This is a genomic window from Enterobacter sp. NFIX59, from assembly GCF_900113755.1.
Taxonomy (GTDB): domain Bacteria; phylum Pseudomonadota; class Gammaproteobacteria; order Enterobacterales; family Enterobacteriaceae; genus Enterobacter; species Enterobacter pseudoroggenkampii.
Genome location: NZ_FOQN01000001.1, coordinates 172,266 through 229,936 on the forward strand (window position 1 = coordinate 172,266; position 57,671 = coordinate 229,936).

Here is a 57,671-nt window from a genome sequence, read left to right on the forward strand (position 1 = left end):
TCATGCCTGGTTTGCCGAAAACACCCCTAAATTCACGGCAATTGCGGACACCGTATGTCAGCTACCGGAACTGCACAAGGTGTTAAAGGCAAACAATATTATCTGATAACGTGTAATCCTCATTCACAACCGGAAGCCTGCACATGCCACACGTAGATATCAAATGTTTTCCCCGTGATTTGAACGACGAACAAAAAACGGCCCTGGCGGCGGATATTGCCGACGTGATTATTCGCCATTTCAACAGCAAAGACAGTTCCGTGTCGGTGGCGTTGAACCAGATCGCGCCTGAAGACTGGAAGGCGCAGGTCTGGGATACCGAAATTGGACCGAAGCTGGAGGAGCTTATTAAGAAGCCCGGGTATTCGATGTAGGATCTTTGCCGGGGAGCGAATAAGTCCTTCCCGGCTTGTTTTCCCGTTTTCGCAAAAATCGATAAAAATGCGTTTTGTCTTATCCGCTACACTTAACGTTTCTGGCTGACATATTATTAATCCTTAGGAAAGATCTTCAACAGAATCAATTAAGGACAGACACGTTAAAGGATAATTTTCTGATGACAAAATTACCCCGTTTTTCATTCGCCTTTCTTCATCCCCGTTACTGGCTAAGCTGGGCCGGCATTGCCGCGCTGTGGCTCATCATGCTGCTCCCTTATCCGCTTCTGTTCAGAATCGGTCATGGCCTTGGTCGACTGGCGATGCGCTTGCTTCCCCGCCGCGTCGAAATTGCCCGCCGCAACCTGGAGCTTTGTTTCCCGGAGATGAAAAAGGCGGAGCGAGAGTCATTGCTGCAGCGTAATTTTGAATCGGTAGGAATGGGGGTGATCGAGACCGGGATGGCATGGTTCTGGCCCGAGTGGCGGGTGAAGAAATACTTTACCGTGCGGGGTTATGAGCACATGGAAAAGGCCAGGGCGCAGGGAAAGGGCGTGGTGCTGGTGGGGATGCATTTTCTGACGCTTGAGCTAGGCGCGCGGATATTTGGCATGCTTAACCCCGGTATCGGGGTGTATCGTCCTAATAATAATGCCCTGCTGGACTGGCTTCAGACGCGCGGGCGCCTGCGTTCCAATAAAACCATGCTCGATCGTCATGATTTAAAGGGCATGATCCGCTCGCTGAAGCAAAATGAAATTTTGTGGTACGCCCCGGACCATGACTATGGTAAAACCAATAGCGTATTTGTGCCGTTCTTTGCGGTGCCGGATGCCGCGACGACCGCTGGAAGCTATATGCTGGTCAAAAGCGCTAAGCCTGCCGTCATTCCCTTTGTGCCGCGCCGTAAGGCGGATGGCACCGGTTACGAGCTGATCATTCTGGAAGATATCAGCGAGGCGTTGCAGGGCGGCGATAAAGAAGCCGTGGCGACGCAGATGAACAGGGCGATTGAACACGCTGTACGGATGGCGCCAGAACAGTATATGTGGCTGCACCGGCGCTTCAAAACGCGTCCCGAAGGTGTACCTGACCGGTATGACCGCCGCAAGAGCGTGGCCCCACGGGGTGATATTCTCTCCGCCAGCGATTTTTCTGACCGATCAGGCATACAGCACTAAAGCCTCAGCGATGCCCTCACCCTGCGGTGAGGGCATGACCGTCGCTACAGCGCGGATCGGCGGTACGGCGCATAGTCCGCCTGCCACCACGTCTTCTCGATACGCGCCATCAACGTCTCATCATCTATCGCCGGTGCCACGCCCTGTTCAATCGCAGCCCGGGCGACGGCGACGGCAATCTGGCGTGAGACCGTTTCAATCTGATCTACCGGCGGCAGCAATCCACCTTTTTCCGTGGTGACCAGAGGAGACTGCGCGGCCAGGCTGCGGCTAGCTGCCATCAGCATCTCTTCCGTGACCCGGCGCGCGTTACAGGCCAGAACGCCCAGCCCCAGACCAGGGAAGATATAGGCGTTGTTACACTGGGCAATCTCGTAGTGTGCATTCTCCCAGAATACCGGCGCGAACGGGCTGCCGGTGGCCACCAGCGCGGCTCCCTGGGTCCAGGCGATAAGATCCTGAGGCTGGGCCTCCGCCCGCGACGTCGGGTTTGAGAGCGGCATGATAATCGGACGCGGGCAGTGGCGATGCATCTCTTTGACAATCTCTTCACTGAACAGCCCGGGCTGGCCTGAAACGCCGATCATCACCGTAGGATGCGCGTTCTTCACCACGTCCAGCAGGGAAATATTCTTCGCGTCTACCTGCCAGCGGCTTACGGCGTCGCGCGCGGTAAGCAGGTTTTTCTGGAAATCGAGCAGGTTGGTCATGTCGTCGGTCAGCAGGCCGAAGCGATCGACCATGAAGATCCTGCTGCGGGCTTCGGACTCGGTCAGGCCGTCATCGACCATCAGCGCCACAATTTTTTCAGCGATCCCGCATCCCGCAGAGCCGCTGCCGAGGAAGACCACGCGCTGATCGCGAATGCGCGTGCCCGCCGCGTGGGCCGCTGCGATCAGCGTACCTGCGGTGACCGCTGCCGTGCCCTGGATATCATCATTGAAGCAGCACAGCTGGTCGCGGTAGCGCTGGAGCAGGCGAGTTGCGTTTTTCTGCGCAAAGTCTTCAAACTGCAGGAGAACATTGGGCCAGCGTGCTTTCACGGTGCTGACAAACATATCCATAAACTCAGCGTATTGGTCGTCGCTGATGCGCGGATGACGCCAGCCCATGTACATCGGGTCGTCGAGGTGTTGCTGATTATTGGTGCCGACATCCAGCATAATCGGGAGGGTAGAGGCCGGATGGATCCCCCCGCAGGCGGTATACAGCGACAGCTTACCAATCGGGATGCCCATACCGCCGATACCCTGATCGCCAAGCCCTAAAATACGTTCCCCGTCCGTCACCACAATCACGCGAACGTCGTTGCGTGAAAAACTTTGCAGCATCTCATCAATACGATGACGGTTAGGCCATGAAATAAACAAGCCGCGCGCGCGGCGATAAATCGTAGAGAAATGCTCGCAGGCTTCACCGACCGTCGGGGTATAGATAATCGGTAACGTCTCTTTCAGATGCGAACGCAAGAGATTGTAAAAGAGAGTTTCATTGGTGTCCTGAATATTTCGCAGATAAACATGACGCGAGATATCGCTTTTAAAATGACAGAACTGTACCCAGGCGCGCTCGGTTTGTTCTTCAATGGTTTCAACGTTGTGCGGCAATAACCCATGCAGATTAAAATTATCACGCTCTTCTTTAATAAAAGCGAGTCCTTTATTTAATAGCGGATTCTCCAGCAATACGGCCCCATTGTAAGGGGTGTACAGAACTTCTTTCCGGGACATGGTTAACTCCTGAATTTTTTATATAAAACAGATTAAGAGATGAAATAGATCATAATGCCTTCGGTCACGACCCCGACGGCAGTACCAATTAATATGGAAGAGGATGCGGTATCGATATAGGTATCGCTGCGTAAAGCAAACATCCCCGCGGCAATAGCGGAAGGCGTTGCGCCAATAATTACGACCTGCTGCAGTAAGGTATGACTCAGGCCAAAGGCGATCCCTGCGGCGGCCATCATTGCCGGCTGAATCAGGTTTTTAATACTGATATTGGTAAATGTCTGCACGTTCAGTTTTGGACGTTCACCGTAAAACAGCAGGCCGAGGGCAAACAGGGACAGTCCGCCGGAAACCTTGCCAACCATCTCAATAGGCATGCTGAGAATGGAAGGGATTTGCACACCGGCGAGACTGAGCAAGACGCCGGAGACCGGGATCCAGACGATAGTGTTGCGAGCCGCTTTGATGAGGTTTTGTACGATCATCGCCCCCGGGTGCAGCGCCTCCAGGCCATCATGACCGTTTTTATCACCCATACGAATCAGGACGATAGTCAGAGGGATCATGATAACGCTGGTGATAATGTTACCTATCAGCACACCGATAAATCCTTCCGGCCCAATCAATACCGCCAGGACCGGCGCGCCAAAGTAGGCCATATCAGGAAAGGCGCAAACCAGAGACTGAATGGCGCTGGTTTTGATATCGTGGCGAAAAACATAGCGTGAAATAAACAGCGTCAGTAAATACGACCCCATTAAACCGACAACCAGGACGGCCATAAAGGTCAGGTTTTTAATTTTATTGGGATCGGTATGCAATGCACCAATGAAAAGATGAAAAGGAAGGGCGAAACGAATCACCACGGTTGCCATGACGTTTGCATCTTCTCGCCGGGAATATCCCAGCTTTCCACTTAGCCATCCAAGTAACATAATAAAGACGAGCGGAAACAGTGACTGTAATAGTAATGAAGGCATAGTATTTCCTGTAGGGTATTTTATGTGTTTTATTGCAGCGCTAATCTAGCGCTTAGATAGCAGGGCAGGAGTGACAAGTGTCACACTCTCTCTGGTTTTATTAATTTCAAAAAGATTGCATTAGTTGGATAAGTAATACTTTCGTTAAAAATTGATAAGACGCAAGAATGCGACATGAGTTGCCATAAATAACTTTAGTTACTTAATGCTGAATTAAGTTATTTAAAGGCAAAGAGCCGAATTGTTCACATTTCTCCCTGCAGGTCCGTGATAATTTCACCCTGAGCCTGTTTTTAGAAAAGGCCATCTAAATCATTATTTATATTTAAGAACATTTTTTCGTATCAGGAATAGTTTCAGTTATTCCTTTCTCTGTATATCCGAACACAATTTTCAGGTGATTATATGAAAGATAATCCTGTACCGACTTCTGAGCTGTCTACCTCGCGTTTTGCCTTTGGGCTCAACAATACCGAGGTGGGTACGGTCCCGCTGATGCTGTTCGTCGGGATTGCCGCGATTGTGGCGACATCCGCCTGGGCAGGGCTGCTGCCAAAAAATATGATAGGTGGCCTCGCGGTGATCATGACCCTCGGTTTCGCGTTTGCGAAAGTAGGGCGTCAAATCCCGGTGCTGAAAGATATCGGCGGCCCGGCGATCCTGTGCCTGATGGTGCCCTCCGTGCTGGTCTATTTTGGTGTATTCGGGAAACATACCCTTGATACCGTGCATCTGCTGATGAAAGAGGCGAACCTGCTCTATTTCGTGATTGCCTGCCTGGTGGTCGGCAGCATTCTGGGGATGAACCGGGTGCTGCTGATCCAGGGGATGATGCGCATGTTTGTTCCGCTGGTGGCGGGAACATGCATGGCCGTGCTGAGCGGCCTCATTGTGGGCTCACTGTTTGGTTATACGCCTTACCACACCTTCTTCTTCATCATTGTGCCCATCATTGGCGGCGGAATTGGCGAGGGCATTTTGCCGCTGTCCCTGGCCTATTCGGCAATACTGGGGCAGACGCCGGACGTGTACGTTGCGCAGCTGGCACCCGCTGCGGTCGTCGGGAATATCTTCGCCATTATTTGTGCGGGCTCGCTGGCGCGTCTCGGCGCGAAACGTCCTGCGCTTTCGGGAAATGGCATGCTCACGCGGAGTAAAGACGACGCCAGCCTGTTTGCCGGAGCGCAAAGCACGCAGCAGACGGATTTTCATCTGATGGGCGGCGGGTTACTGATGGTGTGCGCATTTTTCATCGTCGGCGGATTGTTTGAAAAACTGGTCCACATTCCGGGCCCGGTGCTGATGATCCTGATTGCTGTTCTGTGTAAATACTTCAGGGTGATCCCGGCCTCAATGGAGCAGGGCGCGCACAGTTGCTATAAATTCGTCTCGGCTGCGCTGGTCTGGCCGCTGATGATCGGCCTCGGGATGTTATACGTGCCGCTTGAGAGCGTGGTGTCGGTGTTCTCGGTAGGATACGTGGTGGTATGCGGTTCGGTTGTGATTGCGATGGCGCTGAGCGGCTACTTTATCGCGTCGCGTCTGAATATGTATCCTGTGGAAGCGGCCATTGTAACCTGCTGCCACAGCGGGCTGGGCGGAACGGGGGACGTGGCCATTTTGTCCGCGTCTAACCGGATGTCGCTCATGCCGTTCGCGCAGATCGCCACCCGCATCGGCGGCGCGTCGACGGTGATTTTCGCCACGCTGCTGATGGGCTGGATTATGGCACACTGATTCGAAACGTCAGGATACTGAATCGCAACGACATTTTCAGGATGTCGCTGCGGTTCAGTCCTTTATAAATATCACCGTACTGTATAGAATTACCGCATCCACAGCGACGGGATACCACACGATGACCGGAAGAGTTGATTATCAGATTGAAAAATATCTCCTTACCGAAGCCGCCGAGCCGGAGCGCCTGACGCGCCAGTGGGCGGAGGTGATGGAAGAGTGTCGTGAGCAAAAGTCCGGGGCAGAGGAGCGGTTGCGTCTCGCGTTGCTTAATGTGGATTACGTCACCAGCTTCGAGCTGCCCTTCAGGCTACTTCTCACCCGTGCGCCCCAGTTAATAGACGTTGTCAGAAAAGAGCTTCAGCTCAGTCAGAAAAATGTTCTGTTTAACGGCAAGCGCTTTGGCTGCGTCTATAGCCTGAAAAGGGATCTCGATGGAATACCTGACGAGTTTACCTATCAGCTGAAAACGCGGATCCAGCGCAGTGACGCGACAGGATGTAATGAAGTGCCTTACAGGCAAATTGCCCAGCAGGTCAAAGCCCCAAAGGAACGTCTCAAGCTGGCGCTGGAAAACGGCCTGTCTGTGACGGCACTCGACGGGCTTTTCTGGTTTGGCATTCAGCGCATCGCGGCGGATGTACAGAGGTTAAGGAAAATGGGCGTGAGAATTGTGACGTCGGAGACCGAAGTCTTTGATACGCTGACAAAGACCAGCCGACGGATCCCCGTATATAGCCTTGCTCGCCCGGAATGAGTATTCGCTGCTGACCGGTCGACGCATCAAACATGACGGAAAATGGCGGCCAGTTTTTTTACAGCGTCTTCTATTTCCCTTTCCGTGTAAGCAGCAAATCCCATCAAAAAACCGGTGGACGCGGGGGGACCTGCATATAAATCGGTGAGCCCAAGTATATCAACACCCGCACGGCGAGCGGCGGTTGCTATCTCTTTCTCGGATATTCCGTGTTTCAGATGACAAGGCATTTGCATTCCCCCCGCTGGTGTTTCACACGCAACATACTCAGAAAGATACGCATCCATCAGGCTTGCCAGCGTGTCGCGACGAGCAACGTAAATACTCCTCATCTTACGAACATAGGCACCAAAATGGCCTCCCTCCAGAAATTTAGCCAGCGTCAGCTGGGTTATTGAGGCGGTGTGACCATCCATCAATGTCCTCGCCATGGTAAAGGGCTCTGTCAATTCTGAGGGAACGATCATGTAGGCAATACGCAGCCCGGGGAACAGAGACTTGGTGAACGTGCCGATATAAATTGTCCGGTTGTACGTATCAAGCCCCTGAAGACTGGCCATAGGCTTACCTTCGTAGTGAAACTCACTGTCATAGTCATCCTCAATGATCCAGGCCCCGTAACGGTTTGCCCATTTGACAACTGACAGTCGTCGGTCAAGAGAGAGCGTCACCCCGGTAGGGTACTGATGAGAAGGCGTAAGGTATATCGCCCTGGCTGGCTCGGTCAGAGAATTAAGACCGTCAACCGAGATGCCTTTTTCATCAAGAGGAACCGGAATGCAGCGAAGTCCTGCGGCGTTGAACGCTTTGTGTGCCCCTTGATAGGAGGGATCTTCAATGACAATCCCGTCTCCGGCATCCATCAGCACGTGGGAACAGAGCGCAAGCGCCTGTTGAGAACTTGTCAGAACGATGATCTGTTCTGCCCTCGCACGCGTTCCGCGCTCCAGGTTGACATATTCCGCAATGGCCCGTCGCAGGTGCTCTATACCCTGTGGTGGACTTTGCTCTAATGCCTGATGCTGAAACTCCTTCAGGACCTGTCGCTGAAGACGCTCCCAGGTTGAAATGGGAAACATGCGGGTTTCAGGAATGCCGGGCGCAAGGGGACGAGGGGAGGAAAATTCGCGGATCCCGCCGCTTTCATAAACGATCTTTCCTCGGACGCTGAGTTTTGCTTTTCGTATCTCAGCGGTTGGCTGATGCTGTCGAGGATGGGGTTTTAAAAAGCGCGCGCTGGAAGAGACGAAGCTCCCTCTGCCTGTTTGTCTCTCAATAAACCCTTCGGCATGCAGGCTGGAGTAGGCCGCTTCTATGGTATCCCGGGAAACGCTGAGAGAAGCGGCCAGAGCGCGTGAAGCAGGAAGGGCCTTACCGTGAGATAGTACCCCTTCCAGTATCAGCGTCCGTATTGCTCTCTGGATCCTTTCATGAAGCGGTAGCGATCCGTTAGCGGGGTCGATAATCCATGCCTTAACCGTTTCAAGCTGCGCGTGCTTAAACATTACGTTGTCCACTTTTCCTCTGTGTCTCTTGATTCTAAAGCAATACTGCATGCAGCAGGATGAAAAATTGGTCTGCTTTGATGGCGAGAATTGGCGGGGCAAAACGTGCCATTCAGCGAATACACTCTTCCTGAAACGAATAAACGGGTGAGAGAAGAGGCAATATGAACAGTACGATCGTGACAATTGAGGCAGTTAAAGAACGTGATTTTGAAAGCTGGATGCCACTATGGGGAAAATATCAGGCGTTTTACAACGTCGATCTGTCCGGGGCGATTACAGAACGAACCTGGCAACGATTTTTCAGCCCCGTTGAGCCGCTATTCTGCGTGGTGGCACGATGTAATGGAGAAATAGTGGGTTTTGCGCATTATCTCTTTCACCGTTCGACCTGGGCTGAGAGCGATTACTGCTACCTCGAAGATTTATATGTCTGCGAAGCTGTCAGGGGCAAACATATTGGCAAACAGTTAATAGAATATGTTCAGAGAGAAGCCAGAAAACATCATGCCAGTCATCTTTACTGGCATACGCATGAAGCCAACTATCGCGGGCAACGATTGTACGACTGGATTGCGAAAAAAAGTGGAATGATTGAATATCGTATGCAGGTAAGGTAAATCCCTTTGCTGACGATATGCCCCTTACATCATTAAGGGGCTTTAACCCGATATGCTCTTATGATTTAGCCTGTAAAAGTATCGCCATCAGCCCCGGAAAGCGGGCATCCAGATCCTCTCTGCGCAATGAAATCATGTTTTCTCGTCCCTGCGGACGCTGCCAGATCACGCCGCTGTCGCGCAATACGCGCCAGTGATGGGTCATCGTAGACTTCACCACATCTTCCGGGCGCAGCGCGTTACAGCTGAGTTCGCTGCCATCGGCCAGCCGGCGAATTATCGACAGCCGGAGCGGGTTGCCGAGGGCAAACAGCACATTTTCCAGCAGTATTTGTTCAGTTTCAGGGTGGTTTGGGATCATCGTTTTCCTGCGTATGGCGTCAGATTGAGCTATATCAACAATAGGTCAATCGTTAAAAAATAGTTCGATAATACTCGTACAATAGGACTATTATAGCAAACGAACGAATGCACGACCATCCTGGTCGTCACAGACAAGTCATAAGACTTAAGGAAATATCATGCCCCGACCCATCCCTCTCGAACGTTATCGCAACATCGGTATCTCCGCGCATATCGATGCCGGTAAAACCACCACCACTGAGCGCATCCTGTTTTATACCGGGATGAGCCACAAGCTGGGTGAAGTACACGATGGCGCGGCAACCACTGACTGGATGGCGCAGGAGCAAGAGCGCGGGATCACGATTACCTCCGCGGCGGTCAGCTGCTTCTGGCCGGGTATGGACAGAGGATATGAGCCGCACCGGATTAACATCATCGACACCCCGGGGCACGTGGATTTCACCATTGAAGTGGAACGTTCCATGCGCGTACTCGACGGTGCCGTGATGGTGTATGACTCCGTGGGCGGTGTGCAGCCGCAGTCAGAAACCGTCTGGCGTCAGGCCAATAAATATCACGTTCCGCGACTGGCCTTCGTCAACAAAATGGACCGTCCGGGTGCCGATTTCTTCCGCGTCGTGCGGATGATGCAGGAACGCCTGAAGGCCAATCCGGTGCCGATTGTCATCCCGGTGGGTGCTGAAGATCACTTCACCGGCGTGGTGGATCTCATCAAGATGCGCACCATTCTGTGGGACGATGCGACGCAGGGCATGGTGTTTACCTATGCGCCCGTGCCGGATGATTTAGTCAGCACCGCCCGGGAATGGCGGGAAAAAATGGTCTCTGCGGCGGCGGAAGCCAGCGATGAACTGATGGATAAGTACCTGGAGACGGGCGACCTGACGGAAGCGGAAATCATCAAAGGGTTGCGTATTCGCACCATCTCGGGCGAAATCCAGCCGATGCTGTGCGGCAGCGCGTTCAAGAATAAAGGCGTACAGCGCATGCTCGATGCGGTTATTGAGCTCATGCCGTCGCCGCTGGACGTGCCGGCCATTGATGGCGTGGATGAAAAAGGGCAGCACGCCGAGCGTCATCCGAGCGATGATGAGCCGTTCTCGGCCCTGGCGTTCAAGCTGATGAGCGACCCGTATGTCGGGCAGCTGACCTTTATCCGCGTGTACTCTGGCGTGCTGCGCAAAGGCGACGCGGTGTACAACCCGGTGAAAGGGAAGAAAGAGCGTATCGGACGTATTGTGCTGATGCATGCCAACGATCGCCACGAGGTGGACGAACTGCGTGCCGGGGATATCGCGGCCTGTGTCGGGCTGAAAGACGTGACCACCGGCGACACGCTCACCGATCCGAACGCCGTCATTACGCTTGAGCGTATGGAGTTCCCGGATCCGGTGATCTCGCTGGCGATTGAGCCGAAAACCAAAGGCGATCAGGAGAAAATGGGGATTGCGCTGCAGCGTCTGGCAGCGGAAGACCCGTCTTTCCGCCTGCATACTGACGAAGAGTCCGGCCAGACCATTATCTCCGGGATGGGTGAGCTACACCTCGAGATTATCGTCGACCGCATGAAACGTGAGTTTGGCGTCGAGGCAAATATTGGTCGTCCGCAGGTGACCTATCGTGAAACCCTGCGTAAAACGGTGAAGGATATCGAAGGCAAATTTGTCCGTCAGTCCGGCGGTAAAGGCCAGTACGGTCATGTGGTGCTGAGCCTGGAGCCGCTGGAGCCCGGAAGTGGTTTTAAATTTGAAGATGCCACTAAGGGCGGCGTGGTGCCGCGCGAGTATATCCCGTCCGTTGAGAAAGGACTGCGGGAAGCAATGAACAGCGGGGTACTGGCGGGCTATCCGGTCGTCGATGTCAAAGCGACGCTGACGTTTGGCTCGTATCACGATGTCGACTCCTCGGAGATGGCCTTCCGCATGGCGGCGATCCTCGGTTTCAAAGAGGGCGCCCGCAGGGCAGATCCGGTGATCCTTGAGCCGATCATGCACGTGGAGGTGGAAACACCGGAAGAGTACGCCGGTAACATTATGGGCGATCTCTCTTCACGACGCGGCATGGTGCAGGGGATGGCGGAGCAGTACGGCAGCCAGATTATTCGTGCTGACGTGCCGCTGGCAGAGATGTTTGGCTATGCCACGACATTGCGCTCGATGTCCCAGGGACGCGCGACGTATACGATGGAGTTCCATCATTTTGCGGAAGCCCCGCGGAATGTTGCGGATGAGATTATTTCACGGCGTGCGAAGTAGTTAATGAATTGCACACGGTAGCCGCTGGGTTACCGTGTGCTTTTGCCGCTGTAGCAGAGGGCTTTCATATCCGATTATTACTTGATCAGCGTGGCCGATCGAACTTTCCATTTCCCTTCTTCCTGAACGAGACAATCTGCTACAACGTGATTTTGTTTCTTACCAAATGCGAGATAGACGTTTGTGCAAACGGCATCAAAATCAGAGTGTAAGACGGTTATCTGATTCCAGTCTTCATCCCAGTCCTGCGTTTTGATGAACATATCAGCATCGGGCATGTCTTTTTCGTTACTGTCTCCTGAGTACATCTCCTTAATTGCATCAATTGTCCCAGAGGCAACGTATTCATTCATAATGTCTGGATTCAGCACTGGTGGTTTGTCCTGATTCAGCTGAGCGATATACCATTGATTGAATTTAAGCGCAGCCTGGCCTGGGGCATAGTCAGTTTGGGCGACTGCGAACGGAGAGAGGGCAAAAAGAAAAAAGCAGAGTATTTTCATTAGTCGTGCCTGAACAATTCGTAATGAGGCTGTATGTTTCGGTAAGCCTGTCCCGGATACAGGGTGCGTTGTACAAAATCGCTTATCCACTGCTGGCCATCATAAATGCAAACGTGCCCGCTATCGTGACCCACTATATTTTGGATAACGGCTACGTCTCCGGCATGAGGTTGATCGTATACCAGGCGGAATCCAGCGTTGACCAATGTACGCCCCATATCTTTTGCCAGACGCGTATTGGGAATTTTTAATTTTCCCCCCGTTCTGATCGCTTCGGTGACGTAGCGAGCACAATAACCGGTGCTCTTCGGTTGGGCGTGTGATTTGGCATAGGAGATTGCGCCATCTTTATTCCATGACATTGATATTTCCTTAACGGGAGAGTGCTAATGCAGCAACTCCGGAAATATCCTCCGTTTTACAACGCAAGAGTAAACATAAAATGCCATAGAAATTTAATATAATTCAGCCATATATGATTTAAACAATCAATCCAGCGCCTTCACCATCTTCCCGCTCGCCACAAACGTCCCGGCCCCAAGATGATGCAGGGTATTGAGCTTATCCCCATCAAACTGCCAGCGTCCGGCGATAAACGCCCGTTCATCCGCTGCCGCTGAAACTACTTCGCCAAACAGGGTGTCGTATTTCTCTGCCGCGGAGGTCACGGGTAATAACCGGCATTCCATCCACGCCAGGCATTTCTCTTCAATGACCGGCAGGCCGAGCTCCGGGCCATTCACCACCGGGATCCCATAGCAGTTGAATTTGTCCTCATCGCGCCCGCTGACGCTGCCGACCGCGTAAGTCCAGTTGGCCGCCGCCACGCCGGGGATGACGATGCCAAATTTCCCACTGCGTTCAATCAGCTCGCGCGACCAGGTACTTTTGTCCACCACGATTGCGATGCGCGGCGGCTCAAACTCAACGGGCATTGACCATGCGGCGGCCATCACGTTGCGTCTGTCGAGGCTTTCATCCCGACTGGTGATAAGCACAGTAGGGCCGTGGTTCAGCAGACGGCTGGCATGACGTAATTCAACAGGGCGAAAGTGGCTCATAGGATCTCCTCATCTACATCGATGAGTATGACGAAAAAGCACGTAAATCAAAGTGAGTGCGTAAAATTAGTTTATAAACAGAACATCACAATCAAAGGAAACTGATTAATGTCCCCATTCCTGACCGCCTATTTCGCCCGCATCGGCTGGACGCAACCGACCGCTGTTGATATTGATACCCTGCGCGCGCTGCATTTACATCACAACTGTGCGATCCCTTTTGAGAATATGGATGTCGTTCTGCCACGCGAAATCCAGCTTGACGATCGGTGCCTGGTCGACAAGCTGGTCTCCGCGCGCCGCGGAGGGTACTGCTTTGAGCAAAACGGTCTGTTCGAACGCGTATTGCGTGAGGTCGGGTTTACCGTGCGTAGCGTACTGGGACGCGTGATATTAGCGAATCCACCGCAAATGCCGCCGCGCACGCATCGCCTGCTGCTGGTTGAGCTTAACGGCGAGCGCTGGATTGCGGACGTGGGGTTTGGCGGCCAGACGCTGACGGCGCCGATTCGTCTGCTCGCCAGTGAAGAACAAGAGACGCCGCACGGGCTGTATCGTCTGCTGAGCGAGGGTAACGACTGGGTGCTGCAGTTCCGTCACCACGAGCACTGGCAGTCGATGTACCAGTTTGATTTGACGACACAGTATTTCAGTGATTACGTGATGGGGAATTTCTGGTCAGCGCACTGGCCGCAGTCGCACTTCCGTCATCATCTGTTGATGTGCCGCCATCTGCCTGACGGCGGCAAGCTGACGTTAACTAACTTCAACTTTACCCACTGGCAGAATGGCCATGTGAAGGAGCAGATCCACTTGCCGGATGCTGAGGCGCTTTACCAGTTGATGCGGGAACGCTTTGGGCTGGGCGTTGACGATCCTAAGCACGGTTTTTCACTTGCAGAGTTGACTGCGGTGATGGCCGGTTTCGATACACATCCTCAGGCGGGAAAATAATGCGGAAAGGGGCCTCAGCCCCTTTGTCGTATCATGGCTTACAGTTGAGTAAACTTGCCGATCCACGGGCTGTTGTTTTCCGCTGACCAAAGTTGAACAAGCAGCTCTCTGAATTTTTCCGCCGCCGGGCTGAGAGGGGTTTCCCGGCGCTGTACCAGCCCCAGCGTTCGTCGGATAACCGGTTCTATCAGCGGGCGGCTGACAAGGACATGATGTTCATCGGTTGGCATCGCCAGACTCGGCACAACAGACACCCCGAGACCCGCCTCTACCATTCCCAGTGACGTTGACAGATGACGCACCTCGTAAAACCAGTTCGGTTTCCAGTCCATCTTTTCGAAAGCCTGATCGATAAGCGAACGGTTTCCGCTGGAGCGCCTGACGCCAATTAGCTTCATGCCAGCAAGATCGTCCCAGGTGACCAGCGGTTTTTTTGCCAGCGGATTATCCCGTCGGCATGCCAGGACAAAGGGTTCGTTCACCAGCGGCGCAAAATCGATATTAGGATGTGTGATGTTTATCATATTTATGCCGAAATCTGCGTCGCCATTTAACACCGCTTCGAGACAATCGCTGGCGCTGTGCTCAAGTATGCGAATACGGATGTTTGGGTAGTCATTGTTATAATCTCGTATCACGGAAGGCAGAAAATAGAACGCGGCAGTCGGAATACAGGAAACGGTAATAACCCCTGCCTGATGCGTCGCCATCTCTTTAATACTCAGGATCGAGCTTTCATAAAAATCGATTAAATTCTTTGCCTTAGGTAAAAATTCCCGTCCCACAGTTGTGAGCTTAACGCTGCGCGTGGAACGTTCAAACAGTGTTGTCCCTAGGCTCTCTTCCAGCTTCTGAATTCTGCGTGTTAAAGCAGGTTGTGAAATGTGAAGAAATTGAGACGCCTTTGTAAAACATCCGATTTCTGCAATTTTTACAAACGCTTGTATTCCCTGTAATTCATGCTGCATATCCACACCTGATTATTGTTTTCCTAAATCCACGATAACGTAAGGGCTATTAATACGCAAAGCGTATTAATCCTGCTTTTTTCGACATTAGAGTTATCAACAGGAGTGTGAAAACCTAATTGCGTTCCTGATAAACGCGAAATGAGAAAAAGACATGTTAAAGATCCCTTGCGTATTAATGCGTGGCGGTACCTCAAAAGGCCCGCTCATTCTGGCCAGCGACCTGCCAGCGGAAACCGAAGCGCGTGATGCAGTTTTACTCAGCCTGATGGGCGCTGGGCATGAACTCGAAATTGACGGTATTGGCGGGGGAAGTCCGCAAACCAGTAAGGTGGCGATCGTCAGTCCGTCCGACAGTCCGGACGCGGATGTGGATTATCTGTTCGCACAAGTGATGGTGAACGAACGTCGCGTTGATACCACGCCGAACTGCGGCAATATGCTCTGTGCCGTGGGCCCCTTTGCCATTGAAAAGGGACTGGTAAAGGCGCAAAGCCCGGTGACGACGGTGCGTATCCGCAATCTGAACACCGGAACGCTGGTCGATGCCGAAGTACAAACGCCTGAGTATCGCGTCGTTTATGAAGGCGAAACTCAAATCGACGGTGTCCCGGGTACTGCGGCACCGATAGGCTTAACCTTCCTGAATTCTGCGGGTTCCAAAACGGGAAAACTGCTGCCGACCGGTAGCGTGACAAACGTGTTCGACGGTATTGAAGCCACCTGCATTGATATGGCGATGCCGATGGTTTTGATTGACGCGTCGGCGCTGGGCAAAACAGGTGGGGAGTCACCTGCAGAATTAGATGGCGATAGGGGGTTTAAGGAAAGGCTGGAGAACCTGCGCCGTCAGGCTGGCGCGGCGATGGGCTTAGGGGATGTATCCAACAAAGTGATCCCTAAACCGGTTCTTCTTAGCCGGGCGCGTAACGGCGGAACGCTTCAGGTGCGTTATTTCATGCCGCATACCTGCCATAAATCACTGGCGATTACCGGCTCGATTGGTATTTCGACCGCGACGCTTATTGAAGGCTCCGTCGCCGCGAAAATTGTTGCCGATCGTCCAAAGGAATGTTTTACCAACATTATCGATATTGAACACCCAAGTGGAAAAATATCGGTGTCATTGCTAAGAGAGGATGACAATATCGAAAATACCCGTGCAGCGGTTATTCGAACTTCACGAAAGTTATTTGAAGGTGTTGTTTGCGTACCTGAAAAAATGCTCTCTGAAGTTGATTGAATAAAGTCTCAAATAAAAAACTAACCATCTTAAATAATACATTCTGTACCTTAACTATAATACTGAGGTTATTATGGCGTTAACGCATGCTAACAATACCCTGAAAGCACCCGATCCGGCAAAAGCAAGCGCAAATATTCGCGTGATTCTGGCCCTGGCTTTATCCGGGCTTGCGGAACTGGCTTCGTTGTTTTTTATCCAACCACTGCTCCCGATGCTTGCTGTGGAATATAATGTCCCGGTCAGCCAGGTGAGTATTATCTTATCCGCAGAAACGGCATTGCTGGCAATTGGACTGCTGTTTACCGGAACATTATCCGATCACTATGGCAGGAAGCGGTTAATTATTGTCTCTCTTCTGTTGGGCGGCATTCTGACGCTGCTCTGCCCGCTGGTTCAATCCTGGGCAATGCTGGTGGCGCTGCGTGCGGTGATTGGTCTGGCACTGAGCGGCATCGCAGCGGCAGCAACGGCCTATATCAGCGAAGAGGTCGCACCGGTGGCGGCAGGCATCGTGACGGGATACTTTGTTTTCGGTAACTCAATGGGCGGCATGTCCGGGCGTATTGTGGCTAGCCAGCTGATCGACCATGTTTCAATCAATGTGATCTTCTACGGGTTTGCGGTCAGTCTGATTGCAGTTGCCATTCTGGTGAAGTTCCTGCTGCCGGAATCGAAAAACTTTACGCCTACGCAGAACCTTAACGTTATGCGTATGGTGAAAGGGGCGGCATCGCATTTCAAAAACAAAAATCTGGCGCTGGCGTTTGTCATCAGCTTCATTATTTTCGGCGCATTTACCTCACTGTATAACTATCTGGCCTTCTTCCTGAAAGGCGAGCCGTTCCATATTTCACCGGCAAACGCGGGTCTGCTCTCCTTTAGCTTCGCCCTGAGTTTCTTTACGGCGCCACAGGCTGGTCGTTTATCGGCAAAATATGGCGCAATGAAAGTCTTGCGCGTGCTGTTCCTGGTGATGGCCTTAGGGATGCTGCTGACGCTGACGTCGAATGTCGTCACCTTTATTGTTGGCGCTGTGATTTTTACCGGCTGTTTCTTCGGCTGCCATTCTATCGGTTTAAGCTGGGTCAGTAAAAATGCCACGCACGCAAGAGGCCAGGCCGTCGCGCTCTATTTATTCTTCTACTACATGGGCGGTTCGGTGATTGGTTTTATCAACGGTTTTGTCTTCCATTCAATGGGCTGGCAGGGAATGACCGGATTTATTCTGGCATTACTTGGCGTTGGCGTAGTCGTGGCTACGTATCTGGCATCCGGTAATAAGCAGGTACTGGTTCCAGCGCAGTCAGCAGAATAAATAGCATGACAATGTGTTCACGCCCTGGGTGTGAACACAGAATGAGTACGAATATCAATCAGGTATCATTATGAAATTAGCAAGTTATATTCATCAGGGCCGCAAAAGCTACGGGATTTATACGCAACACGGCATTATCGATTTGGGTAATAAAATCGGCCATCAATATGCGACATTGAAAGATCTCCTTCAATGGGATGCGGTCGAGGTTGCCAGACAATATCACGATTACCCTGTGGATATTATGCCTGAAGACATTACCTTCCTGCCCGTTATAGAAGAGCCTGGAAAAATTTTCTGCGTGGGAATGAATTACGCTGAAAAACGAAAAGAGTTTGCTGAGACGAATAATGCGCCGACGCTCTTTATTCGTTTTCCAGACTCGCAAACGGGCCACGCGCGGCCAGTCATGAAACCAGTTCTCTCAAGTGAATTTGATTATGAAGGTGAGCTGGCTGTCATCATCGGCAAGTCTGGCAGCGGCATTGACGCTAAAGAAGCGCTCAGCCATGTCGCGGGCTACAGCTGCTATATGGACGGCTCCGTCCGCGACTGGCAGCACGCCTGGTTCACCGCCGGTAAAAACTGGAAGCAGACCGGCGCCTTCGGCCCCTATATGACCACGGCGGATGAGATCCCCGATCCTCACGCGTTGACCATCCACACCTGGCTGAACGGCATGCTGGTTCAGAATGATTCCACCGGCAGCATGATCCACAAAGTCGCGGATCTCATCGCCTATATCAGTACGTTCACCTCCCTCAGCGCCGGGGACGTCATTATCACCGGCTCGCCCGGTGGCGTCGGGAAAAAACGTAATCCGCCTCTGTTTATGCGCGATGGCGATCGTGTCGAAGTCGAAATCGAAAACATTGGCCGCCTGATGAACACCATCGTGGAAGCGCAACCCCAGCAGCAAGAATTGACCGTCTAAACGCTCAGGAGAGAGACGATGTACACCGCCACAGCGCCAGAATTTGAGGTGATTAACGCCGGTAACGCGAAGGCCAGAGAGGAGGTTGCCTGTTTTCTGGCCCGCAACGGTTTAGGCATTGATAACGATATCGAGCAATTTATCGTTGCGCGCGATCGGCGTCAGCTTGTTGCCTGCACCGGTATTGCGGGTAACACGCTAAAGTGCATTGCCGTGGATGCCGTGTGGCGGGGCACGTCGTTAAGCCTGACGTTAATTCATGAGGCCGAGCTTCTGGCGGCACAAAACGGCGAACATCAGCTCTTTCTTTTTACCTGCCCGGATAACGTAAAGTCGTTTCGCGGATGCGGGTTTTACCCGCTGGTGACAGTCGAGAATTGTGCGGCATTAATGGAGAATACGCCGGTCGGTATTCATCGTTACTGCAGCCAGCTGCGTCGCCATCATTTCGTGCCGGGGAAAAACATTGGCGCGATCGTGATGAACGCCAATCCATTCACCCTGGGCCATCAATATCTGATCGAGCATGCGGCACGCCAGTGCGACTGGCTGCATGTTTTCGTTGTTCAGGAAGATGTCTCCACTTTTTCGTTTAAAGAACGGTTTGCGATGGTCAGGAACGGAACGCAGCATCTCCCTAATGTCACGGTTCATCCGGGGTCTGCGTATATTATTTCCCGCGGCACATTCCCGGGCTATTTCCTGAAGGATAAGCAGGTTATTGATAAAGCCTACGCTGCCATTGATCTCATGCTTTTCAGAAATTACATCGCCCCCGCGCTGAATATTAACCATCGTTTTGTCGGTACCGAACCGTTTTGCCCGTTAACCGCGGAGTATAACCGGGCGATGCATCGCTGGCTGGAAGATGAAACGAGTACGGCGGCCCGTATTAGTGTGCACGAAATAGAAAGAAAAACGGATGGCAATAATGTTCCGGTGTCGGCTTCAGCCGTTCGTCGTTTATTGAATGAAAACAAAATCTCTGCCGCCAGCCGTATGGTGCCGGCCACCACGCGCGCGTTTCTGAATAAAGAGGTACAGCATCAGTCTTGTTTATCCGAACCGATGTCGGCAGCGGTTTAACCGCATGATCACAGGAAAATTGATATGAAAATTGTGCAAGCCGCAATGGCGGGGACGCTGGAGTCCAGCGACCTGATGGTGAAGGTGAGTCCCGTCGAGAGCGGGCTGGATGTGGTCATCCAGAGCGAAGTGTATAAGCAATTTGGCGAACGTATTACAGAGGTTGTCAATGAAACCCTGGCTTCGTTCAACATCGAGCAGGGGCTGATCGTCGTTGATGATAAAGGCGCGCTGGATTGCGTGATCCGCGCCCGCGTGCAGGCAGCTCTGCTCAGAGGAATGGCCCGGGAAGACATTACATGGGAAACGTTATAATGAAAAAGTTACGCCGCAGTATGTTATTTATTCCCGGTTCAAGTGCCGCCATGCTTTCGACGGCATTTATCTATAAACCTGACTCCATTATGTTTGATCTGGAAGATGCCGTCGCGTTAAAAGAAAAAGACAGCGCCCGTCTTCTGGTATTTCATGCCCTGCAACATCCTATGTACAACGATATTGAAACCGTTGTCAGAATTAATCCTTTGAATACGCCTTTTGGATTAAAAGATCTCGAAGCCGCCGTCAGGGCGGGTGTCGATGTCATTCGTTTACCCAAAACCGACTCCCCGGAAGATATTCATCAGCTCGAACGTGAAATCGTCCGCATCGAAGAAACCTGTGGACGTCCCGTTGGCTCAACCAAATTAATGGCGGCGATAGAATCTGCCGTGGGCGTGATTAACGCTGTCGCCATTGCGAAGTCCTCCGACCGGTTAATGGGTATTGCGCTGGCCGCCTTTGACTACGTGATGGATATGCAAACCGAGCGGGGCGACGGGACAGAGCTCTTCTATGCCCGGTGCGCCGTATTACATGCCGCGCGCGGGGCCGGTATTGACGCCTTCGACGTGGTATACGCCGATGTGAATGATGAGGCCGGTTTCCTGAAAGAAGTGGATCTCATCCGCCGGATGGGCTTCAACGGAAAATCACTGATTAATCCGCGCCAAATTGAAATTCTTCATAACGCCTACGCGCCAACGCAGGAAGAAGTGGACTACGCCGAGCGCGTGATTGCCTCCGCAGAGGAGGGGGAACGCAACGGACTGGGGGTGATTTCGCTGAACGGCAAAATGATCGATGCGCCAATCATCAACCATGCCCGCGTGGTGATCGAACGCAAAAATGCCTCCGGCATTCGTCAGTAATCCCCTATTGCAAGCGACAGGATGAACAATGAAAAACCTAACTGAAACCCTGCATCACATTCCTGGCTCTCGCCGTGAATACGTCGCCTTCAGCGGCGCTAACGCGACGACGCCTTATCTTGCTGACAGCCAGCAAAAGTCACAGCGCAAACTGTTTGCCAGCGTGGACGAGGTGCTGGCCCGCTGCGATCTGCATGACGGCATGACCGTGTCTTTCCATCACGCCTTCCGCGAAGGGGATAAGGTTATCAATTACGTGATGGACAAACTGGCTCAGCGCGGCCTGAAAGGCATCACGCTCGCGTCCAGCTCATTAATGTCCTGCAATACGCCGCTTATAGATCACATACGTAATGGCGTGATCGGCAAAATCTACACCTCCGGAATGCGCGGCGAACTGGCGGATGCGATTTCGCACGGGCTGATGGACGAGCCGGTACAAATCCACTCCCACGGCGGGCGGGTAAATTTGATTCAGAAGGGCGAAATTGCCATTGATGTCGCGTTTCTGGCGGTCTCGTGCAGCGACGAATATGGCAATGCCAGCGGCAACGGCGGCACATCGCAGTGCGGCTCTCTCGGCTATGCGATGGTCGACGCAAAATATGCCAGAAAGGTGGTTTTGCTTACCGAAACCCTGAAGCCGTTCCCCAACCTGCCCGCCAGTATTATTCAGGATCAGGTTGACTATGTGGTGCAGATTGAGAGCGTCGGTGACCCGGCAAAAATCAGCGTAGGTGCCGCCAGGGTCACCAGTAATCCGCGCGAGCTGATGATTGCCCGCTCTGCTGCCGACGTTATCGAACACTCCGGCTATTTCCGCAACGGCTTTTCGATTCAGACCGGTTCAGGGGCGGCGTCAACCGCCTGTACACGGTTTATGGAAACCCGGATGCGCAAACACAATATCGTTGCCCGCTTCGCGCTCGGCGGGATCACCGGCAGCATTGTCGATCTGCATCAGAAAGGGTTAATCGAGAAGATCCTCGATACGCAAAGCTTTGACGGCGCGGCGGCAGCCTCTATGGCGGTCAATCCCGAACACGTGGAAATTTCCACCAACGTCTATGCGAACCCAGCTGCAAAAGCTGCCTGCTGCGACAGGGTGGACGTGGTCATCCTCAGCGCGCTGGAGGTGGACACTCAGTTCAACGTCAATGTCCTGACCGGCTCCGACGGCGTGATGCGCGGTGCGTCGGGCGGACACTGCGACGTCGCCGCGGCGGCCAATCTCACCATTGTGGTTGCCCCGCTGATCCGCAGCCGCATTCCTACCGTCGTCAGGCAGGTCACGACTCTGGTGACGCCGGGCGAAAGTATTGACGTTTTGGTTACCGATCACGGTATTGCCGTGAATCCGGCGCGCCCGGAAATTCGCGAACGCCTGATTAACGCCGGGCTGACCGTCGTAGACATCGACGCCCTGTATCAAAAGGCGCTGCTCATCTCGGGTGAACCCAAGCCTGTTGAGTTCACTGACCGGATCGTCGGCGTGGTGCGCTACCGCGACGGCAGCGTGATTGACGTGGTTCGTCAGGTGAAGGAGTAATCGTCATGACGGATAAAGCCTCGAACGTGAAAGTCACTGTGGAACAGGTGTTGAGCGCGAGAGAACAGCGAGCCCGTCGCCAGCAGGCGTGGCTGTTTCAGTCAGAACATACGGTTATATCCGTCACGCTGGTCTGGCCGGGGGAGGTGAAGGATACCGACCTGGCCAGACGGGTGATGGCCGTCGCGAATCAGGCGCTCGGCGAGGTATTCCGTACGCATCAGTGGACGGTCTGTCGGCATCAGATCCTGCAGCCGGTCACGGGGCCAGAAGCGCTCTGGTCGGTGTCGGCACCCGCGTGGATGATAAAACACGTCACGGCGCATCTGGAAGATAACCATCCTCTGGGACGCCTGTGGGATATCGACGTGTTTTGTCCGAAGACGGGACTGTTGAAAAGAAACGCCATCCAGCAGCCGATGCGCCGATGCTTTATCTGTCATGAACCCGCTCATGTCTGCTCTCGTGCCCGCCGTCATTCGCAGGCCGAACTCACGCGCGTAATCGAGGCGTTAACCGATGACTACTTCGCTTGCCAGATGTAATGCGCCAGAGGTTCAGCGCACCTTCGCTGAGCTGGCTACCGAGGCCATGTATCGGGAAATTCGCTTAACCCCGAAGCCGGGTCTGGTGGATCGCGTAAACAGCGGGGCGCATCGCGACATGGATTTTGCGCTTTTCATAACGAGTATCGCGGCGATTGCGCCCTGGTTCTCGACGTTCTTTAACGTTGGCAGAGAGACGGCTCATCTGACTGGCCCGCAAACGATGCGGGCCATAAGACCGACCGGTCTGGCCTGCGAGCAGGCGATGTTTGACGCCACCGGCGGGGTGAATACCCATAAAGGTGGGATCTTCTCTCTGGGGCTGCTGTGTGCCGCGGCGGGACGTCTGACGCAAAGGGATGAAATGCTTACGCAGCGCAGCTTATGCCGCGAGACCCGCATTATCTGTACCGGCATCGTTGAACAGGAGCTGAAAACGACCGGTATCGCCAGAACGAAGGGCGAGCAGCAGTTCCAGACATACGGGTTTACCGGGGCGAGAGGGGAAGCGGCCAGCGGTTTTATCACCGTTCGCCAGGCGGGTCTCCCGCACCTGCGCACCGCGTCAGGTCAGGGCGAATCCGAAGACGTGGCGCTCTTGAGAATGCTGCTGGGTTTGATGGCGGCGAATCCGGATACCAATCTGGTTTCCCGAGGCGGAATTGAAGGGCTGAATTATGCCAGACGTTATTCAAGGCGATTATTAAAAATAAAACGTCTCACGGCGGATAAATTAGTTATCGCGCTGCTCAGAATGGACGCGGAATTTATCAAACGCAATTTAAGCCCCGGCGGTAGCGCCGATCTTATTTCCGTTGGCTGGTTATTGTCGCAATTTCCACCCGAGTAATCGCGAATAGCGTAACAGGAAAACGTCATGATTGAACAACGCCTGCAGCAGCTCAGTAAGGGTTATACCCTTGTTCTGGTCCCGGGTCTCAGAGACAGCGATGAACATCACTGGCAAAGCTGCTGGGGGCGGCGTTTTTCCTTCTGGAAACGGATCCAGCAGAAAAACTGGTTTGAGCCCGATATCGAAAACTGGGTCTCCGCCATTACCCGCGAGCTGGCAATGTGCCCGCTGCCCGCCATCCTCGTCGGCCACAGCTTTGGCGCGCTGGCGTCATGTCGGCTGCTGCAAACGCGGCGGGTAAACGTCGCCGGGGTGGTGATGGTCGCACCGGCTGAACCCGCTTTTTTCGGCCTCGAAGAGGTCATTCAGCCAACGCCATTACCCGTCCCCTGCATGATATTTGCCAGCCGAGACGATCCTCTGATGCCTTTTGCACGCGCTCACTACTGGTCAACGTGCTGGCGCGGCCATCTCATCGATATCGGTGAGGCCGGACATATTAATTCTGAGTCCGGTTTTGGCGAATGGCCTTACGGACTCGAACGATTAACCGAATTTTGTGAACAACTTTAGCTTTAACAGGAGAACCTATGTTAGATGATTATCATCAGCACCAGAAAGCGCGCGCTGAATCGGGTATTCCGGCGAAACCGTTAACAGCGGAACAAACCGATGCACTTATTTATCGTTTAATAAATGATGCGCCCGCGCATCATTCGCTATTAATCGATTTATTAACCCACAGCGTCCCGCCGGGCGTCGATCCTGCGGCAAAGCTCAAAGCCGATTTTTTATTCAAGGTGGCATTGCAGGAATACCGTGTTAACGGGCTTTCTCCTGAAGCGGCTACGACGCTGCTGGGGTCCATGCAGGGGGGCTATAACGTCCAGCCGCTGATTGAGCTCCTTGACCATCCGAACCTGGCACCGCTGGCCGCTGAGCAGCTCTCTTCTACCATCCTGATCTTTGAAAAATTCAGCCAGGTGGAAGCCAAAGCGCAGAGCGGCAACGTCCGGGCAAAAGAGGTGCTTCACTCCTGGGCAAATGCCGAGTGGTTCACGCGCCGCCCGGCCATACCTGGAAAAATTACCCTGAAGGTGTTTAAGGTTCCCGGTGAGACCAATACCGACGATTTGTCTCCGGCACCGGAGGCGTGGTCACGTCCTGATATTCCGCTGCACGCGCTCTCCATGCTCAGTAACGTCAGGGAATGGGTAGCACCTGATGAACCCGGCGTACGTGGCCCTTTGCACCAGCTGGCAGAACTCAAAGCGTCGGGCTGGCCGCTGGTGTACGTCGGTGACGTCGTGGGGACCGGATCCTCGCGTAAATCCGCCACCAACTCCATCCTGTGGCACATCGGCAACGATATTCCGTACGTGCCGAATAAACGTAACGGTGGGTTTGTGTTTGGCGGCAAAATCGCGCCCATTTTCTTCAACACGCTGGAAGATTCCGGTGCGCTGCCAATAGAGATGGATGTCTCCGCGCTGACGACCGGGATGCTGATCGATCTTTACCCGTACAAGGGCGAAATTCGTGAGACAGAAAGCCAGCGGCTGGTGATGACCTTTACCCTTAAAACCGAAGTGCTGCTGGACGAAGTACGCGCCGGCGGGCGGATCCCGTTGATTATCGGACGCAGCCTGACCGCGAAAGCGCGGGAATCGCTGAAGCTTGGGCCTTCCGCGGTATTCCGCACGCCCGCTTTGCCTGCGCCATCCGAAACCGGCTTTACGCTGGCACAGAAAATGGTGGGTAAAGCCTGCGGCGTGGCGGGGATCCGCCCCGGGCAGTATTGCGAGCCGAAGATCGCGACCGTGGGATCGCAGGACACCACCGGCGGGATGACGCGCGACGAGCTGACCGACCTGGCCTGCCTCACGTTTTCAGCCGACCTGGTGATGCAGTCTTTCTGCCACACCTCCGCCTACCCTAAGCCGGTAGATGTGCAACTGCATGAAACCCTGCCGCAGTTTATCACCCGCCGGAATGGGGTGGCGCTCAAGCCGGGTGACGGCATTATCCACTCGTGGCTTAACCGCATGCTGCTGCCGGATACGGTAGGCACGGGTGCCGACTCCCATACCCGCTTCCCGCTGGGGATCTCCTTCCCGGGCGGCTCCGGGCTGGTGGCATTCGCCGCGGCAACCGGCATCATGCCGCTGGATATGCCTGAGTCGGTGCTGGTGCGCTTCAAGGGCGAGATGCAGAAAGGGATCACCCTGCGCGACCTGGTGCATGCCATTCCGCTCTACGCCAGAAAGCAGGGGCTGTTGACGGTCGAGAAAAAGAATAAGCGTAACGTTTTCTCGGGCCGGATCCTTGAAATTGAAGGCCTGGAAACGTTAAGCGCAGAGCAGGCGTTTGAACTGGCTGACGCCTCCGCCGAACGCTCCGCTGCCGCGTGCGTTATGCGCCTGGCGGAAGAGAATGTCGCGCAATATCTGCGTTCCAATGCGGCCTTGCTGCGCTGGATGGTTAAGCAAGGGTATGAGAATGCCGCCACGCTTGAGCGCCGCATTGCTGAAATTGAGGCGTGGCTGGCTAACCCGTCACTGCTCTGCGCCGATCCTGACGCGGAATATGCGGCAGTCATTGAGATCGATCTCAATGAAATCACCGAGCCGGTGGTCTGTGCCCCGGACGATCCGGACGATGCCCGGTTACTTTCGGAGGTTGCCGGCACCCCTATTGAAGAGGTCTTCATTGGCTCCTGCATGACAAACATCGGTCATTTCCGCGCTGCGGGGAAAATCATGGCCGGTGCCAGCGAAAACCAGGCGCGCCTGTGGCTCGCACCGCCGACAAAAATGGATGCACAACAGCTCTCCCGGGAAGGCTATTTTAATCAGTTTATTAAATCCGGGGCGAGAATCGAGCCTGCGGGCTGTTCCCTGTGCATGGGGAACCAGGCGAGGGTGCGTGAGGGGAGCAACGTAGTATCGACGTCCACTCGAAATTTCCCGCATCGTCTGGGAACAAATGCGAAAGTGTTCCTTGCCTCAGCTGAATTAAGCACCGTCGCTGCCATACTGGGTAAAATGCCAACCGTGGAAGACTATTTTAGCTATACGGATAAACTTCACGATGCGCATGAAAATATCTATCGCTATCTCAGTTTTGATACCCTGACCGAATATCAATTCAAAGAGAGTGATAATATCGATATTGTTAGCGTGTGATTTTTAGTTATTCATTTGGCAAATGTATTTAATCGGCGGAGGCCTCTTTCTGGTGCGGCCTCTGCTATTCAGGGACCCTTTTCTCATGGGTGAGATATGCTTAAATCCAATGTTTTAAAAACAATCTTACTTGCCGTAATAATATTACTATCAATATTTATTCCTCCGCCTGATGGATTAACCAAAGAGGCGTGGATACTGGCAGGCATATATCTGTCTGCTATCGTTGGGCTGGTCATTAAACCGTATCCCGAACCCGTCATTATGCTGGTCGCGGTGGCATTAACCTGTTTTACCGTAACAAAATTCCCGGATTCTCCTGTCAAATCAATGGATGTCCTGAGCGGATACGCCTCAGGTACAACCTGGCTGGTGTTTAGCGCCTTTACGCTTAGCGCGGCGTTTGTTACTACCGGTCTGGGGAAACGCCTTGCCTACTGGTTTATCCTCAAGTTTGGCAGCACGACGCTGAGGCTGGGGTATGTGACCGCCTTGCTGGATTTGGTGCTGGCGCCGGCGACCCCCTCAAATACCGCGCGGGCAGGTGGCGTGGTTTTCCCTATTATTAACAGTATCGCGACGGTATTAGGCTCAACGCCAAAAGAGACGCCGTGCAGGGCTGGCCGTTATTTAATGGTCAATGTCTATATGGTGACTAAAACGACCAGCTATATGTTTTTAACGGGCTTTGCCGGAAACGCGTTAGCGCTACAGCTAATTTCCGATATCTTCCATGTTCATATTAGCTGGATAGGCTGGATGCTGGCGGGAGCACCATTGGGGTTATTGATGCTGTGTATCATTCCCTATATTTGCTATCGCGTTGCCTCCCCGGAAATTAAAAAAATTGATAATGTCGCTATTGCTACCAGCGGCTTGCAAAGCCTCGGGGCAATGAGCCTCAAAGAGAAGGGCCTGGTCGTTATTTTTATCGCTGCATTATTGGGCTGGATCTTTTCTCGTCAGCTTGGGCTCAATGAATCCGCCGTCGCCATTATCGCGATGGGGGCAGCTCTGCTGTTTAATATTATCGGCTGGAGCGATGTGCAGAAAAACAAAGGTGGCTGGAATACCCTTATGTGGTACGGGGGCATCATCGGTCTGAGCGCCACGTTGAGCAAGGAGGGATTTTTCCGCTGGCTGGCTGATTTCCTCTCAGCGCACCTCGATTTTCTCAGCGCGGGGAATATGACCATCGTTATTATCGTGTTTCTCAGCGTACTGGTTCGCTATTTCTTTGCCTCCGGCGGGGCGTACGTCGCGGCGATGGTGCCGGTCTTTGCCACCGTGGGGCTGGTTACCGGAACGGCACCGGTTCTGCTTGCTCTCGCCATTCTGTTTTCCAACTCCTATGGGGGTTGCATCACGCATTATGGCGGCGCAGCGGGGCCGATTATCTTCGCCGCGGGGTACAACGACATCAGGTCATGGTGGACTATCGGCACGCTCGTGGCGTTGTGCACGTTTTTAATCCACATGTTCCTCGGCATTCCCTGGTGGGGCTTCCTGATGCAGCACGGCATGCTGCAGTCTTAACGGATGAGGAGATGGTGAAACGCAGGCCGGGTAAGGCGTCGCCGCCACCCGGCAACATCACTGCTCAGACGGGGTAGTAAACAACTCGAGCGTAATTAATGTATCGAGATGCCTGTTAAACGCGGCCTCGTCCATTTCGGGCATGTTTAAGATATACATCCCGTCAAGACCACACACCAGACCAATCAAGCGCCAGGCAATATTTTCTGCCCGATCGCCTGGACGCAATGCCCCGGCCTTCGTTCCTGCTTTGATTAGCGCCACCGTTTCCTGATGCCACATCTCCATGGTCATCACATAGGCGCCCTTGATGTCGGCATCACGGCTGGCAAGGATCTGGGCTTCACGCCACAGGCGAATATAGGGCTCAAACCTCCCGTCATCGCTGCCGAGCATGGCATGAAGCTGCTCCCGCCAACCGGCCTGTTTACCCGCGACATCCGCATCCAGCAGCTCGCGAATCAACCGTACGAAGGCCAGCGATTTTAACTCCCCGCCGGAGGTAAAATGATGGTGAACCTGTCCGGTGGCGACTCCGGCTTCAGCCGCAACGCGGCGGACCGTCATTGCCGCCAGTCCTTCTGCCAGCGCCACGCGCATGGCGGCCTGTAAGATGGCTTCCCGCCGTTCATCCTTGCTCAGATATCGCATGTTTACTCACTCTCAATGGGAACGAAACGAGTGTAACAAAAAGCTGGACATGCGTTCAACTTTACGTAGGATCTCATCCTGGACATGTGTCCATGTTTTAAAAGAAAAGGAAATTTATGTTTCGTCAGTGGTTAGCGTTAGTGATTATCGTGCTGGTGTATATCCCGGTGGCGATCGACGCGACGGTGCTGCACGTGGCGGCGCCGACATTGAGCATGACGCTGGGTGCCAGCGGCAATGAATTGCTGTGGATCATCGATATTTACTCGCTGGTGATGGCGGGTATGGTGTTGCCTATGGGCGCCCTGGGTGACCGTATCGGTTTTAAACGGCTGTTGATGATTGGCAGTACGCTGTTTGGCCTGTCATCGCTGGCGGCAGCGTTTGCCCCGTCAGCAGGGTGGCTGATTGCGGCGCGCGCCTCGCTGGCAATTGGTGCGGCGATGATTATTCCGGCTACGCTGGCTGGGATCCGTACGCTGTTTATCGACGCGCGGGATCGTAATATTGCGCTCGGCGTCTGGGCGGCGGTCGGTTCCGGTGGGGCGGCGTTTGGCCCGTTGATTGGCGGTATGCTGCTTGAGCATTTTTACTGGGGATCGGTGTTTTTAATTAACGTGCCGATTGTGCTGGTGGTGGTTTCGCTGGCCGCGCGTTTTGTGCCTCCTCAGCACGGCCGCCCGGAGCAGCCGCTGAATATTAGCCATGCAATTATGCTGATTGTGGCGATTTTACTGCTGGTCTACAGTGCGAAAACCGCCCTGAAAGGCGCGCTGTCACCGTGGATAGTCGCGTCCGCGCTGATTACCGGCTCGGTACTGCTGTTTATCTTCGTGCGTATTCAGCTCCGCGCTCGCGTACCGATGATCGACATGCGTCTGTTCTGCCATCGCATCATTTTGAGCGGCGTGGTGATGGCGATGACCGCCATGATTGCCCTGGTCGGGTTTGAGCTGCTGATGGCCCAGGAGCTGCAGTTTGTTCATGGCTTTACGCCGTTTGAAGCGGGCATGTTCATGCTGCCGGTGATGGTCGCCAGCGGGTTCAGCGGGCCGATCGCGGGCGTGCTGGTCGGGCGTTTGGGGCTACGCATTGTCGCGGCCGGCGGAATGGGGCTCAGCGCCGTCAGCTTTATCGGGCTGTCGATGCTCGACTTCAGCACGCAGCAGTGGCAGGCGTGGGGGCTGATGGTGCTGCTCGGCTTCAGTGCCGCCAGCGCGCTGCTGGCCTCGACCTCGGCAATTATGGCGGCCGCGCCGAAGGAGAAAGCCGCCGCCGCGGGAGCAATTGAAACCATGTCCTATGAACTGGGCGCCGGGCTGGGGATCGCCATTTTTGGTCTGCTGTTGACCCGCAGCTTCTCGGCGTCGATTGACCTGCCGCAAGGGCTGAATGCCTCGCTCGTCGATAAAGCCTCGTCATCCATTGGTGAGGCGATGAAGGTGGCGCAGGATCTGACCCCGACGCTGGCGGAATCGGTGATTGAGGCGGCGAAAAGCGCGTTTATCACCTCGCACAGCGTGGCGCTGGGCAGCGCGGGCGGAATGCTGCTGCTGTTGGCAGTGGGGATCTGGTTCAGCCTGGCGAAGGTCAAACCGCAGTAAATTGCGAAGTAATACAGGGCGCGCGGTTGGCGCGGGCGGGGCAGATGGGCTATGTTTTTTACAGGATTATCTGACTCTTGCTGGAAAATATGAGCCTTCACCACAGCAGTGAACCGTCCCAACCGCTCTCCCGGTTAACCCTGCTTGCAGGGGGGGCGCTGGGCGTCGTTTTTGGTGATATCGGCACCAGCCCGCTTTATACCTTTCGGACGGTACTTTCGCTCTCTGAGCATGACCCTACGCCCGGCGTCATACTGGGCCTGCTCTCGCTGATTACCTGGACACTCATCCTGGTGACATCCATAAAATATGCCGCCTTCGCCATGCGAATTGATAATCATGGCGAGGGGGGCATCATGGCATTAATGTCGCTTCTGGTGGAGAAAGGCAAAGGCGGGCGCTGGGTCATTTTTGCCGCCCTGATTGGCGCAGCGTTGATTTACGGTGACGGCGCGATCACCCCGGCCATCTCCGTGCTTTCCGCCCTTGAAGGACTGGAGATGGTGATCCCTGAGTCCCAGCCGTACATCTTACCCCTCACGGTTGCGGTGTTGCTGGCGCTCTTCCTGATCCAGCCTTTTGGTACCGCCCGCATAGGGAAGATATTTGGCCCGGTGATGGCACTGTGGTTCCTGGCGATTGCGGCCCTGGGCGTGCGGGGGATCGTTCAGCACCCCTCGGTACTGTTGGCCCTTAATCCTGCTTACGGCATCGCGTTTTTGTTTTCGAACGGGTATACCAGTTTCCTGGTCCTGGGGGGCGTTTTTCTCTGCGTGACGGGGGCCGAGGCCCTGTATGCAGACATGGGGCATTTTGGTAAAAAGCCGATCTGGCTTGCCTGGTACGGTATCGTCTTTCCTTCGCTGCTGCTCAACTATGCTGGCCAGTCAGCGCTGATTCTGGCCGGTGCCGACAGCAAGCAAAACCTTTTCTACACGCTCTGTCCGCCTGTTCTCCAGGTTCCGCTCATCATACTTGCCGCGCTGGCGACGATCATTGCCAGTCAGGCGATTATTACCGGCGCGTTTTCCATGACGCGCCAGGCCATTCAGCTTGGCTGGTTACCCCGGTTACGCATCAAACAGACGGCGGCAGAAAGCTACGGTCAGATTTATATCGGGATAATAAACTGGCTGCTGATGGTGGTGACCATCGGGCTGGTGGTGTTCTTTAAATCCTCCGATAAGCTTGCCGCGGCGTACGGCATCGCCGTGTCGTTAACCATGCTGATGACCACGGGGCTGTTGTTTGTGGCGATGCGGGAAGTGTGGTGCTGGAGCCGGGTCAGCAGCGCGCTTATTGCCCTCTGTTTCCTGGTGATTGATGCCACCTTCTTGTTTGCCAATCTAATTAAAGTCCTGGAGGGCGGCTATATCCCGCTGCTGATGGCCGCAGCCATTTGTACGGTGATGCTAATCTGGCACCGCGGCGTTAAGGCGGTCTCCGCATCGGTGGGCGAGAAGGGCGTCAGCGTGGATGCGTTCTTTGCCCAGCTTCAGCAAAAGACGGTGCCCAGAGTGGTAGGCTCTGCCGTGTTTTTGACCCGTACACAGAACAATATCCCACCGGTCATGCGCTGGCATGTCGCGCGAAACCGGGCGCTACAGCAGGATGTGTTGTCGCTGACCATTGATATACTCAATGTGCCCTATGTGGGGGAAGAGCAGCGTATCAGGGTGGAACAGCGCGCGCCGGGCTACTGGCACGGCGTGGCGCAATATGGCTTTATGGAACACCCGGACATTCCGCGTTTGTTGCAGGGGGTCAGCGAGATTAACGCGCTTTTTGCCACGGATGATGCCACCTGGTATGTCGGGCATGAAACCATTGTGGCAGGCGAAGGCGGGGCCGGTATGGCGGCCTGGCAACGGCACATTTTTGCCTTCATGAAGCGCAACTGCACGCACGTCATCAACCACTACCACCTTCCCAGCGATCGGGTGGTTGAAATCAGCCGGCGCGTTGCCGTCTAGCGTCGCGCGAAAGCAGGGGGCTGCTTTCGCGCCGTTCTAGCTCTCCTGGGCCGCGGACAGGACGCTGTGCAACAGCACGTTCGCCCCTTTCTCCGACCACTCCGGCAGGATCCTTTCCGCTTCGTTATGGCTGACACCCTTCACGCAGGGGATAAAGATCATGCTGGCGGGCGCAATTTTGCTCACATAGCAGGCGTCGTGTCCCGCACCGGAGACCATCGGTTTCGACGAATAGCCCAGTTCCGCCACGGCCTTCTCCGTACGAGCGAGGCATTCGGCATCAAACGCGATGGGCGCGTAGTCAAAAATGCGCTCAACGAGAGCCGACACGCCGCGCAGGCTCAGGCTTTCAGCCACCTTATGCAGCGCCGCTTCCATGGCTTCCAGAGCCTGCTGCGCCGGATGGCGAAACTCCACGCTGCATTCCACACGAGACGGCACGACGTTGCGCGAGTTTGGCGTAACCTTCGCCATACCGATCGTCGCGCGTCCGTCCGGCGCATGCCGATAGCCAATCTCTTCCACTTTCAATGCAAGCTCAGCGAAGGCGGTCAGCGCGTCACGGCGGCTGTGCATCGGCGTGGTGCCGGCATGGGCGGCAAACCCGTCCAGCGCCAGGGTAAACCAGCGCTGGCCCATTGCCGCGCGGACTGAGCCGATATCGATGGCCTCATCTTCCAGGATCGGGCCCTGTTCGATGTGCAGTTCGTAGCAGGCGTGAACAGGAAACTCGCGGGCAGGGGTTTCACCCCGGTAGCCAATGTTATCCAGCGCTTCACCCACGGTGATGCCATCGTTATCCGCGCGGGCATGGGCGTACGCTTTGCTAAACTGCCCCGTCCAGACCCCTGAAGCGAGCATGGCTGGCGCGAAGCGCGCGCCTTCTTCGTTGGTCCAGTTAACCAGCACGATGTCACGCTCCGTCTCAACGTGATGGTCATTGAGGGTACGCAGCAGCTCAAGCCCGGCCAGCACGCCGTAAACCCCGTCGTAGTTCCCGCCCAGCGGCTGGGTATCCACGTGCGAACCGGTCATGACCGGGGCAAGCTGCGGGTTTTTCCCCGCGCGGCGGATAAACATGTTGCCCATGCTGTCGACATCGCAGGTAAAACCGGCGTCCAGCGCCCAGTCGCGCAGCAGGTTACGCGCAACACGATCTTCCTCGCTCAATGCCAGACGGGTCACGCCACCGGCGGGCGTGCCGCCGATCTGCGCCATCATCTCAAGCGTTGACCACAGCCGTTCGGCGTTGACGCGGATCATGTCTTGTCCTTGCTGCTGCGGTAGCGGAAATCACAGCACGCACCGCCCTGCATAATGGTGGTGGTGCGGGTTAGCTCAACGTCCGGCGCATAGCCAACGATGAATTTTTCATCCCGCGCGCAGGAGAGCAGATGACCAATCTCGCCCAGCCCCATTTCATGATACATCTCCGCGTAGCGACAGCGGGTCACGTTGTAGTTGTACTGCTGGTCGTCGGCGTCGATCACCTTCACCTCCAGCGCGTTATCTTTCTCCCACAGATACTGCAGGGCGATAAAGCTCTTGATGTTCGCGCCGTTGGGTTCTTTGCTGGCAAATGCTTTACCAGCGTCAATCGCGGCCTGCTCAATGGCCTCGCCAATCACCGCCTGGGCGCGGGCTTTCCCTATCTCGCGCACCAGGATTTCATAAATTGGCTTAATAATTTCTGCTTCAATTTTGCGGCGGGCGAGAATGCCCAGCTCGTTATTATCACTCATCACATTGCCTCGCTGCGTTACTTCGCTTTTGCGCCGCCCAGCACGGTCTGCGGCTGCCATTTGCCGTCGACCACCTTGTAGACCGTGAACGACGGCGATTTCAGGTTGCCCTCTTTATCAAACGCGATCTGTCCGGTGACGCCGGAATAGCTGATGGCGCGCAGGGCAGGCAGATACGCGGAAGGCTCAACGGAGTCTGCTTTTTCCATTGCCGCAACCAGCACGCGGGTGGCGTCATAGGCGAACGGGGCGTGCAGTTCGATATGGGTGTGGTAGCGGGACTGGTACGCCTGTTCGAATGCCTTTCCACCCGGCATCTGGTCAACGGGCAGACCCGGCTCCAGCGCCACAACGCCTTCGCCTTCTTTCTGCGCCAGCTTGAGGAACGTCTGGCTGACGAATCCGCCTGCGCCCATCAGCGTGGCATTCATGCCCAGCTGTTTGATGCGACGCGCCAGCGGTGCGGCCTGGCTGTCGACGCCGCCGAAGAAGATCAGATCGGCGTTTTTACTGCGGATGGCGGTCAGTACGGCGCTGAAGTCCACCGTTTTGTCATCCACGTACTGACGATCGACAATTTTCACGCCCTGGGCTTCAAGCGATTTAATAAATTGGTCTGCAAGCCCCTGACCAAATGCGGTACGGTCGTCGATCACCGCAATGCGTTTGGCTTTCAGGGTATTCACCGCGTACTGACCGGCGAGCTGGCCGCCGTCATCGTCGTGTCCCATCACGCGGAAGCTGGTATCAAAACCTTGTTGCGTATAGGCGTGACCGGTCGCGACCGGTGCGACCTGGGCGATGCCCGCATCGTGATAGACACGTGCGGCAGGAATGCTGGTACCGGTGTTCCAGTGACCGACGACGCCCGCCACGCCGCTATCCACCAGACGCTGCGCGACGGCCACGGCGGTGCGCGGGTCGGACTGATCGTCTTCGGACTGCAGTTTGAAGGTCACCGCTTTGCCGCCGATGGTCGGGTGCTGCTTGTTAATGTCGTCAATGGCCAGCTGCGCGCCGTTCTCCAGATCTTTACCGATACGGGCAGACGGGCCGGTGAGCGGGCCCGCGAGACCGATAATCACGGTTTCACTGTCAGCGGCCCACGTCGCCGTCGAGGCAAAGCTGCCGAGGAGGATAGCGGCGCTGAGCGCACTGATTTTTACTGTTTTCATTGTATTTCCCTGATGTTGGCTGGTGTGGTTAAACGGGCATTTCGCCCAAATAAATCTGTGCAATCTGGTCGTCATTGAGCAGCGCTTTCGATTCGCCATGATGAACAATGCTGCCGCTGTCCATCACCCACGCGCTGTCGGTGACTTCCAGCGCGAGACGGGCGTTTTGTTCGATGAGCAGCAGGGCAACGCCGCGCTCGCGCAGGCCGGCAATGACGGCAAAAATGTTTTCAACCATCTTCGGCGCGAGGCCCATCGACGGCTCGTCGAGGATCAGCAGGCGCGGGCGGCTGAGCAGGGCGCGGTTAAGGGCCAACAGCTGTTGCTCACCGCCGGACAGCAGGCCGGCAAGCTGATGCTGGCGTTCGCCCAGGCGCGGGAAGCGCTCGAAAATCTCGTTCATTTCGCGATTAACGGTGACAGTGTCACGTCTTAGCCAGGCGCCCATCTGCAGGTTTTCCAGCACCGTCATGCGGGAGAAGATCCCGCGGCCCTCCGGGACCATCACCAGCCCGTCGCGCAGTAGCGCCTCGGGCCTGTGTCTGCGGACGTCTTTACCGCGGAATTCAATAATGCCGCTAAAGCTTTCCAGTCCGGTAATGGCGCGCACGGTGGAACTTTTCCCCGCGCCGTTAGCGCCGATCAGCGTCGCCTGTTCACCCTCGTGCAGGGTAAAAGAGACATCGCGGACGGCCTGAATACCGCCGTAATGCACGTCCACACGTTCCACCTTCAGTAACTCAGACATGGGCGTTTCCTCCAAGCCAGGCGGCGATCACTGCCGGGTCTCGACGTACGTTCTCCGGCGTGCCGCTGGCAAGCGTTTTGCCGTAATCCAGCACCGTCAGGCGATCGCAGATGCCCATCACCAGCTTGACGTCATGCTCAATCATCAGCAGGGTTTTGCCGTCATCGCGCAGGCGGATTAGCAGTTCGCCGAGCGACACTTTTTCCGCTGCGTTCATCCCGGCGGCGGGTTCGTCCAGCGCCAGCAGCAGCGGATCCGTTGCCAGCGCGCGGGCAATCTCCAGACGGCGTTGATGACCATAGGCCAGATCGCAGGCGCGGTAGTGGGCGAACCTGGCAATGCCGGTGTACTCCAGCCAGTGCCAGGCCAGTTCCCGGGTCTGCCTCTCCTCTTCACGGGCGCGTTTGTGACGGCTCAGCGCGGCCCACAGGCCGTTACGGGTGCGCACGTGGCGACCCACCATCACGTTTTCCAGCACCGACATGTCATTAAAGAGGCGCACGTTCTGAAACGTGCGGGCAATCCCGGCGGCGGTGACTTTCTCAATGTGCTTTGGGAAATAGGGCTTGTCGGCAATCGAAAATTCACCACTGTCCGCCGGATAAAGCCCGGTGATCAGGTTAAAGCAGGTGGTTTTTCCCGCCCCGTTGGGACCAATCAGGCCATAGATCTCACCCTTGTTCACGGTAATCGAAACGTCATCTACGGCAGTCAGCCCGCCGAAGCGTTTTGACATGTTGCGTACGGTTAACAGGCTCATGCCTTCACCTCCTTGTGGCGCACCGGCCAGATGCCTGAAGGACGCACCAGCATGACCAGTACCAGCGCCAGGCCGTAGAACAGCTGACGCAGCACTTCCGGGTCAATCAGTACCGTACCGAACAGCGCCTGCTGAACCGGCGCTGCCTGACTGCGCAGCAGTTCCGGCAGGGCGGTAAGCAGTATCGCGCCCAGGATCACGCCAGGAATGTGTCCCATACCGCCCAGCACCACCATCGCCAGCACGGCAATAGATTCCTGTAACGTGAAGGATTCCGGGGAGACAAAGCCCTGAAACGCGCCGAACAGGGCACCCGCCACGCCGCCAAAAGAGGCACCCATCGCAAAGGCCAGCAGCTTATAGTTACGCACGTTGATGCCCATCGCGCGCGCCACATCCTCATCCTCGCGGATGGCGTGCCAGGCGCGACCAATGCGGGAATGCTGCAGGCGCAGGCAGACAAAAATAATCGCCACAATCACCAGCATCAGCAGGTAGTACCACAGCCACAGCGCGGGCACGTTGAAACCAAACCAGTGGTATACGCCGCTGAACTTCAGGCCGAACAGGTTGAGCGTATCCACCCCGGTAATACCCTTCGCACCGTTGGTGATGTTCACCGGTCGGTCGAGGTTGCGCATCAGAATGCGGATAATTTCGCCAAAGCCGAGGGTTACTATCGCCAGGTAGTCCCCGCGCAGCTTCAGCGTAGGAGCACCGAGTAAAATGCCGCAGACCGCCGCGACGAGCGCTGCCAGCGGAATAATCAGCAGATATGAGGTGTGCAGCCCGTCCGGGAACCAGACGCTGAGGACAGGAAATACCGCCAGCAGGTGTGGGGAGGCCATCAGTGCCGAAAGGTAGGCGCCGACCGCGTAAAAGGCGATAAAGCCCATGTCCAGCAGGCCGGTATAGCCCACCACAATATTGAGCCCGAGTGCCAGCATGATGTAGAGCAGGGCGAAGTCGATCACACGTACCCAGTAGTTGCCGCCAAGCTGCGTGGCCACCACGGGAGCAACCAGTAGCGCGAGGCAGAACAGGACCATGCCTGACCAGAATTTGCGCGTCGCCGCCGGGGTCTGGAGTTGAAGTGTTGTCATGGTATTCCTTACGCCCTGTGCGCCACGCGCTCGCCCAGCAGGCCAGCCGGACGGAAGACCAGCACCAGGATCAGCACCATAAAGGCAAAGACATCCTGATAGTTGCTGCCAAAGACGCCGTGGGTGAGTTCCCCCAGATAACCTGCGCCCAGCGCTTCGATAATGCCGAGCAGGATCCCGCCAATCATTGCGCCACGAATGTTACCAATGCCTCCCAGCACGGCGGCGGTAAAGGCTTTGATTCCGGGCAAAAAGCCCATTGAGAAGCTGGCGTTGCCGTAGTTGCTGGCCATCATGACGCCTGCCAGCGCGGCAAACACGCCACCAATGGCGAACGTCAGGGTAATAATGGCATTGGGGTTAACCCCCATCAGCGTGGCAACGCGTGGGTTTTCCGCCACGGCGCGCATGCCGCGGCCCAGACGGGTGTATTCCACCAGCAGCCACAGGCCGGTCATCACCGTAAGCGCCAGCGCCACGGTAACAATGCCGGTGACGGTCACAATCGCAGGGGGATGCAGTTCACTTCCTGCCGTCACGGCTATCGGATCCATGGGCAGGATCTGCGGGAACATCAGCGGGTTGCGCGTCCAGATAATCATCGCCACGGTTTGCAGCAGGACCGAGACACCGATACCCGAGATCAGCGGCGCGAGCCGGGGGGCATTGCGCAGTCTACGGTAGGCAAAGCGTTCCACGGCCATCGCCAGCAGGGCGCAAACGGCCATGGCAATCATCAGGGCAACGCCAAGCTGCAACAGCAGCGGCATATGCGGGAAGGTGGTGTTCAGGGCGTTAATGGCGGAAAGCGTGGTGAGCGCACCGACCATCAGAATATCGCCGTGAGCAAAGTTAATAATGCGCAAGATGCCATACACCATGGTATAGCCCAGCGCGATCAGCGCGTAGATGCTTCCCAGCATCACACCGTTGATCAGTTGTTGTATGAGTGTATCCAACGTCTGTACCCGCAAAGTGCTGTTTCTGCGGCTACCATCCGATAAATGAATTAAATTGTAAAATACACATATATTATTTCTTATGATAAACCGGAATTGCTTTATCTTAATGATTTATTTAAAGATAATGTAGTCGCGTTCCCGGCTAAAAAGCCTAAAGAAATCAACATATGAATAAAACAGAACAATCGGCAGATTTGTCCGCGTATGCAGACAGTCGCCTGGCAAACGATCCGCCGCTTCGGGCTGTCCGTGCCTTTGAGGCCATCGCCCGGCTGGGCAGCGTCACGCTGGCCGCGCAGGAGCTGGATATCTCACCGTCGGCGGTCAGTCATCAGCTCAAGGTGCTTGAAGGGTATCTGCAAATTCCGCTCACGGAGCGTCAGGGGCGCAGGCTGGTGCTGAGCCAGCACGGACGTGAATATTATCGCTCGATCCGCGCGGCGTTTAACGTGCTGCGCCAGGCAACGGAGCACCTGGCGGAGCAGGCGCAAACGCGTCAGGTCACCATCAGCCTGATCCCGCTTTTTGGTATGGGGTGGTTCATCCCACGTTTACCTGCTTTTATGCGCGCCAATCCCCAAACCGAGATCAACGTGGTGTATGCCAACCATCGTAACTACCTGAGCGACGCGTCGGATATGTCGATTCGTTTTGGTAACGGGCAGTGGGCGGGCTATCAAAGCGAAAAGCTGATTTCCGGTCAGATGGTGCCGGTGTGCAGCCGTGAGTTTTTGCGCGTTCATGGCCACATCGACACGCCTGAACAGCTGCTGCAAATGCCGCTGTTGCATGATGAAGAGCGTACGAGCTGGACGCAGTGGTTTTTGTTGCAGGGGGTAAAACGTCCGCTCCGGCGCAGCGGCCCGCTGTTTGAAGACGGACTGTTGACGCTGGCGGGCGTACAGGCTGGTCTGGGCTGTGCGCTAATGCGTGAGCCGCTGATTGCGCCGTATCTTGAGAGCGGCGAGCTGGTGAAGATATTTGACTTACCGATTGATGACGGGCGCGATTATTACCTCTGCGTGCGTACAGACTCAGAGATGACCGAGGACGGCAAGCTGCTGCAAAACTGGCTTCGTTGGGCTGCGAACGGAGAGTCGTCAGCCGGATAGGAAGATAAAAAAAGCCAGCTTGTTCAGCTGGCTTTTGTAGTGACAACATTTAGAACTGGTAGGTCAGACCCAGCGCCACGATGTTGTCTGTACCGATGCCTGCCTGGCGAGTGAACTTGTTGTCGTCGAGCAGGTTGATTTTGTAATCCACGTAGGTGGACATGTTTTTGTTAAAATAGTAGGTCGTGCCAACATCGATGTATTTAACCAGATCCTGGTCGCCGAAGTTTTCGATGTCTTTGCCTTTAGACTGCAGGTAAGCGATGGATGGACGCAGGCCAAAGTCGAACTGATACTGAGCCACAACTTCGAAGTTTTGCGCCTTGTTTGCAAAGCCGTAGATGTCGGTACGCTTGTTGTTAGAAGTACCGAAGCGGGTTGCGTTATAGGTCTGAGAGTACTGCGCAGCAAGGTAAACGTTGTTCGCGTCGTATTTCACACCACCGCTGTATACTTCAGCTCGGTCGCCTTCACCGTATACGCCAGCCGCATTCTGGTCAGCGGTACGACGTGAAGAGGACATTGCGCCACCCACGCTGAAGCCTTCGCCCAGATCGTAAGTCAGGGATGCGCCATAGCCGTCACCGTTCTGGTTCAGCAGGCTGCGACCGCTGGTGTTTTCACCCTCTACGCTGCCGTTTTTGCCCTGATACTGCAGAGCAAAGTTCAGGCCGTCCACCAGACCAAAGAAGTCCTGGTTACGGTAGGTCGCGACGCCGTTAGCACGTTGCTGCAGGAAGTTGTCAGCGCCGTAGGTATCGCCGCCAAATTCTGGCAGAACGTCAGTCCAGGAAGTTACGTCGTAGATTACGCCGTAGTTACGACCGTAATCAAAGGAGCCTGCTTCAGCAAACTTCAGACCTGCAAACGCAACACGGGTCCAGGACTTGTTGTCGCCTTCTTCCTGGTTGCCCTGAATCTGGTATTCCCACTGGCCGTAGCCGGACAGCTGATCGTTAACCTGGGTTTCACCCTTGAAGCCGATACGCATGTAGGTTTTATCGCCATCTGCGCCTGCGTCATCAGAGAAATAGTGCAGACCTGTTACTTTACCGTACAGATCCAGCTTGTTACCGTCTTTGTTGTAAATTTCGGCAGCGTTAACAACGCCTGCTGCCAGCATGGAAGTGACTGCCACTGCAACTAATTTAAGTTTCATCTTAAATATTCCTTATAATTTTTTTCAGTATTTCCTGAACCACTGTGAACGATTTCTAAACGAGGCTGCTCGTCAATGGCATGCTATTTTTAAAAATCTTGTAGTCTTATTTCAATAATAAGTTTCAAATTATTAGAGATAATTTCAATTAGTGTGATCTCGATCGTGTGAAAAGGCGATTATTCAAACAAAGCGCCCGAATTTTATACGATTAATAATTATTTTGTTTGCGGGACTATTGCCATCGCTATAATTTCTGTGAGTTTTAGTATATTAAGTTAGATTTCGGTATTCCCGATGTGTTGAGGGGGTGCTATTAGTTTTTGGGCTTAATAACAGTGAGTTAGGGGAGGGTTTGAACGTATATTGCGAATATTTGCATGGATGTGTCAGAATTGAATTATTACATTCAATGCTATCCATAGTGTTAATATTCATGGTTGACTAGTTTCATGTCGTTGTCAGTTTGTGTCAATTATCTTGTTGAGCGTTTACAGAAGGTGCCAAATATAAACCGAAATTAAACAGACATCCTATTATTAGGATAAATATTCTGAGGTGCGATCACACTTTAAATTTATGTTAATTATGTTGCCGGGTTGAAATTTACCCGGCCGTGCGAGAAAGCATTATTTTCTTGTTGCGTACCAGCAGAGTAACGACCCGGCGCAAACCATCAGGGCGCCTTGCCAGAACGAGAATGAGAGGGGGGAACTCAGCACTGCGGCGGCAAGCGCGGCTGAAAGGACCGGGGTAAAATAGGATACGGCAGCCAGAACCGTGACGTTACCGTGCAGGATGCCAATATTCCATGCGGCGTACCCAAACCCAAGGGCAATGCCGCACATGACGAGTTTCACCACCACCGGAAGCGTGAACATCATCTCTGGCTGATCGCTCAGGGCATATTTCACCCACAGACTCAGCGCGGTCAGTAAAACAAACAGGGTGATGCCGTTTTGTCCTTTCGCAAATTTGCTGGTGACCGTGCAGTAGGCGGCCCAGATAAAGGCCCCGGCAAACGCCAGCGCGTAGCTCAGCGGGCTGGAAACGATATTGCGGGTTATTTCATCAAGATGTAAACCCTGTTCACCGCCCAATACCCAGCAGACGCCCAGCAGCGATATGACCAGGCCGGGGATCACCCACAGGGTGGATTTCTGTCCGTTGAACAAAATGGCAAACACAATGGTCAGGCTTGGCCAAAGGTAATTCACCATACCGACTTCAATCGCCTGCGATCGCGTTGCGGCATAGCCCAGCGACAGCGCCAGGCATATTTCGTAGCTGACAAATAAAACGCTGCCCGCAATAAGATATCGCGGCGAGAACCGTCTGATATCAGGAAATCCTACCGTCACCAGACACAGTAATCCGCTGAGGGTGTAGATCATCGCCGCACCGCCTACCGGCCCCAGTCCCTCACTCACGCTGCGAATAAGGCCGACCATGGTGCTCCATAACAGTATTGCCGCCAGCCCAATAAGCGTTGCCTTTTTTCTGTCCATTACTTCGCCATTGCAATAAAAATCAAAGGAAAAATGTATCGCATTACGCCTGTCGCTGTCGTGAATTATTCTCTTAAGCCGTTAATCAAAAAGGGGTAATGAAATGTACCGGGGGTGACTATTAAGGGGGGGAAGACAGATGACCTTGATTTGACGCAAAAAAATCAGGGACTTTACTGCTAGTTTGCGGCGCGAAGTCTTATACGAACACGAGGACAACGATGGACGTCAGCCGCAGACAATTTTTTAAAATCTGCGCGGGCGGTATGGCCGGAACAACGGCAGCCATGCTGGGATTTGCTCCCAAAATGGCGCTGGCTCAGGCACGCAACTATAAGCTGCTGCGCGCGAAAGAGATCCGTAACACCTGCACATACTGCTCCGTAGGTTGTGGGCTTTTGATGTATAGCCTGGGCGATGGCGCAAAGAACGCCAGAGAAGCGATTTACCATATTGAAGGGGATCCGGATCATCCGGTGAGCCGCGGGGCGCTTTGCCCGAAAGGGGCGGGGCTGCTGGACTATGTTCACAGCGAAAATCGCCTGCGCTACCCGGAATACCGCGCGCCGGGTTCTGATAAATGGCAGCGTATCTCCTGGGATGAGGCCTTCTCCCGTATTGCCAAATTAATGAAAGCCGACCGCGACGCCAACTTTATAGAAAAGAACGCGCAGGGCGTAACGGTTAACCGCTGGCTTTCCACCGGGATGCTGTGCGCGTCTGCGGCGAGTAATGAAACCGGCATGCTGACGCAAAAATTTGTGCGCTCTCTCGGCATGCTAGCGGTAGACAACCAGGCGCGCGTCTGACACGGACCAACGGTAGCAAGTCTTGCTCCAACATTTGGTCGCGGTGCGATGACCAACCACTGGGTTGATATCAAAAACGCGAACGTCGTGGTGGTGATGGGCGGTAACGCCGCTGAAGCCCATCCGGTGGGGTTCCGCTGGGCGATGGAAGCGAAAAACAACAACGATGCGACGCTGATCGTCGTCGATCCGCGCTTTACGCGTACGGCATCGGTGGCCGATATCTATGCGCCAATCCGCTCCGGTACGGACATTACGTTCCTGTCCGGCGTGCTGCTGTACCTGATCGAAAACAACAACATTAACGCGGAATACGTTAAGCACTACACCAACGCGAACCTGTTGGTGCGGGATGACTTTGCCTTCGATGACGGACTGTTTAGCGGCTATGACGCCGAAAAACGGCAGTACGACAAAGCGTCCTGGAACTATCAGTTCGATGAAAACGGCTATGCGATGCGGGATGAAACCCTGACGCATCCGCGCTGCGTGTGGAACCTGTTGAAGCAGCACGTTTCCCGCTATACGCCGGACGTGGTGGAAAACATCTGCGGCACGCCGAAAGCGGACTTCCTGAAGGTGTGTGAAGTGCTGGCCTCCACCAGCGCCGCCGACAGAACCACCACGTTCCTGTACGCGCTGGGCTGGACGCAGCATACCGTTGGCGCGCAGAACATCCGCACCATGGCGATGATCCAGCTGCTGCTCGGCAACATGGGCATGGCGGGTGGCGGCGTGAACGCGCTGCGCGGTCACTCCAACATCCAGGGGCTGACCGACCTCGGTCTGCTCTCGACCAGCCTGCCGGGCTACCTGACGCTGCCGTCTGAAAAGCAGACGGATCTGCAAAGTTATCTGGCGGCGAATACGCCAAAAGCGACGCTGCCGGACCAGGTGAACTACTGGAGCAACTATCCGAAGTTCTACGTCAGCCTGATGAAATCCTTCTACGGCGACGCGGCGCAGAAAGAGAACGACTGGGGCTTTGAGTGGCTGCCGAAGTGGGACCAGGCTTACGATGTCATCAAGTATTTCAACATGATGGATAAGGGCAACGTCACGGGCTACATCTGCCAGGGCTTTAACCCGGTGGCCTCCTTCCCGGACAAAAACAAGGTTGTGCGTAGCCTCAGCAAGCTGAAGTACATGGTGGTGATCGATCCGCTGGTGACCGAGACCTCCACCTTCTGGCAGAACCACGGGGAATCGAACGATGTCGACCCGGCATCGATTCAGACCGAAGTATTCCGCCTGCCGTCCACCTGTTTTGCCGAAGAGGACGGCTCGATAGCCAACTCCGGCCGCTGGCTGCAGTGGCACTGGAAAGGCCAGGACGCGCCGGGCGAAGCGCGCAACGACGGCGAAATCCTTGCCGGGATTTACCATCGCCTGCGCGAGATGTACCGAACCGAAGGCGGCAAAGGCGCTGAGCCGCTGCTGAAGATGAGCTGGAGCTACAAGCAGCCGGAACGTCCCGAGTCTGAAGAAGTCGCGAAAGAGAACAACGGCATGGCGCTGGCGGATCTCTATGATGCTAACGGCAATCTGGTGGCGAAGAAAGGCCAACTGCTGAACAGCTTTGCGCTGCTGCGCGACGACGGCACGACGGCGTCGTCCTGCTGGATCTACACCGGCAGCTGGACGGAGCAGGGTAACCAGATGGCCAACCGTGACAACGCTGACCCTTCCGGGCTGGGCAATACGCTGGGCTGGGCATGGGCGTGGCCGCTGAACCGTCGCGTGCTGTACAACCGCGCGTCTGCAGACGTAAACGGCAAGCCGTGGGATCCGAAGCGCATGCTGATCCAGTGGAACGGGGCGAAATGGACGGGGAACGATATCCCGGACTACAACAGCGCCGCGCCGGGCAGCAACACCGGGCCGTTTATCATGCAGCCGGAAGGGCTGGGGCGCCTGTTTGCGCTCAACAAGCTGGCGGAAGGGCCGTTCCCGGAGCACTACGAGCCGATGGAGACGCCGCTGGGCACCAACCCGCTGCACCCGAATGTGGTCTCCAGCCCGGTGGTGCGTATCTACGAAGAGGACGTACTGCGTCTGGGCAAAAAGGACAAATTCCCGTACGTGGGAACGACCTACCGCCTGACCGAGCATTTCCACACCTGGACCAAGCACGCGCGGCTGAACGCCATCGCGCAGCCGGAGCAGTTTGTGGAGATCAGCGAGACGCTGGCGAAGGCGAAAGGCATTGCCAACGGCGACCGCGTGAAGGTCAGCAGCAAGCGCGGCTTTATTCGCGCGGTGGCGGTGGTGACCCGTCGTTTGCAAAGTCTGAACGTGCATGGCCAGCAGGTGGAAACCGTCGGTATCCCGCTGCACTGGGGCTTTGAAGGTGTGGCGCAGAAAGGCTACATCGCTAACACCCTGACGCCAAACGTCGGCGATTCCAACTCGCAAACGCCGGAATACAAAGCGTTTCTGGTCAACATCGAGAAAGCGTAAGGAGCGATTCAATGGCAATGGAAACACAAGACATTATCAAACGCTCCGCGACTAACCCGATAACGCCCGCGCCTCGCGCGCGGGACTACAAAGCAGAAGTCGCCAAGCTTATCGACGTCTCCTCCTGCGTGGGCTGCAAGGCCTGCCAGGTAGCGTGCTCAGAGTGGAACGATATCCGCGATGAGGTGGGGCACTGCGTGGGTGTCTACGACAATCCGGCGGATCTGAGCGCCAAATCCTGGACGGTGATGCGTTTTAGCGAAACCGACCAGAACGGCAGGCTGGAGTGGCTGATCCGCAAGGACGGCTGCATGCACTGCGAAGATCCGGGCTGCCTGAAGGCGTGCCCTTCAGCGGGCGCGATTATTCAGTACGCCAACGGGATCGTCGACTTCCAGCAGGACAACTGCATCGGCTGCGGGTACTGCATAGCGGGCTGTCCGTTCAATATCCCGCGCCTCAATAAAGAGGATAACCGGGTATACAAATGTACCCTGTGCGTGGACCGCGTCAGCGTCGGGCAGGAGCCTGCGTGCGTGAAGACATGTCCGACCGGGGCGATCCACTTCGGCACCAAAAAAGAGATGCTGGACGTAGCGCAGCAGCGCGTCGATAAGCTCAAAGCACGGGGCTACGACAAAGCGGGCATTTACAACCCGCAGGGCGTGGGCGGTACGCACGTGATGTACGTGCTGCACCATAGCGACCAGCCGGAGCTGTACCACAATCTGCCGAAGGATCCGGCGATCGACACCTCCATTAACCTGTGGAAAGGGGCGCTTAAACCGCTCTCAGCGGCGGGCTTTATCGCGACCTTTGCGGGGCTGATTTATCACTACATCGGTATTGGGCCAAACAAAGAGGTGGATGACGACGAGGAGGAGCATCATGAGTAAGTCGAAAATGATAGTGCGCACGAAGTTTGTCGATCGCGCCTGTCACTGGACGGTGGTGATCTGCTTCTTCCTGGTGGCGGTGTCGGGGATTTCGTTCTTCTTTCCGACGCTGCAGTGGCTGACCGAAACCTTCGGTACGCCGCAGATGGGGCGCATTCTGCACCCGTTCTTCGGCGTGCTGATCTTTGTGGTGCTGATATTTGTGTTCGTGCGTTTTGTTCATCACAACATCCCGGACAAGCAGGATATCCCGTGGGTGAAAGGGATTGTTGAAGTCCTGAAAGGTAACGAGCATAAAGTGGCGAAGGTGGGCAAATACAACGCCGGCCAGAAGATGATGTTCTGGACCATCATGAGCATGATTTTTGTGCTGCTGGTGACCGGGGCGATTATCTGGCGTCCGTATTTTGCGCACTATTTCCCGATTCAGGTGATCCGCTACGCGCTGCTTATCCACGCCACGTCGGCCATCATCCTGATTCATGCCATCCTGATCCATATGTATATGGCGTTCTGGGTGAAAGGCTCGATTAAAGGGATGGTTGAAGGGAAGGTGAGCCGCCGCTGGGCGCAGAAACACCACCCGCGCTGGTATCGCGATGTGGAGCGTCTTGAAGCGAAACAGGAAAGTACGGAAGGATTGAAGTAAACCCTGCGCCGTCGGCTCTGCCCGGCGGCGCTGCGCTTGCGCGGGCCTACTCTTCAAATCAAAACCGCTCCTCCACATACCGGAACGGATATTTTGTGGGTTTGATTTTACCGATTTTGCGTTTCGGTAAATCCACCTTGTCGACGTGTATTTCTTTATACGGGATCTGCGAAAGCAGGTGCGAAATAATATTCAGTCGCACGCGTTTTTTATCTTCTGAACGTGCCACAAACCACGGCGCCCAGGCGGTATCTGTGGCTTCAAACATAGCGTCGCGCGCGAGGGTATACTCGTCCCACAGGTTAAAGGATTTAATATCCATCGGCGATAGCTTCCAGATCTTACGGCCATCGTTAATACGGTCGCGCAGGCGACGCTCTTGCTCTTTAGGCGTCACCTCCAGCCAGTACTTCAGCAGGATAATCCCGGCATCGACCATCGCTTTTTCCATCACCGGTGCGCCATCCAAAAATTTCTCCACCTGTTCCTCCGTGCAGAACCCCATAACCCGCTCAACGCCCGCGCGGTTATACCAGCTGCGATCGAATATCACGATCTCGCCTGCCGAAGGCAGGTGCGGTACATAGCGCTGGAAGTAGAGCTGGCTTTTTTCTTTTTCAGTTGGGGCAGGGAGCGCAACAACGCGAAACACGCGAGGGCTGACTCGCTCGGTGATGGCTTTAATGGTACCGCCTTTACCGGCACCGTCGCGTCCTTCAAAAACAATACACACCTTGAGTCCTTTGGCGACGACCCACTGCTGGAGCTTAACCAGTTCCACATGCAGGCGACGAAGCTCTTTTTCGTACTCTTTCGTCTTCAGCACGGGTTTAACCACGCTATCTACACTCGCTTTGGTCACGGTCACTGCTTTGGTTTTATTCTGTTTTGCGTTTCCCATGATAATCCTCATCTCCGGAACGTGTGATGTGCTTAGAAGGAACTAACACTTTGAAGTGTAATGCTGACCTGCAACCTTCGCGGGAATTTTTGATATGTGTGTCTGATAAGCGTGTTTCTCTTCATCAGGCAACGAGGTAGAATGGTGAATGGTACTGTATGAATAAACAGGTGGTGTGATGGCATTGATTTTTGAGGGCGAAAAAATCGGTCGTACTCGTTTTACCGGCGAGAAAATAGAGAATGCGATCTTTCGTAACTGCGACTTTTCAGGCACGGATTTAACCAGCACGGAGTTTATCGGCTGTCAGTTCTATGACCGGGAAAGCCAGCAGGGCGCTAAGTTTACTCGGGCGCAGCTTAAAGATGCTATTTTCAAAAGCTGCGATTTATCGATGGCAGATTTCAGGCATTCGAATGCCTTAGGCATCGAAATCCGTGAATGCAGGGCGCAAGGGGCTGATTTTCGCGGTGCCAGTTTTATGAACATGATCACCACGCGTACCTGGTTTTGCAGTGCTTATATAACAAAAAGCAACCTGAGCTATGCCAATTTTTCGAAGGTGGTTCTGGAAAAATGCGAGTTGTGGGAAAACCGCTGGAACGGCGCGCAGATCCTGGGGGCAACTTTCAGTGGTTCGGATATGTCAGGCGGCGAGTTTTCTTCATTTGACTGGCGTGCAGCAAATTTCACACACTGCGATTTAACCAATTCGGAACTGGGTGAACTGGACGTGCGTGGCACTGATCTACAGGGTGTTAAGCTGGACAGTTATCAGGTGTCGCAAATTATGGAACGCCTTGGCATCGCGATTATCGGCTGACAATATTCACAGTCTGCGCTGTATAAATGGATTAACGTGTCAGTCTGCCAGTTTGAACTGGCTCACCATACAAGATTATTCAATAATGCCCGCTGCGAGTGATTAACCCGTGGTTGAGGTATGAAAAAGACAATATTTTCGTTGGCGCTTGGCACATTTGGCCTGGGCATGGCCGAGTTTGGCATTATGGGCGTGTTAACCGAGCTGGCGCATGACACCGGTATTTCGATTCCCTCCGCCGGGAATATGATCTCGTTTTATGCCTTCGGCGTGGTGATTGGCGCCCCGATTATGGCGCTGTTCTCAGGCAAGTTCTCGTTAAAAACGACGCTGCTGTTTCTGGTTGCCCTGTGCGCGGTGGGGAACGCCCTGTTTACCTTTTCATCATCATATTTCTGGCTGGCGACGGGACGCTTAATTTCCGGTTTTCCGCACGGCGCGATTTTCGGCGTCGGGGCGATTATCCTCTCTAAAATTGCGCCGCCGGGGAAGGTGACGGTCGCAGTGGCGGGAATGATCGCCGGGATGACCGTGGCCAACCTGGTAGGTGTCCCGCTCGGCACCTGGCTGGGGCACCAGTTCAGCTGGCGTTATACCTTTTTCCTGATTGCGGTGTTCGACGCGCTGGTGCTCCTCTCGGTTCTGCTCTGGGTGCCGGACATCCACGACACATCAGAAATCAAATTGACCGAGCAGTTCCACTTTCTGAAAAAACCAGAACCCTGGCTGATTTTTGCCGCCACCATGTTTGGCAACGCCGGGGTGTTCGCGTGGTTCAGCTTCGTTAAACCGTTTATGGTCAACGTTTCAGGCTTCACCGAAGGCGTGATGACGATCATCATGATGCTGATGGGGCTTGGCATGGTGCTGGGCAACCTCTTGAGCGGCAAACTCTCGGGGCGTTTTAGCCCGCTGCGCATTGCGGCGACCACCGACATGGTGATTGTCGCCTCGCTGCTGCTGCTTTTCGCCTGTGGTGAACTCAAAACGGCCTCGCTGATCATGGGCTTTATCTGCTGTGCCGGGCTGTTCGCGCTCTCTGCGCCGCTGCAGATCCTGCTTCTGCAAAATGCGAAGGGTGGCGAAATGCTGGGGGCGGCAGGGGGGCAGATGGCGTTTAATCTCGGCAGCGCGATCGGGGCGTACTTTGGTGGGATGATGATTACCCTCGGCTTTAGCTGGCGCTACGTCACGCTGCCTGCGGCGATACTCTCGTTCTCGGCCATGAGCGCGCTGTTGATCTACGGTTACCTGCGGGCCAGACGGGCTCAGGCTAACGCGCGTGCGCTAGCCTGATTGAATTCAGGCAAGCCAGGGCTCACCCAGGGTCAGCATCAGGCGGTTGGCCCAGGCGAAGAACGCGGCGGACTGCACCAGGTCAAGCTGGGCTAAGGTGTCCAGCCCCTCTTTTTCCAGCGCGGCAAGGTGCAGCGGCGTGGCGGCAGGTGGGGTAACCGACAGCGCCGCTGCAAAATCGATTTCTGACTGCCAGCGCGCAGATTGTCCCTCGCTCAGGGATTGTCCCGGACGCACGGCCAGCAGGGCCTCTACCGCCGGGTCATCCTTTGACAGCTGGCTGGCTTTCCGCGCATGGACAGATGCGCAGTAGATGCAGCCGTTAATTTTACTGGCGACCGTTGCCGCCAGCTCGCGCTCGGCGCGCGGCAATCCCCCCGGCGTATAAAAAATCCCTTTATCCGTTAGCGTGCGCTGTTCAAGCACCGGCAGGTTGCGCCCCAGCAGGCGGAAATAGTCGGAATCGGTGTGGCCAAACTTCGCCAGTATAGCAACCTCGTCATCACGAAAATCCGCCAGCGGTTTGGCGGCGATCCACGGCTCCCAGCCCAGTTCCTGCTGGGTAAACGCGACGGGAGCCGCCTTCCCGGTGGCCGTGGTTGCGGTCGTGTGCCAGACGCCTGCCGCCACCGGCGCTTCGCTTTTGGCGACGGGTTTGTCGTTCAGCAGCCGCAGCCCGGCAATCAGTCGGCTCTGGAAGCTGACAAACGCGATAAGCTGCGCCAGGGTCACGATACCTTCCTTGCTCCATCCCGCCTGGGTCAGCGCCCTTAACGATGTCGGCGTGGCTTCGACGGGGGAGAAGGTCAGCAGGCGCGCGAAATTGAGCGCCGGGGTCAGGCGTTCAGAGGTCGGGTCGGCCAGACCAAACCCCGCATAGTGCGCGGCCAGCGCCTCCGCGTTGTGCCACCTGGCGACTTTTGCCGCGACGGCGAAGCGCTCGTCCAGCGCAAAATCGCTATCTTGCTGGGTAAATAAGATTTCGTAGCTGCCCTGTGCGTGGCGCGTGGCGGCGTCCCGCGTGGCGCGCGCCTCTGCCAGAGGGGAACCGGGTTTAATTTCCGCCAGCTCGGCGAGAATGTCGTGACTTAATGACATAGGTATCTCCTCAACGTATATGGGGGGCAATATGTTCAGCGATCAGTTCGATGGAGCGCAAGGTGTCGCGATGGGTGGGCTCGACCGAATGGACCTGGAATGAGATGTCCGTGGCGCGCCGGAGAACGGAATCGGCCTGCAGCGAGCGCAGCACCGTCTCGGGCGAACCGATATGGGCGTCGAACTGGTGACGAAAATCGGTGACGGTGTCACCTTTAACCGCGTGCCCGGCGGCGCGATGCTGCTGGGCTTGTTTCGTCAGACCCGGTGTGGCGACCTTGAGCGCATAGTCGTCGCTGTCGGCGACGAATGCCGTACGGGAAGCCAGAATGCGCGGTGCGATGCCCGCGGGCAGCGCCTCAAGGTAGGCATCCACAATAGGGTTCTGGATCGCGTCGAGCGTTAAATCCAACTGGTCTGCCGGGCGCGGCTGCGTGCGGGAGAGCATTAAACCGTGTCCGGCCTGCGCGGCGCGAACGGCACCGTCGACCGAAAAGGTGGCAATCCAGATACGGTCGGCCAGCTGTGGCGCTGGCGGGTAAAGGTGGTTATCCGGATGGGTGAGCGAATCCCCGCGCCAGGCGCTTTGAATCACATGCAAATGGTCGGCAAAGGCCGCGCCGCGCTCCTCAAACGTCAGGCCGAACGGCAGAAATGAGGTCGGCGTGCCGCCCGAACCAAAACCGACTTCAAGACGGCCATTGGCGAGTAAATCGAGCACGGCGGCATCTTCTGCGACGCGGAGCGGGTTTTCCATCGGCAGGGTAATGATGGCCGTACCCAGGCGGATGGTTTCGGTATGTGCGGCTACGTGCGCCAGAAACAGCAGCGGCGACGGCAGTCCGCCTTCAGTTTCGTGAAAGTGGTGCTGCGCAATCCAGGCGCTGTCAAAACCGTGGCGTTCGGCGTGGCGGATCTGTTCAGTTGCCAGACGATAGCGCTCCTTCGGCGTGGCGTCGTCAAGCAGGCGGGTGAAAAATCCCAGGCGTTTTCGCGTCATGCGAACTCCTCCGTAGCGGGTGAAAAATGGGGAATGGCGTCAATCAGCTCGCGGGTATAATCGTTCTGCGGAGATGCGAATAAGGTTCCGACGTCGCCCTGTTCGACCACCTGACCGCTGCGCAGCACCGTGACGCTGTGGGCGATCCGGCGGACGGTAGACAGATCGTGCGTGATGAACAGGTAGGTTAATCCCAGCTGCTGCTGCAGCTGCTGAAGCAGAGCCAGAATCTGCGCCTGCACGGTGACGTCCAGCGCCGAGGTGGCTTCGTCCAGCACCAGAATGGTCGGCTCCAGGATCAGCGCCCGGGCGATGGCCACGCGCTGACGCTGTCCGCCTGAAAGTTCCCGGGCGGTGCGGCCCAGGAGTTCGACGGGCAGGGCAACCCGCTGGGCCACGGTCTCCACCCGAACCTTTCGCTCCGCCTTAGCGAGGCGAGAAAAGTTCTTCAGGGGCTCTTCGATGATGTCATACAGCGTCTGACGCGGGTCGAGAGAGGCAAACGGGTTCTGGTAGACAAACTGGATCTTCTGGCGCAGCTGACGTCGGGCCTCGCGGCTGAGCGTGGTGGCATCAATATCGTCAATGATGACCTGTCCGCTGTCGGCCTGTTCAAAACCCAGCAAAATACGGGCGAGGGTGGTCTTCCCGGAGCCGGATTCACCGACCAGCGCATGCGTACTGCCGCGCCTGACGTCAAACGTCACCCGATCCAGCGCCTGAAGCTGATGACCTTTGCCCAGCGAGAATTGTTTGCTGATGGCGCGGGCGCGAATGGCCGGTGACGCGAGCGGAAGACCTGATACCGGGGCAATAGTCAGGCGCTGGCCCTGGAGATCGCTCAGCAGCTGACGGGTGTAGGCGTGCTGCGGCGTACGGACAATATCGACGGTGCTGCCTTGCTCCTGAATTTCGCCATCGCGAAAAACCAGCAGCCTGTCCGCGCGCTGGGCGGCAAGCGCCAGATCGTGGGTGACAAACAGAACGGCAGTGCCCGATTCCCGCCGCAGGATATCCAGCAGATCGAGAATGCGTTTTTGCACCGTCACATCCAGCGCGCTGGTGGGCTCATCGGCAACGATCACGTCCGGGCGCAGGGCAATGGCGATGGCAATCAACACGCGCTGTTTCATCCCGCCGGAGAGCTGATGGGGATACTGCGTCATGCGCTGTTCGGGGTGGCTCAGGCCGACCTTTGTCAGCAGGGCGAGCACCTGCTCGTCGCGCTCGGCGCGGGTCACTTTCTGGTGTAGCTGAATAATCTCTCCGACCTGCGCGCCAATGGTCTTCACCGGGTTTAGTGAATTACCCGGATCCTGCGGAACCAGGCTAATTCGCGCCCCGCGAAGGGTATCGAGACGTTTAGCGGACCACCGGCTAATCTCCTCGCCGTTGAGCACGATTTTTCCCGCATCACGGCGGGCGTTATCGGCCAGCAGACCAATAATCGCCTGTGCCGTGGTCGTTTTACCGGATCCGGATTCACCGACAAACGCCAGCATTTCCCCTCGCCCGAGCGTGAAGCTGACGTTATGCACCACCTCTCTCCACTGGCGTGCGGTGCGGTAGCTGATCGTCAAATTTTCCACTGAGAGAACGGTCATTAGCGACCTCCGCTGAACTGTTGGCTGATACGATTGGTGGCCAGCACCACGGCGATGACGACGACGCCGGGGAAGGTGGTTAACCACCAGGCGGTAGAGAGATAGTTACGGCCTTCGGCAATCAATAAGCCCCATTCCGGCACGGGCGGCGGGGTGCCGTAACCGAGAAAACTCAGCGTGGAGAGCGCCAGGATGGCCTGACCAAACTGCAGCGTGGCAAAGGCGAGGACGGCGGTTAACGCGTTGGGCAGGATGTGTCGCCACAGCACCGCCAGGAACGTCCCACCGCTGCCAAACGCCGCCTCGACATAATCCGTGTGGCGGATGCGCACCACTTCACCGCGCGCGAGGCGGGCGAAGCTGGCAATGGAGGCAACGCCGACGGCAATGGCGGCATTAAGGGTGCCAAACCCGAGCAGAATAATGACCGTCAGCGAGAGCAGCAGAGACGGGATGGACAACAGCACGTCGACGAAACGCATCAGCAGAGACTCGACGCGTCCGGCGAACGCCCCGGCGATGCCCCCCAGACCGGTGCCCACCACCAGCCCCATCGTGACGGCAGCGAGCGCCGCGCTCAGGGAGTGGGACGCACCATAAATAATACGGGTGTAAACATCGCGGCCAAGCTGATCGGTGCCGAGCCAGTGGCCCGCCTGAGGCGCCAGGCGCTGTGCGCCGGCGATGCCCTCAATCGGGCTGTAGTGGGTTAACAGGCCGGGCGCCACGGCGGCAAAAAGAGCGATAATAATCACCGCCCATGCCAGCCACAGTCCGGGCTGCCATTCCACTCCCTGCCACGCTGGAACGCGTTTTCGCGCGGCGGCAGCGTAATCGACCAGACTCATGATGCACCTCCGGTAACGGTTTGCAGGCGGGGATCCAACAGAGGCATCAGCAGATCCACCAGCAGATTGATCAGGACAAAACCGAGGGCGGAAATCATCACGACCGCCTGAAGCACGGCGATATCCTGGTTATTTACCGCCTGCTGGGTCAGCTGCCCGAGCCCGCTGCGGCCAAAAACGGTTTCCGTGATCAGCGCCCCGGCAATCAGCTCGCCCAGCAGCAATCCGGCAATATTCAGGACCGGCAGCAGGGCGTTGCCGGTAACGTGACGCCACAGGACGGCGGTTTCACTCAGCCCTTTGGCCCGGGCGACGGCGACAAACGGCTGCGTCGCCACCTGGTCCAGGCTGCGCATCAGAATTTGCGCCAGCGGGGCGGAAATCGGGATCGCGACGGTCACAATCGGCAGGATCAGCCCCTGCAGCGGCGTCGGGTTAATCACCGGAATCAGCCGCAGCTGGAAAGAAAAGAGCTGGATGAGGGCAATCCCCAGCCAGAACGTCGGTAAAGAGATAAACAGGACCGGCAGCGACTGCAGGGTATTACTCAGCCAGCGCAAACCCGGCAGGCGCGATGCAAAGGCCAGCGCAAACGCCAGCAGGACTGCGAGTACAAACGCGGGCAGGGCGAGGCTCAGGGTTTCCGGCAGATTGCTGGCAATCAGCTCGCTGACCGGCACCCCTGCCTGTAACGAATAGCCGAAATCCCCGCGCAGCATCGCCAGCAGCGTATGGCCGTATTGCTGCCACAGCGGGCTGTCCGCGCCATAGGCCACGCGCATCTCCTCGATTTGCGTCGGGCTCAAGCCCAGGTCCGGGTTCTGAAATTTAATCAGCACCGCGTCGCCCGGCAGCACCTGGAGCAACACGAACGAGAGGGTAAAGGCGGCCCACAGTACCAGCAGCCCGTGCCCAAAGCGTTGAAGAAGTGCGTGGCGCATCGTCAGCTCCTCAGTGTTTCTCAATCCACGCGCCGTAGAACGACGGGCGGCCGACCGCTTCAAAATTGACGCCTTTCAGCCACGGCGCACCGGCAAAGACCTGCGGCTCTTCGAAAATTGGAATGACGTAGGCGTTATCCAGCAGGTAGCGCTGGGCATCGCCGGTCAGCTGCAGGCGTTTTTTCGGATCGACTTCAGCAGAAATGTTCACCAGCAGTTCATTCAGCTTGTCGTCACGGAAGCTTTTGACCTTGTCGCTGGAGCCGCCTTTTTGCAGCAGCGCGTCGCGGTTAGCGGGGTAGAACATGCTTTTCACCACGTCCGGATCGGCGCGGCCAACTTCGGAGACGGTTAACGGGGTTTTCAGCGGATCAAGGTTATCCAGCGTGCGGCTGCCTGCGTCACCGGCTTTAACGCTCAGCGCCACGCCCACCTGTCGCCACTGCTGGGCAACCAGCTGCAGCACCTCTTTATTTTGTGGCTGCGGCAGGGATTCATACACCGTCAGCGCCAGCCGCTGGCCGTCTTTGGCGCGGATCCCGTCGCCACCCGCTTTCCAGCCCGCCTCGTCCAGCAGCTGGTTGGCTTTAGCCGGGTCAAAGGTCAATTTATCGCTGAGATCGACAAAGCCAGCGGCGGAATCGGCAATCACCGACTTCGCCTGCGGATAGTTGGCCGAGAAGAGGGTCTCGACCACCTGCTTTGCATTGGTGGCATGCAGCAGCGCCTGGCGTACGCGAATATCAGAGACCAGCGGGTTATCCGGGCGGAAGCTGATGCTGTCATTCACCCCGCGCGTCGGGGCGGCGTAGATTTTATAGCCCTGGTCTGTCGCCTGCTTTTCGTCATACGCCTGCACCTGGCGAATAAAGTCGGCCTGACCGGCCAGCAGGGCGCCGACGCGCACGCTGTCTTCCTGAGTCACGATAAACTTGATGCCGTCAAGATTGGCTGGCCCCTGCTGCGCCAGATTTTTGGGCCCCCACTGGTAGTCCTTACGCGCTTCCAGCGTCACTTCGCGACCCAGCTTCTCGTCCTTCACCACAAACGGGCCAGAGCCAATGATATGCCGGGCGTCACCCAGCTCTTCAAAGTTGCGCTTCAGCGTGCTGAGCGAGACCAGGCCCGACCCGATTGTGGCGGTGCCCTGCAGGAACCCAGGCGACGGTTTTTTGAAGTAGAACTTCACGGTCAGCGGGTCGATGACTTCGCTACGATCGTAGTTATTGATCACTTCTGACACCGGCAGTCGCTGCGCCTTGTTACCTAAGCCGTAGGTATCAAAGTTTTTTGCTACGGCGTTGGCGTCCAGCGGCGTGCCGTCGGAGAAGGTGATGCCGGGGCGAATTTTAAAGGTGTATTCGGTTTTATCGGCGTTGGTGGTCCAGCTTTCGGCTACCCACGGTTCCACCTGCA

Annotated in this window: 53 protein-coding genes (2 of these 53 cut by a window edge); 28 read left to right on the forward strand and 25 right to left on the reverse strand. The window is 55.6% G+C overall.

Annotated features, from left to right (window positions below; all coding sequences use genetic code 11):
• The 3 genes from BM007_RS00825 to BM007_RS00835 form a co-directional block, all read left to right on the forward strand.
• Positions 1-106 carry the 3' portion of a glutathione S-transferase family protein gene (locus BM007_RS00825; RefSeq protein ID WP_090416774.1) on the forward strand. 512 nt of this gene lie to the left of the window's left edge, so only the last 106 of its 618 coding nucleotides appear in the window; its start codon lies beyond the left edge, outside the window; its stop codon occupies positions 104-106.
• Positions 107-143: 37 nt separating this feature from the next.
• Positions 144-374 (forward strand): tautomerase PptA, encoded by a 231-nt coding sequence (gene pptA, locus BM007_RS00830; RefSeq protein ID WP_024909599.1) that lies wholly within the window; start codon positions 144-146, stop codon positions 372-374.
• Between the two features lie 182 nt (positions 375-556).
• Entirely contained in the window at positions 557-1,558 is a 1,002-nt protein-coding gene (locus tag BM007_RS00835; protein ID WP_048992015.1) for a Kdo(2)-lipid IV(A) acyltransferase, read from the forward strand.
• A 44-nt stretch (positions 1,559-1,602) separates the two neighbouring features.
• Here BM007_RS00835 and BM007_RS00840 read toward each other — a convergent pair whose 3' ends face one another.
• Positions 1,603-3,288: an NAD-dependent malic enzyme gene (locus tag BM007_RS00840; RefSeq protein ID WP_090416776.1), complete on the reverse strand. Its 1,686-nt coding sequence runs from the start codon at positions 3,286-3,288 to the stop codon at positions 1,603-1,605.
• A 32-nt stretch (positions 3,289-3,320) separates the two neighbouring features.
• On the reverse strand, positions 3,321-4,268 hold the full coding sequence (locus BM007_RS00845) for an AEC family transporter (RefSeq protein ID WP_090416778.1): 948 nt from the start codon (positions 4,266-4,268) through the stop codon (positions 3,321-3,323).
• A gap of 405 nt (positions 4,269-4,673) precedes the next feature.
• On the opposite strand from BM007_RS00845, the gene BM007_RS00850 reads away from it, so the two are divergent.
• Together BM007_RS00850 and BM007_RS00855 are read left to right on the forward strand one after the other, a co-directional pair.
• Positions 4,674-6,005: a 2-hydroxycarboxylate transporter family protein gene (locus BM007_RS00850; RefSeq protein WP_033145663.1), complete on the forward strand. Its 1,332-nt coding sequence runs from the start codon at positions 4,674-4,676 to the stop codon at positions 6,003-6,005.
• A gap of 121 nt (positions 6,006-6,126) precedes the next feature.
• Positions 6,127-6,762, forward strand: coding sequence for an ECs1377 family protein (locus tag BM007_RS00855; RefSeq protein WP_024909594.1), 636 nt, complete (start codon positions 6,127-6,129; stop codon positions 6,760-6,762).
• A 26-nt stretch (positions 6,763-6,788) separates the two neighbouring features.
• On the opposite strand, the gene BM007_RS00860 is transcribed toward BM007_RS00855, so the two are convergent.
• On the reverse strand, positions 6,789-8,267 hold the full coding sequence (locus tag BM007_RS00860) for a MocR-like pyridoxine biosynthesis transcription factor PdxR (RefSeq protein ID WP_090416780.1): 1,479 nt from the start codon (positions 8,265-8,267) through the stop codon (positions 6,789-6,791).
• Positions 8,268-8,431: 164 nt separating this feature from the next.
• Here BM007_RS00860 and BM007_RS00865 point away from each other — a divergent pair, with 164 nt between their 5' ends.
• The gene (locus BM007_RS00865; RefSeq protein ID WP_090416782.1) at positions 8,432-8,887 is read left to right on the forward strand and encodes a GNAT family N-acetyltransferase; all 456 of its coding nucleotides are present in this window, start codon (positions 8,432-8,434) and stop codon (positions 8,885-8,887) included.
• 58 nt (positions 8,888-8,945) lie between these two features.
• Here BM007_RS00865 and BM007_RS00870 read toward each other — a convergent pair whose 3' ends face one another.
• Complete coding sequence (locus BM007_RS00870; protein ID WP_024909591.1) at positions 8,946-9,248, reverse strand: ArsR/SmtB family transcription factor; 303 nt, start codon at positions 9,246-9,248, stop codon at positions 8,946-8,948.
• Between the two features lie 160 nt (positions 9,249-9,408).
• Between BM007_RS00870 and fusA the strand changes: the two genes are divergently transcribed.
• Positions 9,409-11,508: an elongation factor G gene (gene fusA, locus BM007_RS00875; RefSeq protein ID WP_032647431.1), complete on the forward strand. Its 2,100-nt coding sequence runs from the start codon at positions 9,409-9,411 to the stop codon at positions 11,506-11,508.
• Between the two features lie 77 nt (positions 11,509-11,585).
• Here fusA and BM007_RS00880 read toward each other — a convergent pair whose 3' ends face one another.
• The 3 genes from BM007_RS00880 to BM007_RS00890 all read right to left on the reverse strand — a co-directional run bounded on the left by BM007_RS00880 (position 11,586) and on the right by BM007_RS00890 (position 13,072).
• Positions 11,586-12,011: a DUF3828 domain-containing protein gene (locus BM007_RS00880; protein ID WP_090416784.1), complete on the reverse strand. Its 426-nt coding sequence runs from the start codon at positions 12,009-12,011 to the stop codon at positions 11,586-11,588.
• The gene (locus BM007_RS00885; protein WP_024909588.1) at positions 12,011-12,373 is read right to left on the reverse strand and encodes a hypothetical protein; all 363 of its coding nucleotides are present in this window, start codon (positions 12,371-12,373) and stop codon (positions 12,011-12,013) included. The genes BM007_RS00880 and BM007_RS00885 overlap by 1 nt, the downstream gene beginning before the upstream one ends.
• A 126-nt stretch (positions 12,374-12,499) precedes the next feature.
• Entirely contained in the window at positions 12,500-13,072 is a 573-nt protein-coding gene (locus tag BM007_RS00890) for a flavin reductase family protein (RefSeq protein WP_033145657.1), read from the reverse strand.
• 108 nt (positions 13,073-13,180) lie between these two features.
• On the opposite strand from BM007_RS00890, the gene nhoA reads away from it, so the two are divergent.
• The gene (gene nhoA, locus BM007_RS00895) at positions 13,181-14,026 is read left to right on the forward strand and encodes an N-hydroxyarylamine O-acetyltransferase (protein WP_090416786.1); all 846 of its coding nucleotides are present in this window, start codon (positions 13,181-13,183) and stop codon (positions 14,024-14,026) included.
• A 38-nt stretch (positions 14,027-14,064) separates the two neighbouring features.
• Here nhoA and BM007_RS00900 read toward each other — a convergent pair whose 3' ends face one another.
• Entirely contained in the window at positions 14,065-14,994 is a 930-nt protein-coding gene (locus BM007_RS00900) for a LysR family transcriptional regulator (protein ID WP_090416788.1), read from the reverse strand.
• 154 nt (positions 14,995-15,148) lie between these two features.
• Between BM007_RS00900 and BM007_RS00905 the strand changes: the two genes are divergently transcribed.
• From BM007_RS00905 to BM007_RS00960, 12 genes are all read left to right on the forward strand, one after another.
• A complete protein-coding gene (locus BM007_RS00905; protein ID WP_090416789.1) occupies positions 15,149-16,237 on the forward strand; it encodes a 4-oxalomesaconate tautomerase in 1,089 nt (362 codons plus the stop codon).
• A gap of 73 nt (positions 16,238-16,310) precedes the next feature.
• A complete protein-coding gene (locus BM007_RS00910; RefSeq protein ID WP_032647424.1) occupies positions 16,311-17,555 on the forward strand; it encodes an MFS transporter in 1,245 nt (414 codons plus the stop codon).
• A gap of 70 nt (positions 17,556-17,625) precedes the next feature.
• Positions 17,626-18,489, forward strand: coding sequence for a fumarylacetoacetate hydrolase family protein (locus tag BM007_RS00915; protein ID WP_090416791.1), 864 nt, complete (start codon positions 17,626-17,628; stop codon positions 18,487-18,489).
• A gap of 18 nt (positions 18,490-18,507) precedes the next feature.
• Positions 18,508-19,575, forward strand: coding sequence for a [citrate (pro-3S)-lyase] ligase (gene citC / locus BM007_RS00920; RefSeq protein ID WP_090416792.1), 1,068 nt, complete (start codon positions 18,508-18,510; stop codon positions 19,573-19,575).
• 24 nt (positions 19,576-19,599) lie between these two features.
• Complete coding sequence (citD, locus tag BM007_RS00925; protein WP_032647419.1) at positions 19,600-19,890, forward strand: citrate lyase acyl carrier protein; 291 nt, start codon at positions 19,600-19,602, stop codon at positions 19,888-19,890.
• On the forward strand, positions 19,890-20,765 hold the full coding sequence (gene citE, locus BM007_RS00930) for a citrate (pro-3S)-lyase subunit beta (protein WP_090416793.1): 876 nt from the start codon (positions 19,890-19,892) through the stop codon (positions 20,763-20,765). The genes citD and citE overlap by 1 nt, the downstream gene beginning before the upstream one ends.
• 28 nt (positions 20,766-20,793) lie before the next feature.
• Complete coding sequence (gene citF / locus BM007_RS00935) at positions 20,794-22,314, forward strand: citrate lyase subunit alpha (protein WP_090416795.1); 1,521 nt, start codon at positions 20,794-20,796, stop codon at positions 22,312-22,314.
• A gap of 5 nt (positions 22,315-22,319) precedes the next feature.
• Positions 22,320-22,859, forward strand: a complete 540-nt coding sequence (citX, locus tag BM007_RS00940) for a citrate lyase holo-[acyl-carrier protein] synthase (RefSeq protein ID WP_090416797.1) — start codon at positions 22,320-22,322, stop codon at positions 22,857-22,859.
• Positions 22,834-23,709, forward strand: a complete 876-nt coding sequence (citG, locus tag BM007_RS00945; RefSeq protein WP_090416799.1) for a triphosphoribosyl-dephospho-CoA synthase CitG — start codon at positions 22,834-22,836, stop codon at positions 23,707-23,709. The genes citX and citG overlap by 26 nt, the downstream gene beginning before the upstream one ends.
• A gap of 27 nt (positions 23,710-23,736) precedes the next feature.
• Positions 23,737-24,285: an RBBP9/YdeN family alpha/beta hydrolase gene (locus BM007_RS00950; protein ID WP_090416801.1), complete on the forward strand. Its 549-nt coding sequence runs from the start codon at positions 23,737-23,739 to the stop codon at positions 24,283-24,285.
• Positions 24,286-24,302: 17 nt separating this feature from the next.
• Entirely contained in the window at positions 24,303-26,897 is a 2,595-nt protein-coding gene (locus BM007_RS00955) for a bifunctional aconitate hydratase 2/2-methylisocitrate dehydratase (RefSeq protein WP_090416804.1), read from the forward strand.
• Positions 26,898-26,993: 96 nt separating this feature from the next.
• Positions 26,994-28,433 (forward strand): anion permease, encoded by a 1,440-nt coding sequence (locus BM007_RS00960; protein WP_090416806.1) that lies wholly within the window; start codon positions 26,994-26,996, stop codon positions 28,431-28,433.
• 57 nt (positions 28,434-28,490) lie between these two features.
• On the opposite strand, the gene BM007_RS00965 is transcribed toward BM007_RS00960, so the two are convergent.
• On the reverse strand, positions 28,491-29,084 hold the full coding sequence (locus BM007_RS00965; protein WP_090416809.1) for a TetR family transcriptional regulator: 594 nt from the start codon (positions 29,082-29,084) through the stop codon (positions 28,491-28,493).
• 116 nt (positions 29,085-29,200) lie between these two features.
• Here BM007_RS00965 and BM007_RS00970 point away from each other — a divergent pair, with 116 nt between their 5' ends.
• Both BM007_RS00970 and BM007_RS00975 read left to right on the forward strand, forming a co-directional pair.
• Positions 29,201-30,688, forward strand: a complete 1,488-nt coding sequence (locus tag BM007_RS00970; protein ID WP_090416811.1) for an MFS transporter — start codon at positions 29,201-29,203, stop codon at positions 30,686-30,688.
• An 89-nt stretch (positions 30,689-30,777) separates the two neighbouring features.
• Complete coding sequence (locus tag BM007_RS00975) at positions 30,778-32,661, forward strand: potassium transporter Kup (protein ID WP_090418165.1); 1,884 nt, start codon at positions 30,778-30,780, stop codon at positions 32,659-32,661.
• Positions 32,662-32,697: 36 nt separating this feature from the next.
• Here the strand turns inward: BM007_RS00975 and BM007_RS00980 are convergent, their stop codons facing one another.
• From BM007_RS00980 to BM007_RS01010, 7 genes are read right to left on the reverse strand one after another with little or no spacing between them, the layout of a single operon-like run.
• Positions 32,698-33,924, reverse strand: a complete 1,227-nt coding sequence (locus tag BM007_RS00980; protein ID WP_090416813.1) for a Zn-dependent hydrolase — start codon at positions 33,922-33,924, stop codon at positions 32,698-32,700.
• Positions 33,921-34,403: an L-2-amino-thiazoline-4-carboxylic acid hydrolase gene (locus tag BM007_RS00985; protein ID WP_090416815.1), complete on the reverse strand. Its 483-nt coding sequence runs from the start codon at positions 34,401-34,403 to the stop codon at positions 33,921-33,923. Before BM007_RS00985 ends, BM007_RS00980 begins: the two co-directional genes overlap by 4 nt.
• A 17-nt stretch (positions 34,404-34,420) precedes the next feature.
• Positions 34,421-35,578 carry a branched-chain amino acid ABC transporter substrate-binding protein gene (locus BM007_RS00990; RefSeq protein WP_090416817.1) on the reverse strand — a complete coding sequence of 386 codons (1,158 nt, stop codon included), beginning with the start codon at positions 35,576-35,578 and terminating at the stop codon, positions 34,421-34,423.
• Between the two features lie 28 nt (positions 35,579-35,606).
• Positions 35,607-36,326: an ABC transporter ATP-binding protein gene (locus BM007_RS00995; RefSeq protein ID WP_090416819.1), complete on the reverse strand. Its 720-nt coding sequence runs from the start codon at positions 36,324-36,326 to the stop codon at positions 35,607-35,609.
• Complete coding sequence (locus BM007_RS01000) at positions 36,319-37,086, reverse strand: ABC transporter ATP-binding protein (RefSeq protein ID WP_061715065.1); 768 nt, start codon at positions 37,084-37,086, stop codon at positions 36,319-36,321. Before BM007_RS01000 ends, BM007_RS00995 begins: the two co-directional genes overlap by 8 nt.
• Positions 37,083-38,189: a branched-chain amino acid ABC transporter permease gene (locus tag BM007_RS01005; RefSeq protein ID WP_090416821.1), complete on the reverse strand. Its 1,107-nt coding sequence runs from the start codon at positions 38,187-38,189 to the stop codon at positions 37,083-37,085. Before BM007_RS01005 ends, BM007_RS01000 begins: the two co-directional genes overlap by 4 nt.
• Positions 38,190-38,197: 8 nt before the next feature.
• Positions 38,198-39,148 (reverse strand): branched-chain amino acid ABC transporter permease, encoded by a 951-nt coding sequence (locus BM007_RS01010; protein WP_061715280.1) that lies wholly within the window; start codon positions 39,146-39,148, stop codon positions 38,198-38,200.
• A gap of 170 nt (positions 39,149-39,318) precedes the next feature.
• On the opposite strand from BM007_RS01010, the gene BM007_RS01015 reads away from it, so the two are divergent.
• On the forward strand, positions 39,319-40,263 hold the full coding sequence (locus tag BM007_RS01015) for a LysR substrate-binding domain-containing protein (RefSeq protein WP_090416823.1): 945 nt from the start codon (positions 39,319-39,321) through the stop codon (positions 40,261-40,263).
• 49 nt (positions 40,264-40,312) lie between these two features.
• On the opposite strand, the gene BM007_RS01020 is transcribed toward BM007_RS01015, so the two are convergent.
• Both BM007_RS01020 and yddG read right to left on the reverse strand, forming a co-directional pair.
• Positions 40,313-41,422, reverse strand: a complete 1,110-nt coding sequence (locus BM007_RS01020) for a porin OmpC (RefSeq protein ID WP_024909569.1) — start codon at positions 41,420-41,422, stop codon at positions 40,313-40,315.
• Between the two features lie 629 nt (positions 41,423-42,051).
• A complete protein-coding gene (gene yddG / locus BM007_RS01025; protein WP_048989386.1) occupies positions 42,052-42,930 on the reverse strand; it encodes an aromatic amino acid DMT transporter YddG in 879 nt (292 codons plus the stop codon).
• 221 nt (positions 42,931-43,151) lie between these two features.
• Between yddG and fdnG the strand changes: the two genes are divergently transcribed.
• The 3 genes from fdnG to fdnI are packed head-to-tail and all read left to right on the forward strand — an operon-like array spanning position 43,152 to position 47,744.
• Positions 43,152-46,199, forward strand: coding sequence for a formate dehydrogenase-N subunit alpha (gene fdnG / locus BM007_RS01035; RefSeq protein ID WP_139210868.1), 3,048 nt, complete (start codon positions 43,152-43,154; stop codon positions 46,197-46,199).
• 11 nt (positions 46,200-46,210) lie between these two features.
• Positions 46,211-47,095 carry a formate dehydrogenase subunit beta gene (gene fdxH, locus BM007_RS01040; protein WP_090416827.1) on the forward strand — a complete coding sequence of 295 codons (885 nt, stop codon included), beginning with the start codon at positions 46,211-46,213 and terminating at the stop codon, positions 47,093-47,095.
• Complete coding sequence (gene fdnI / locus BM007_RS01045; protein WP_090416829.1) at positions 47,088-47,744, forward strand: formate dehydrogenase-N subunit gamma; 657 nt, start codon at positions 47,088-47,090, stop codon at positions 47,742-47,744. The genes fdxH and fdnI overlap by 8 nt, the downstream gene beginning before the upstream one ends.
• Before the next feature lie 58 nt (positions 47,745-47,802).
• Here the strand turns inward: fdnI and ppk2 are convergent, their stop codons facing one another.
• Positions 47,803-48,645, reverse strand: a complete 843-nt coding sequence (gene ppk2, locus BM007_RS01050; RefSeq protein ID WP_254780637.1) for a polyphosphate kinase 2 — start codon at positions 48,643-48,645, stop codon at positions 47,803-47,805.
• Between the two features lie 178 nt (positions 48,646-48,823).
• Here ppk2 and BM007_RS01055 point away from each other — a divergent pair, with 178 nt between their 5' ends.
• Both BM007_RS01055 and araJ read left to right on the forward strand, forming a co-directional pair.
• Positions 48,824-49,468 carry a QnrE family quinolone resistance pentapeptide repeat protein gene (locus BM007_RS01055; RefSeq protein WP_032647374.1) on the forward strand — a complete coding sequence of 215 codons (645 nt, stop codon included), beginning with the start codon at positions 48,824-48,826 and terminating at the stop codon, positions 49,466-49,468.
• A gap of 120 nt (positions 49,469-49,588) precedes the next feature.
• Positions 49,589-50,764, forward strand: coding sequence for an MFS transporter AraJ (araJ, locus tag BM007_RS01060; protein WP_090416831.1), 1,176 nt, complete (start codon positions 49,589-49,591; stop codon positions 50,762-50,764).
• 6 nt (positions 50,765-50,770) lie between these two features.
• Here the strand turns inward: araJ and BM007_RS01065 are convergent, their stop codons facing one another.
• The 6 genes in view from BM007_RS01065 to BM007_RS01090 are tightly spaced (at most 10 nt apart) and all read right to left on the reverse strand, a layout consistent with a single transcriptional unit that may run on beyond the window.
• Entirely contained in the window at positions 50,771-51,862 is a 1,092-nt protein-coding gene (locus BM007_RS01065; protein ID WP_090416833.1) for an alkylhydroperoxidase domain protein, read from the reverse strand.
• Positions 51,863-51,872: 10 nt separating this feature from the next.
• Entirely contained in the window at positions 51,873-52,862 is a 990-nt protein-coding gene (locus BM007_RS01070) for a putative FMN-dependent luciferase-like monooxygenase (RefSeq protein ID WP_090416835.1), read from the reverse strand.
• Entirely contained in the window at positions 52,859-54,466 is a 1,608-nt protein-coding gene (locus BM007_RS01075) for a dipeptide ABC transporter ATP-binding protein (protein WP_090416836.1), read from the reverse strand. Before BM007_RS01075 ends, BM007_RS01070 begins: the two co-directional genes overlap by 4 nt.
• The gene (locus tag BM007_RS01080; RefSeq protein ID WP_090416838.1) at positions 54,466-55,314 is read right to left on the reverse strand and encodes an ABC transporter permease; all 849 of its coding nucleotides are present in this window, start codon (positions 55,312-55,314) and stop codon (positions 54,466-54,468) included. Before BM007_RS01080 ends, BM007_RS01075 begins: the two co-directional genes overlap by 1 nt.
• Positions 55,311-56,255 carry an ABC transporter permease gene (locus BM007_RS01085; RefSeq protein WP_090416841.1) on the reverse strand — a complete coding sequence of 315 codons (945 nt, stop codon included), beginning with the start codon at positions 56,253-56,255 and terminating at the stop codon, positions 55,311-55,313. The genes BM007_RS01080 and BM007_RS01085 overlap by 4 nt, the downstream gene beginning before the upstream one ends.
• A 10-nt stretch (positions 56,256-56,265) precedes the next feature.
• Positions 56,266-57,671 carry the 3' portion of a TIGR04028 family ABC transporter substrate-binding protein gene (locus BM007_RS01090; RefSeq protein ID WP_024909555.1) on the reverse strand. It continues 214 nt past the right edge of the window, so the window shows 1,406 of its 1,620 coding nt (coding positions 215-1,620); the start codon falls outside the window, past its right edge; its stop codon occupies positions 56,266-56,268.

Coding starts and splice junctions, on each gene's coding strand:
- BM007_RS00855 (WP_024909594.1), top strand. CDS start 6,127: ATGACCGGAAGAGTTGATTATCAGATTGAAAAATATCTCCTTACCGAA.
- citX (WP_090416797.1), top strand. CDS start 22,320: ATGACGGATAAAGCCTCGAACGTGAAAGTCACTGTGGAACAGGTGTTG.
- BM007_RS00900 (WP_090416788.1), bottom strand. CDS start 14,994: ATGCAGCATGAATTACAGGGAATACAAGCGTTTGTAAAAATTGCAGAA.
- BM007_RS00835 (WP_048992015.1), top strand. CDS start 557: ATGACAAAATTACCCCGTTTTTCATTCGCCTTTCTTCATCCCCGTTAC.
- BM007_RS01085 (WP_090416841.1), bottom strand. CDS start 56,255: ATGCGCCACGCACTTCTTCAACGCTTTGGGCACGGGCTGCTGGTACTG.
- BM007_RS00905 (WP_090416789.1), top strand. CDS start 15,149: ATGTTAAAGATCCCTTGCGTATTAATGCGTGGCGGTACCTCAAAAGGC.
- fusA (WP_032647431.1), top strand. CDS start 9,409: ATGCCCCGACCCATCCCTCTCGAACGTTATCGCAACATCGGTATCTCC.
- nhoA (WP_090416786.1), top strand. CDS start 13,181: ATGTCCCCATTCCTGACCGCCTATTTCGCCCGCATCGGCTGGACGCAA.
- BM007_RS00870 (WP_024909591.1), bottom strand. CDS start 9,248: ATGATCCCAAACCACCCTGAAACTGAACAAATACTGCTGGAAAATGTG.
- fdxH (WP_090416827.1), top strand. CDS start 46,211: ATGGCAATGGAAACACAAGACATTATCAAACGCTCCGCGACTAACCCG.
- BM007_RS01055 (WP_032647374.1), top strand. CDS start 48,824: ATGGCATTGATTTTTGAGGGCGAAAAAATCGGTCGTACTCGTTTTACC.
- BM007_RS01065 (WP_090416833.1), bottom strand. CDS start 51,862: ATGTCATTAAGTCACGACATTCTCGCCGAGCTGGCGGAAATTAAACCC.
- BM007_RS00995 (WP_090416819.1), bottom strand. CDS start 36,326: ATGTCTGAGTTACTGAAGGTGGAACGTGTGGACGTGCATTACGGCGGT.
- BM007_RS00960 (WP_090416806.1), top strand. CDS start 26,994: ATGCTTAAATCCAATGTTTTAAAAACAATCTTACTTGCCGTAATAATA.
- yddG (WP_048989386.1), bottom strand. CDS start 42,930: ATGGACAGAAAAAAGGCAACGCTTATTGGGCTGGCGGCAATACTGTTA.
- BM007_RS00845 (WP_090416778.1), bottom strand. CDS start 4,268: ATGCCTTCATTACTATTACAGTCACTGTTTCCGCTCGTCTTTATTATG.
- BM007_RS00840 (WP_090416776.1), bottom strand. CDS start 3,288: ATGTCCCGGAAAGAAGTTCTGTACACCCCTTACAATGGGGCCGTATTG.
- citE (WP_090416793.1), top strand. CDS start 19,890: ATGAAAAAGTTACGCCGCAGTATGTTATTTATTCCCGGTTCAAGTGCC.
- BM007_RS00980 (WP_090416813.1), bottom strand. CDS start 33,924: ATGATCCGCGTCAACGCCGAACGGCTGTGGTCAACGCTTGAGATGATG.
- BM007_RS00885 (WP_024909588.1), bottom strand. CDS start 12,373: ATGTCATGGAATAAAGATGGCGCAATCTCCTATGCCAAATCACACGCC.
- pptA (WP_024909599.1), top strand. CDS start 144: ATGCCACACGTAGATATCAAATGTTTTCCCCGTGATTTGAACGACGAA.
- ppk2 (WP_254780637.1), bottom strand. CDS start 48,645: ATGGGAAACGCAAAACAGAATAAAACCAAAGCAGTGACCGTGACCAAA.
- BM007_RS00910 (WP_032647424.1), top strand. CDS start 16,311: ATGGCGTTAACGCATGCTAACAATACCCTGAAAGCACCCGATCCGGCA.
- BM007_RS00860 (WP_090416780.1), bottom strand. CDS start 8,267: ATGTTTAAGCACGCGCAGCTTGAAACGGTTAAGGCATGGATTATCGAC.
- citD (WP_032647419.1), top strand. CDS start 19,600: ATGAAAATTGTGCAAGCCGCAATGGCGGGGACGCTGGAGTCCAGCGAC.
- BM007_RS01075 (WP_090416836.1), bottom strand. CDS start 54,466: ATGACCGTTCTCTCAGTGGAAAATTTGACGATCAGCTACCGCACCGCA.
- BM007_RS00915 (WP_090416791.1), top strand. CDS start 17,626: ATGAAATTAGCAAGTTATATTCATCAGGGCCGCAAAAGCTACGGGATT.
- citC (WP_090416792.1), top strand. CDS start 18,508: ATGTACACCGCCACAGCGCCAGAATTTGAGGTGATTAACGCCGGTAAC.
- BM007_RS01080 (WP_090416838.1), bottom strand. CDS start 55,314: ATGAGTCTGGTCGATTACGCTGCCGCCGCGCGAAAACGCGTTCCAGCG.
- BM007_RS00950 (WP_090416801.1), top strand. CDS start 23,737: ATGATTGAACAACGCCTGCAGCAGCTCAGTAAGGGTTATACCCTTGTT.
- BM007_RS01000 (WP_061715065.1), bottom strand. CDS start 37,086: ATGAGCCTGTTAACCGTACGCAACATGTCAAAACGCTTCGGCGGGCTG.
- BM007_RS01020 (WP_024909569.1), bottom strand. CDS start 41,422: ATGAAACTTAAATTAGTTGCAGTGGCAGTCACTTCCATGCTGGCAGCA.
- BM007_RS00975 (WP_090418165.1), top strand. CDS start 30,778: ATGAGCCTTCACCACAGCAGTGAACCGTCCCAACCGCTCTCCCGGTTA.
- BM007_RS01005 (WP_090416821.1), bottom strand. CDS start 38,189: ATGACAACACTTCAACTCCAGACCCCGGCGGCGACGCGCAAATTCTGG.
- BM007_RS00865 (WP_090416782.1), top strand. CDS start 8,432: ATGAACAGTACGATCGTGACAATTGAGGCAGTTAAAGAACGTGATTTT.
- BM007_RS00985 (WP_090416815.1), bottom strand. CDS start 34,403: ATGAGTGATAATAACGAGCTGGGCATTCTCGCCCGCCGCAAAATTGAA.
- BM007_RS00970 (WP_090416811.1), top strand. CDS start 29,201: ATGTTTCGTCAGTGGTTAGCGTTAGTGATTATCGTGCTGGTGTATATC.
- BM007_RS01015 (WP_090416823.1), top strand. CDS start 39,319: ATGAATAAAACAGAACAATCGGCAGATTTGTCCGCGTATGCAGACAGT.
- BM007_RS00955 (WP_090416804.1), top strand. CDS start 24,303: ATGTTAGATGATTATCATCAGCACCAGAAAGCGCGCGCTGAATCGGGT.
- araJ (WP_090416831.1), top strand. CDS start 49,589: ATGAAAAAGACAATATTTTCGTTGGCGCTTGGCACATTTGGCCTGGGC.
- BM007_RS00890 (WP_033145657.1), bottom strand. CDS start 13,072: ATGAGCCACTTTCGCCCTGTTGAATTACGTCATGCCAGCCGTCTGCTG.
- citG (WP_090416799.1), top strand. CDS start 22,834: ATGACTACTTCGCTTGCCAGATGTAATGCGCCAGAGGTTCAGCGCACC.
- fdnI (WP_090416829.1), top strand. CDS start 47,088: ATGAGTAAGTCGAAAATGATAGTGCGCACGAAGTTTGTCGATCGCGCC.
- BM007_RS00990 (WP_090416817.1), bottom strand. CDS start 35,578: ATGAAAACAGTAAAAATCAGTGCGCTCAGCGCCGCTATCCTCCTCGGC.
- BM007_RS00880 (WP_090416784.1), bottom strand. CDS start 12,011: ATGAAAATACTCTGCTTTTTTCTTTTTGCCCTCTCTCCGTTCGCAGTC.
- citF (WP_090416795.1), top strand. CDS start 20,794: ATGAAAAACCTAACTGAAACCCTGCATCACATTCCTGGCTCTCGCCGT.
- BM007_RS00850 (WP_033145663.1), top strand. CDS start 4,674: ATGAAAGATAATCCTGTACCGACTTCTGAGCTGTCTACCTCGCGTTTT.
- BM007_RS00965 (WP_090416809.1), bottom strand. CDS start 29,084: ATGCGATATCTGAGCAAGGATGAACGGCGGGAAGCCATCTTACAGGCC.
- BM007_RS01070 (WP_090416835.1), bottom strand. CDS start 52,862: ATGACGCGAAAACGCCTGGGATTTTTCACCCGCCTGCTTGACGACGCC.